The following is a 54122-nucleotide window of genomic DNA, read 5'->3' as shown; positions in this document are numbered from 1 at the left end:
ATCTTGAAACTCAAATCGTCGCCAAAGGCGGCGTGGCAGCCGCCATGCGCAGTCGGACGGAATGGCAAGACCACCCTCAGGGTCGTGCTGTGGCGCGCGAGCCGCTGATCGGCTGGACAGGTCCGCGCAATATCACGCTGCGCCCAAGACCAGAAGCCTCGCCAATCCGACCTTTGGCCGGTCTGCGGGTGCTTGACCTGACCCGTATTCTGGCCGGCCCGGTCTCGACCCGGACGCTTGCCGGGTTTGGTGCTGAAGTTCTGCGAATTGATCCGCCCGGCTGGGACGAACCCGGCGTGATCCCCGATATCTCGCTGGGCAAGACCTGTGCCTATCTGGATCTCAAAACGCCCGAGGGCCTGCAAAAGCTGAAAGCTCTGCTGTCACAGGCTGATGTCTTTGTTCACGGCCTCCGCCCCGGTGCGCTTGATGCGCTTGGATTGGGTAAGGGCGAACGCGACACCCTCGCTCCAAACCGTATTGAGGTCACTCTGAACGCTTACGGCTGGCAAGGGCCCTGGGCAACACGGCGCGGCTTTGACAGCCTCGTGCAGATGAGCACCGGAATTACCGAGGCCGGACAGAACTGGGCCGGTACGGATCAACCGAAACCTCTGCCGGTGCAGGCACTGGATCACGCAACCGGGTATCTGATGGCCGCCGCCGTACTGTCCGCGTTGTCCGAGGCTGCTGATGGTCAGGCCGTCATGGATGCCAGACTGTCGCTTGCTCGAACCGCAGAATTGCTGGTGACACTGTCCAAGAAACCTGCAGGCGAGACATACGCAGTCCCCGACCGAAGGGATTACGCCGAAGAGCCCGAGCTTTCCGGCTGGGGGCCCGGTCATCGTCTGAAACCCGCCGTGACGGTTGGGGACGCGGCGATGTCATGGGCGCTGCCAGCCTGCAAGCTGGGAGGCGCGCAGCCGATCTGGCCTTCGATCTCCACCTGACGCAACCGCCGCGCGGCACGCGCGGCCCGGCCCAACGCTTTGGGTGGCGTCTCGTCAGAAACGCAAGCCAAAGGGGCGGGAGCGTCCGCTCGACCATTGCACTCACCTCAACTTTGCTGCTGTATAGCCAGCGCAGGCCTCACCCCAGACAAAACATGCACGTTCTCACCATCCTGGATCACCCCGACCAAAGCTCTTTCAGCGCGGCGATAGCCAAACAGTTTTGTGCCGGTGCCGAGGCTGCCGGGCATACGACCGAACTGGCTGACCTGCACGCCGAAAACTTTGACCCGCGCTGGTCCATGGCCGACATCGAAGGCGACGGCTCCGGTCAGGCCCCCTGCGACATACAGGCCGAACAAGACCGGATCAGCCGCGCCGATGCCATCGGCTTTGTTTTCCCGCTGTTCTGGTGGGGGATGCCTGCAATGACCAAGGGCTGGATAGATCGCGTCTGGTCCTGGGGATGGGCCTATGATCAACTGGACGACCCCGAAAAATCCCTGCAACGCCCGCGAACAGGCGTCTTGCTTGTCCCGGCCGGGGCGCGGTCAGACGTCATGCACGATGCTGGTTATACATCTGCACTCAAGACCGCATGGATCGATGGCACATTTGGCTATTTCGGCTTTACCAGACGCGAGTTGATCCTGCTGAATGGCTCCAAAGGATCGCAAACAAGACGCGAAGCCTTGCTGAAGCGCGCCTATAACGCGGGGGCCGAATTGGTACCTGCAACCAGCCGAAAATAGCCCCTATCTGTCGTCGCCCCCCGGCCCGATATCGTCCAGATAATCCTCGTCAATCGCTGCCTGCACAGCGCCTGTAACGGCCTCGCGCTGTTTGGGGGTCAGATCCTCGGCCTCTTTGTCATCCGCCAGACGCACCGTGACTTCGCGGTGGGCAAAGCGGATACCTTCGCGGGCGAACAACTCACGGATGTCCTGATAGACCTTCTTGCGCACCAGCCACTGATCCCCGGGCTTGGTCATGAACTTGACGCGGATGATCATCGCCGAATCCTGCATCTCGATCACGCCCTGCGATTTCAGCGGCTGGATAAAGTTCTCGCCGATCACCGGGTCTGTCAGCAGTTCCTGACCCAGCTTCTTGATCAGCTTGCGCACCTTTTCCACATCCGTGTCATAGGTGACCCGCAACGGCAGCTTCATGATCACCCAATCGCGGGAATAGTTGGTCAGCACCTTGATCTCGCCAAACGGAATGGTGTTGAGCGCCCCCAGATGATGGCGCAGCTGGAACGACCGGACGGAGATTTTCTCGACCGTGCCCTTCACGTCGCCGATATCGATATATTCGCCCTTGCGGAACGCGTCATCCATCAGGAAGAACGCCCCGGAAAAGATGTCGCGCACCAGCGTTTGCGACCCAAAGCCAACCGCCAGACCGACGACACCCGCACCCGCAAACAGCGGGCTGACATTGATGCCGATCTCCATCAGCGCAATAAGTGCGATCGTCACGACGACAACAGCCAGAATTGCGCCACGGAAAAGTGGCAGCAGCGTCGCCAGACGGCTTTGACCCCCTTCGCCGCCTTCGTCGCCCAACTCGGCGTCACCTGCGCCATCTTCGACTTCCTCGGCAATTTTGCTGTCGATCCAGACGCGGAAGAAATGGAAAAGGATGTAGCCAATGAACAGGATCACCACCACGTCCAGTGCCCGTTCTATGGGCAGATCTTCGCTCCAGTTCGCCTGCGGGTTCCAGATGACGACCAGCGCATAGGCTCCGACCACAAAGGCCAGAATACCGGCGACACGCCGTGCCAGATCCTCATATGTCACGATCGAATGACGGCGCAATTCGGCCTCGGGCGTGACCGTTGACGCATCGTCTTCCTCCGCGTCACTCGCTTCGGCATTCATTTCATTGATCATGCGATTGCGGTCGAAATAGCGCTCAAGCAGATAATTCATCGCGCCATAAGCCACCACGACCGACATGAAGATCAGATAGCTGCTGGCCACAATCGGGATCGAATCCTCGACCTCAAGCACCAGATCAACCGCGAGCTTGAACCAGCTGAACACCATATAGACGATCAGAACCGGCGCCCAGGCGAACGAGATGAACCGCAAAATCCACGACACCTGATCCGGCTGACGCCCGCCTCTGATCGCGTTGGAAATGGCACGGGCATTGAATAGGATCATCAGCACATTGCCGAATGCACCCAAGAGTGTCAGCGACCCGTAAACCAACGCGTAGACGTTATAGTTCAAGCCAAAATCAGCCACCCAGGTCGCGAACAGAACAGCCGAGATATCATAGGTGGCCAGAGCCGACGCCCAGATATACAGCCGTTTCGCGTCCCGGTCGGAAAAGGGTGGCAGGCGGTATTGGCTGAGGAAGGGCGATAGCACCATACGCCACAGATCCGACACCGTGCGCGCCAGAAAGAACGCCGTAAAGATCGCAGTCACTGTGAACTGGATCGAGATATTCTCGGCCTCGCCAAAGAACAGGTACCCGACGATCAGTGCCATCAGCATGGCAAAGATGGTTCCACCGATACCCATCAGGAAACGGAACACCAGGAACGGCATCTTGTCGCGATAGCCTTGTGGATTTTCCTTTATCCGGGCCACGACGAAACGCTTTGCGATGCGCTTGCCGTAGATCTCGGTCGAAAGCCAACGCCCCAGCAGCAGGAACAGAATATTAAGAACAAGAACTTCTACATAGGTCTGGATGCGTCCGTCCGGGCTGGTTTGCCGCAGGATGAATTTTACTTCGAAGACCGAATATGGCAGCGCTTCGAGGCGGGACAGAACGGAACTGCGGAACTCGGAAAACCGCTCTTGCGCTCTCATCAGTTGCGAGGAATCGTCCAATGGGTCAACAGGCGCATCATCGGCCGCGGCAGACCCCGAGGATGACACCACCTGCCCCGCGCTGTCGATAACTATGACACTTGCGCCCGCTTCGGTTGCGGCCCGAATGGCCCCCACCAGATCAGACTCTGTGCTGCTGTCCGTTTCGCCTGATGTGCCGGTGGTGTAGCCGGGGATCAGTGACGTTTGCGCCGCCACCGGCGATACGATGGTCAAGGTGATCGCCCAAATCGCAAGGATCAGCCCGGTCAGAATATTTGTCTTCATGTTCTGTCGCATCCAGTTCGCAGATGACGGCCAGAATACAGAAGCTGCCAAGCAGGTTCAATTATTGCCCTCGTGCTTTCCAAATTCATGCAAAGCGCGTGTTCTGAGCGCAATGGCCGGGATAAACTGTTTTCATTCCACCACTAATTTATTATGACCAGCAAAGGAGTTTGATAAAGATGTGAGCTTGCCGGAACCACACAGAATGGCGGTCGTTCGTCGATGACTGGCCAATACCGGGGTTCATGCTTGCACGCTCAACAAAATCGGGCCATCTGCGCCTTGTCTTTGTCAAACGGGGACAAAAAAGATAAAACAACCGGTGCAAAAGCGCGGACTTGCACCGAAATCTGGAACGGGCAAAGGCATGAGCCTAGGCAACAACAGCGAAAAACTCGGCCGGACGCCGCGCATATTGTTCTACAGTCACGATACCTTCGGGTTGGGGCATCTCAGGCGGTCGCGCGCCCTGGCCGCGGCGATCACACAGGCTGATCCCGAAGCATCCGCCCTGATCTTGACCGGCTCGCCCGTCGCGGGTCGATTTACCTTTCCACGGCGTGTTGACCATGTCCGGCTGCCGGGCGTCACCAAATTGGCCGATGGCTCTTATGCCTCGCAAACGATGGGGATGAGCATTGATGAGGTCACCGACCTGCGATCTAGCCTGATCCAGACCTCTGTACAGCAATTTGATCCTGATGTCCTGATTGTCGATAAGGAGCCCACTGGCTTTCGCGGCGAGCTATTGCCGACACTGGAGTATCTGGAAAAAACGCAGGACACCAAACTGGTTCTGGGTTTACGCGATGTGCTGGACGAACCCGAAGTGCTGGCCGCCGAATGGGCCCGCAAGGATGCAATCGCGGCCACCGAACGGTTTTATCACGAGATTTGGGTCTACGGGCTGCGATCGATCTATGATCCGACCAAGGGTTTGCCACTAAGCCCTGCGGCCCAGGCCCGGATGCACTGGACGGGGTATCTGCGGCGTGACCTGGGACCCGTGGGCGAGGCCCCCGATCAGCCTTACATCCTGATCACACCGGGAGGCGGTGGCGACGGCAAGGCGATGGTCAACCTGGTTCTGTCGGCCTATGAAAACGATCCGGACCTGTCGCCGCGTGCGATACTGGTCTACGGCCCCTTCCTGTCCGGCGAATTGCGCGAGGATTTTGAAACCCGCGTTGCTGCGCTGGATGGGCGCGTTACGGCAGTCGGATTTGAATCGCAGATCGAAACTCTGTTTGCAGGCGCTTCGGGCGTGGTTTGCATGGGTGGGTACAACACGTTTTGCGAGGTGTTGTCCTTTGACAAACGCGCCGTCATCGTGCCACGCACAACGCCGCGTCTTGAACAATGGATCCGTGCCTCACGGGCCGAGGATCTGGGATTGGTGCGGATGTTGGACGAAGATCGCGAGGGGCTGAGCACGCAATCCATGATCCGCGCGATCCGCGAACTGCCCGATCAGCCCCTGCCCTCCGAGGCGATCCGAAGCGGGCTGTTGGACGGTTTGAATTACGTCACCCATCGCATTGATGCCCTGCTTGGCACGGAACAAGAGCGCGCAACAGGATGACCGCGACCGACCCGAAACTGGCCGTGCTGGTCAAAGGATGGCCGCGGCTGTCTGAAACCTTCATTGCACAAGAACTGGTTGCCCTGCAGGAGGCCGGACATCAGTTCGACATCTGGTCGCTGCGCCATCCGACGGACACCAAGCGCCACCCGCTGCACGACAGATTTACGGGTCAGGTCCATTACCTGCCCGAATATCTTTATGATGAACCTGCGCGTGTTTGGGCCGCGCGTGCTGTGGCGGCCGCCCTGCCCGGCTATCAACAGGCATATGACGTCTGGCGCGCCGACCTGCGCCGCGATCCGACCCATAACCGTATCCGCCGGTTTGGTCAGGCCTGCGTACTTGCCGCTGAACTTCCCGAAAATACGCGCGCGCTTTATGCTCATTTCATGCATACCCCGTCCTCGGTCGCGCGCTATGCCGCAATCATGCGCGGCCTGCCCTGGAGCTTTTCCGCCCACGCCAAAGACATCTGGACATCGCCCGAGTGGGAAAAGCGCGAAAAGCTGCAAGCATCCACGCATGGGGCAAGTTTTGGTGCCACCTGCACCGCCATCGGGGCCGATCATCTGCGCAGCCTGTCGGACGATCCGGCCCGAATAGATCTGATCTATCACGGGCTTGACTTATCGCGCTTTCCCGACGCCCCTGACCGGCCTGAACGCCGGGTTGAGGCGCCGTTTCACATGCTGTCGGTCGGCAGACTTGTCGAAAAGAAAGGGTTTGACCGCCTGTTGGACGCCTTTGCCCTGTTGCCTCGGTCGCTTGACTGGCACTGGACGCATATCGGTGGTGGTACGTTGGGCGACACTCTGCGGGCGCGTGCCTCCGAATTGGGTCTGTCCGACCGGATCACGTGGAAAGGCGCATGCGATCAGCCCGAGGTCATCGCCGAGATGCGCCGGGCCGACCTGTTCGTTCTCCCCAGTCGTATTGCCGAGGATGGCGACCGCGATGGGCTGCCCAATGTGTTGATGGAAGCGGCCTCGCAACTCTTGCCGATCCTGTCCACGCCAGTTTCCGCGATCCCCGAGTTCATTCAATCGGGGACGCACGGTATGCTGTCTGAGGACAACCCCGAGGCTCTGGCCACAGCGATCACCGATCTTGCGGAAAACCCTGCCAAAGCAACCGGGATGGCGCGCGCCGCGCGCGAAAGGCTGATATCCGAATTTCAGATGGACCCCGGCATCGCCCGGCTTTCGGCGCGCCTTTCAGCCCTGTGTGCGGAACGGTCCTGATGGCTCGGGTGGCCTTTTACGCGCCGATGAAGTCCCCAAACAGCCCCAAGCCCTCGGGGGATCGCGAAATGGCCCGCAACCTGATGGCGGCGATTGGGGCGGATGGCGATCAGGTCGATCTGGTGTCCGAGTTTCGTATATATGACAAGTCCGGCTCTGCCGATGTGCAATCGGCCTTGGACACCCGTGCCGCGACCGAGGCAGACAGGCTTGTTCGCGAGATGCCCGAGGATACGGATCTTTGGGTCACCTATCACAACTACTACAAGGCTCCCGATCTGTTGGGCCCCGTGGTCAGCACCGCGCGCGGCATTCCTTATGTGCAACTGGAAAGCACCCGTGCTACCAGTCGCCTAACTGGTCGTTGGGCGGGTTTTGCGCAATCCGCGCATGACGCCTGCGATGCGGCTGAGGTTATTTTTTATCACACCGCAAATGACCTGATCACGCTGGAACGCGAACGCTGCGGCTCTCAGGCGCTTGTCGAATTACCGCCCTTTTTACCGGTCTCTGCCCTGCCGGAACGGTCGTCGCTGGACGGCCCGATGCTGGTGGTTGGAATGATGCGCCACGGGGACAAGCTGGCCTCTTACAAAATTCTCGCCGAGGCTATGAGCCTTGTTCCGGGGAACTGGGCTTTGCACATTGCCGGTGACGGTCCGGCCCGCTCAGAGGTCGAGGCGCTGATGGCGCCCTATCGGGATCGGGTGACGTTTCTGGGGCAGCTGGACCGCGCGGCTTTGCAGGCGCAGTACCAGACGGCCTCAATGCTGATTTGGCCTGGCGTGAACGAGGCTTACGGGATGATCTATCTTGAGGCCCAGGCCGCCGGGGTGCCGGTGGTGGCACAGAACCGGCCTGGGGTGCGGGACGTGTTGGCCCCCTCGGAACATCCGTCGCCTGATGAGGGGGAAGCAGGATTGGCAAGGCGTATTCAGACATTTCTGGATAACCCTGAAAGCAGAGAAGCAGAGGGCGCGCGCGCGCGCTCCTATGTCGGGCAACGCCACCTGATCCAGGGTGCAACCCGGCGCTTCTGGCAGGCGGCGCGACCATTGTTGAAGGAGCAGTCATGACCCGTCTAGCATTATTGCGCCACGGCCACACGGAATGGAACCGGGCCGGTCGGATACAGGGGCGCAGCGACATACCGCTGGATCAGGACGCTCAGCGTGAATTGGCGGGGTATCGATTGCCCAAGCCATGGGATCAGGCCCGGATCTGGTCCAGCCCCCTGGTGCGGGCGGCTGAAACCGCGCGTCTGGTTTCAGGCGTTGACCCTCAGACCGCGACTGCGTTGACCGAGATGAACTGGGGCGAATGGGAAGGCCTGCGCGGTGTCGATCTGATTGCAACGCCCGACAGCGGGTACCGACATATCGAAGACTGGAGCTGGCAATTTCGCCCGCCGGCCGGGGAAAGCCCGGCTGAGATCTGGGACCGCCTGACCCCCTGGCTGGAAGCTCTGACGGGTGACAATCTTGCGGTTTGCCATATCGGCATCATGCGGGTGATCCTGGCCAAAGCCTGGGGGTGGGATTTCGACGGCCCCGCGCCGTTCAAGATTAAGCGAAATCGATGTTATGTGGTTGATCTGGACCACATGCGTGCTGAGATCGAGCCTATCAGACTGGTGTCGCAAGAGGCTGAAGCATGAAGGTCATGATCATCGTCACGCACCTGCTGGGCACCGGGCATCTGAGCCGGGCGCTGACGCTGGGGCGTGCCTTTGCCCAACGGGATCATGACGTGTTTGTCGTCACTGGCGGAATGCCTGCGCCGCAATTGGACAGCAGCGGCGTGACGCTGTTTGGCTTGCCGCCCCTGCGTTCGGACGGCACCAATTTCATTCGATTGCTGGATGAAGCGGATAATCTTGCCACCCCCGGTTATCTGGCCGCACGCACCAAGGCTTTGACACAGGCGGTCACTCGCTTTGAACCCGATGTGGTGATCACCGAGCTTTTTCCCTTTGGTCGACGTTCTTTGTCCAAAGAGTTCGTTGCAGCGTTGGGCGCAGCACATGGGCTGGCGCGGCGGCCGGTTGTTCTGGCCTCGGTGCGTGACATCCTTGCGCCGCCGTCGAAACCTTCGAAAGCGACGCGCGCGGATGAGGTTCTGGAAAGCTTTTACGACGGCGTTCTGGTGCATTCCGACCCAGAGCTCGTTCCGCTGGACATCAGCTGGCCGGTGTCGGAAGTGACCCGAGACAAGCTGCTTTATTCCGGTTTTGTCGCCCCGCCAGCGCCGCACCCGCATCCCGAAGATCTTGGACAGGGTGAGATATTGGTCAGCGCGGGGGGGGGATCCGTTGGGCAGCCGATCTTCCGCGCGGCCATCGAGGCCGCCCGTAAGATGCCCAACACGCGCTGGCGCCTGTTGGTCGGCGGGCGCGACGCGCAAGCCCGGATTTCCGACCTTGCGAAAACGGCCGGGGACGCATCCGTTATTCTGGAACCGGTGCGCCCGGACTTTCGCCAAATGCTGCCAAAAGCCGCCGCATCGGTCAGCATGTGCGGCTACAACACAGCGATGGATTTGCTGCAATCCGGGGTGCCTTCGGTTCTGATCCCCTTTGATGAGGGCAACGAAGTTGAACAGGGCCTCAGAGCGCAAAGCCTGGCGCGGCAACCTGCAATCGAAGTTCTCAGCAGCGCAGATCTGACCGGGGACGCGTTGGTTGCGGCTTTGACACGCGCCATGGCCAAGGGCCCGCGTGCGCCCCTGACCGAAGGGTTTGACGGGGCGCGGAAAACGGTAGAGATCGCAGAACGTCTTGCGGAGCGGCGCACATGACCCCGAATTGGCAACCGCTGGAGCAAGAGATTCGGCTATGGCAGCAGGATGATCTGAACCTGCCACTATGGTGGCGCGATGACGATGCCACCCAAGTGACGCCGCAATTGGAACAGCTTACCACTTTGGCGAGATCGTTGGACCTGCCCGTCCATGTCGCGGTTATCCCGCGCGATGCTGAACCCGCACTGGCGGATTTGATCAGTATGAACCCGGTTCTGATCCCGGTTGTCCATGGTTGGGCGCACCAGAACCACGCACCAGGAACCGAAAAGAAATCCGAGTTTCGGTTGCATCGCCCGTTGGCTGATATCGAAAGAGACGCCTTTATGGGGCTGACGCGTCTACGTGACCTTTTCGGCGACCGCTTGTGTCCGATGTTCGTGCCCCCCTGGAACAGGATCGCACCTGAAATAGTCGCGGCCTTGCCTCGGGCGGGGTATCAGCTGCTTTCGACCGCGACGCCAAGAAAAATGCGTTTTGCCGCGCCGGATCTTGAACAGATCAACACCCATCTGGATCCCATTGCCTGGCGAGGAACGCGCAGCCTGGTTGATCCAGACACTCTGATTCAACAGGCTGCCGCCCTGCTGAAAGACCGGCGAGAGCGGCGGGCTGACAACACCGAACCCTTTGGCGTGTTGACGCATCACCTCGTCCATGATCAAGACATCTGGACGTTCACTCAGGAATTGCTGACCCGGCTTTTGGATGGCCCCGGATGTGCCTGGTCAGCACCGGAATACCTTAAAACCCAAGGAGATCTTGCATGAGCCGACTGGATTCCATGCTGCGCCGTCTGACTGCCCAGCGTGACGGGCTGAACTGGGCGGCGTCTCAGATCGAAGAAATTGACGGCGACATTTTGGACATGGGTTTGGGCAATGGCCGAACCTATGACCACTTGCGAGAAGTTCTGCCCAATCGCAGGATCTGGGTGATGGATCGCGTGCTGCAATGCCATCCTGACAGCACGCCTCCGCCAGAGGATTTTCTGCAGGGCGAGGCTGAGCCCATGCTGGAAAAACTCGCAGCCTCGGGGCGCACAATTGCGCTGGCGCACTATGACTTTGGACGCGGCATCAAGGCCGATGACGTGGCGGAGGCTGCACGCCTTAGCCCCTTGATTGCTAAGGTGATGATCCCCGGCGGGCTGTTGATCTCAGGCCAGCCACTGGAAGGGTTCGCCCAGATCAAAGGCCCCGAGACAATCGCGCCGGATCGGTATCTGTTCTATCGCGCCTGATCAGGCCACACGCCGACCCCGCGACCAGACGGCGCTGAGCGCCGGTGTGCCCGCGCGCATGCCAAAGCGGATCACATCCGCGCGCAAACCGGGCTGCAATCTTCCGCGATCCTCCAGACCGGCAGCTTGCGCCGGCGTTTGTGTCACCGTTTTCATCCCACGCGCCATGTCGCCCCACAGCTCGCCCAGTTTGACCGCGGACAGCAGCAGGGCCGACGGCACATAATCCGAGGACATGATGTCCAGATGCCCAAGCTCGGCCAATTCCCGGGCTGAAACGTTGCCGGAATGCGACCCGCCCCGGATCACATTGGGCGCGCCCATCATCACCTTGATGTCGTGGTCATGGCAGGCACGGGCGGCCTCGACCGTGGTGGGGAATTCGGCCAGCCGGATACCGTGGTTTGCCGACACCCGCACTTGATCTGCGGTGGTGTCATCATGGCTGGCCAGTACCGCGCCATAGCGGCGCGCGGCCTTGACGGTTTCAACCTCATGCTGATCGCCAAACCGGTCGCGCAGGGATTTCAACTGCGCCACCTGCGCTTCGAACCCGGCGTCGTCCAGGCCATGTTTGCCCTGCACATAATCCTTGAGTTTCGCAAGATCTCTGAACTGGCGCTGACCGGGCGTATGATCCATGATCGACACCAGCCCGACCCGATCTTCGGGACCAAATTCATCAAGCTCTTCAACCAGCGTTTCCGAGCATACCTCGGCCCGAAGATGCAGAAAATGACTGATCTTGAGCGCATCTTTCTCGCGCAATTGCCAAAGCTCGCGCGACAGGCCCCGCGCATATCTTCGGCTGCGGGTAACATTCGTCGGCACCGTCCCTACCCGCATGGCGTCAAACACGGTGGTGATGCCGGTGCCGGCCAATTCGGCGTCATGGGCGATGATGGCCGAGGCATGGGGCCAGTCCACCTTGGGGCGCGGCTCGATATGGCGTTCAAGGTTGTCTGTGTGCAGCTCAACCAGCCCGGGGCTTACGAAATCCCCGGCACAATCCACCGCGCCCGCCGGAACAGAGGCACCCGTATCGATATCGACAATGGTTTCACCCACAACCCGGACACTGCCGGTTACGGTCTCATCCGGCAAAACAAGCGTGGCATTGGCAAGGATCAATTCTTCTGTCATCTGAACTTCACACGGTTTGGGCTATGGATCAGGCCACGCTGCAGGAGGCCAATGTGACATTCACGCGATACGCGATCTATTACGCCCCGCCCGCCGACGAAGACTGGGCGCGGTTTGCAACGGCCTGGTTGGGTTGGAACATGGAAACCGGCCAAGAGGTGCCGCATCCGTCCGTGGCTGACCTGGGTGTCGCCGCCATCACCGACGTGCCCCGCAAATACGGCCTTCACGCGACGATCAAGCCGCCTTTTCGGTTGCGCGAAGGTCAGACCGTTGCCGATCTTAAAGCCGCATGCGCCACCCTTGCGGCCGGGCTGGCACCGGTCACCCTTGATGGGCTCAAAATTGCACGCCTGGGACGTTTTCTGGCGTTGCGCCCCCGTGGGGACGAGGCGCGATTGAACGCGCTGGCCGCAGCTTGTGTGCGCGATCTCGATAGCTTTCGCGCTCCCGCGACCGACGCGGAGCTGGCCCGCCGCCGGGCCAATGGCCTGAGTCCTGTGCAGGATGCGAACCTGACTCAATGGGGTTACCCGTTCGTGATGGACGCGTTTCGGTTCCACATCACGCTGAGCGGCAAGCTGGACAAAGCCACGCTTGGCAGGACCGAGAGCACGCTGAACCTGCGGCTTGCGCCACTTTTGCCAAAACCCTTCGAAATCAGCAATTTGGCCCTGATGGGCGAGGCACAGGATGGACGATTTCACCTGATCCATCGCTACGGCCTTTCCGGTTGAAGACGCGTGAGAATTTCATCGACCGTATGCTCCAGCGCGCACGAGTTGTCGATTTCGATAACGCTGTGCAAGCCTTCGGGCAAAGGGGCGGATGCCCTTTGCAACCGACGTAGCTGCTCCGGCCCGGACTCGCGCCCACGGTCCGATAGACGCTGCATCAGCACCCGAGGGTCCGCTTTCAGCGAGATCACCAGCAGATTGCCAAAGACCCCTTGTGCCTGCATCAACACCGCGCGGGACAGGTTGACCAGAACGGCACGCGAATCGTGGCGAAGCTCCTCAATCGCGATCGGCACTCCATAGCGCATCCCGTGGGCCGCCCAATGCACGGCAAATCCACCGTTTTGGGCCATCTGCTCGAAAACCTGTTCAGAGACGCGATCAAAATCCTCGCCCTCTTCGCCCGCAGGTCTGGTAATGACCCGTCGAGCGCGCCTGAACCCCGGCGCGCGGGCCTCTAGCGCGGCCATCACGCTGTCCTTGCCGACGCCAGAGGGGCCGACCACCGCTATGACCGGTGCACGCGTCATGCGGCAATGCCCGGCGTGAAACCCGAAACATCAACCTCGCGGTCACAGACCCGAGCCCGGGCTTCGATATCGTGGAATATCCCCACAATCGCGGCGCCGCGGTTTTTGGCCTCTTCGATCAGCGCCAAAACCGTCTCGCGATTGCGCGCGTCAAGACTGGCGGTCGGTTCATCCAGCAACAACGCCGGATAATCATAGGCAAACCCGCGCGCGATGTTCACGCGCTGCTGCTCACCTCCGGAAAATGTCGTGGGGCTCAGCGACCACAACCGGTTCGGAATGTTCAGCCGTTCCAGCAGGCCCGCCGCCTTTTCCAGTGCGCGGGGCTTATCCCAGCCGACCGCCAGCAAGGGTTCGGCCACAACCTCAAGCGTGGGCACACGCGGAACCACGCGCAGAAACTGGCTGACATAGCCCAATGTCTCGCGCCGCAATGCAAGGATTTCGCGCGGTTCGGCTTTGGCAATATCCAAACCACCAACAAGGACCTGACCCGACGCCGCAAGGTAATTGCCGTAGATCACCCGCATTAACGTCGATTTACCCGCGCCCGAGGCACCCGTCAGGGCCACACATTCGCCGGGCCGGGCACTCAGGCAAGCGCCTTCCATGACCGGAATCACGGCACCGCCCTGATTGTGCAGGGTGAAACTCTTGCTGACATCCTTAAGCTCGATCATCACAATTCATCTTTTCAAAAATACTCAAACCTGCAGAACGCTCGACACGAGCAGCTGCGTATAGGCATGTTGCGGGTCGTCCAGCACCTGGTCGGTCAATCCGGCCTCGACCACATAACCGTCCTTCATCACCATCAAGCGGTCCGCCAACAGGCGCACGACAGCGAGGTCATGGGTCACGATGATGGCGCTCAGACCCATCTCGCGCACCAATCCGCGCAGCAGATCCAGCAGGCGCGCCTGAACCGAAACATCAAGCCCGCCGGTCGGCTCATCCATGAACACCAGCCGGGGGCCTGTCACCAGATTGCGCGCGATCTGCAACCGTTGCTGCATCCCACCGGAAAAGGCGGTTGGGCGATCATCAACCCGCTCGGCCTCAATCTCGACCCGACCCAGCCAATCGACCGCATTGGAGCGGATATTACCGTAATGCCGGCTGCCAACGGCCATCAGCCGTTCGCCGATATTACCGCCTGCGCTGACTGACATGCGCAAACCGTCGCGCGCGTGCTGGTGGACAAAAGCCCAGTCGGTGCGCCCCAGCATCCGGCGTTCCGGCTCTGACATGGTGACCGTATCCACCGGACCGTCGGTGCGCGTGTCAAAGATCACCTGCCCTGCATCAGGATCCAGATGCCCGGCCAGACAATTCAGCAAGGTCGACTTGCCCGATCCGCTTTCGCCGACAATCCCCATCACCTCACCGAGATAGAGATCGAAACTCACATCCTTGCATCCGATCCGCGCGCCATAGCGTTTTTCGATGCCCTTGACCTGTAACAACGGTGTCATGCCGCATCCTCTCCGGCCAGTCGCCCCACATGCCCCGCCGCCCGGCGCGAGCGGCAATAGTCGGTGTCGGAACACACGAACATCCGATTGCCCGCGTCATCCATGATCACTTCGTCCAGATAGCTGTTTTCTGCCCCGCACAGATCACAAGGATGATCTGCCTTCGTCGCCTCAAACGGGTAATCTTCGAAATCGAGGCTCACGACTTTGGTATGGGGCGGCACGGCATAGATCCGCTGCTCGCGCCCTGCGCCAAACAGCTGGATTGCGTCCATTTCAAGCTTTGGGTTGTCGAATTTCGGGATCGGCGACGGGTCCATCACATACCGGCCAGATACCTTGACCGGATAAGCATAGGCCGTCGAAATCGCGCCGTGCTGGCTGATATCTTCGTACAGTTTCACATGCATCAGCCCGTATTCCTCAAGGCTGTGCATTTTGCGAGTCTCCGTCTCGCGCGGCTCCAGAAATCGCAGTGGTTCGGGGATCGGAACCTGATAGACGAGTATCTGATCTTCGGTCAGTTCGACCTCGGGGATACGGTGACGGGTCTGGATCACCGTGGCTTTCGCGGTTTCCTCGGTCGTCTCGACACTGGCTGTTTTTTCAAAGAACTTGCGAATCGACACCGCATTTGTCGTGTCATCAGCCCCCTGATCGATCACCTTGAACGTATCGTCCGGCGTCAAAGTGGCCGCCGAAACCTGCACCCCACCGGTGCCCCAACCATAAGGCATCGGCATCTCGCGGCTGGCAAAGGGCACCTGATAACCGGGCACGGCCAGACCCTTGAGGATCGCCCGCCGGATCATCCGCTTGGTCTGTTCGTCCAGATATGCAAAGTTGTATTCAGACATATTCGTAGCCGCTATCGAGATTTTCTACTTTTGAGGGAATTGAATGAGCACTGAGACTTGGACTGGCACAATCGGAATCTTGATCGTCGTAGCTCTGTTGGTTCTTTTGATTAGAACGCTCATCAGATTTAGTCTGGGATACTACGATGTGCCTCGTCAAAGCAGACGAGTATCTGATAGCCCCAACAATATTCTGGACACTAGCCACTCCAATACAAGCGTCGATTTTAGCGACAGTGGCGACTAGTCTCATTCCGCCGCCTCCTTCGGGGCAATCCGCTCTTCGGCCTCGCGGCGTAGTTTCCGCACAAGCTCCAGCTCGGACTGAAAATCGACGTAATGCGGTAATTTGATATGTTCCAGAAACCCGGTGGCCTGGATGTTGTCGGCATGGCTCAGCACAAATTCTTCGTCTTGCGCGGGTGCGCCCAGATTGTCCTCGCCCAGCTCTTCCCAGCGCAAAGCGCGGTCAACCAGTGCCATCGCGATGGACTTGCGCTCGGATTGACCAAAGACCAGACCATAGCCCCGGGTGAACTGCGGCGGTTCGGTTTTTGAACCTTTGAACTGATTGACCGTTTCGCATTCGGTCAGTTCGACCTCGCCGATCTCGATGGCAAAACCAAGCTCGGGTATGTCCATCTCGACTGGCACTTTTCCGATCCGAAGCTCGCCCACAAAGGCATGGTTGCGCGCATAGCCACGCTGCGTTGAATAGGCCATGCCAAGGACAAAGCCTTCGTCACCGCGTGTCAGCGATTGCAGACGCACCAGGCGATTGGAAGGAAACTCCATCGGTTCACGGGTCAGGTCACCCGGAGTATCCGCGCATTCGGGTTCGGATTGAATGATGTCTTCGCCCTGCAGAAATTCGGTGATATGCGGTGTCGGTTCGGTGCGTGGCGGTGCTTTTACTGCGGCTGGTATGTCGCCCTCCGCGGCCAGTTTGAAATCCAGCAAGCGATGGGTGTAATCAAAAGTCGGCCCCAACACCTGCCCACCCGGCGCGTCCTTGAAGGTGGCCGAGATCCGGCGGTCACAGGCCATGTCGCCGGTAGCGACCGGTTCGGAATAGCCAAATCTTGGCAGCGTCGTGCGATAGGCGCGGATCAGGAACACAGCCTCGATCAGATCCCCGCGCGCCTGCTTGATGGCCAAAGCAGCCAGATCGGGATCATAGAGCGAGCCCTCGGCCATCACCCGATTTACCGCAAGGCTCAGCTGACTGCGTATCTGATCAATGCTCAGTTCGGCAATATCTGTTGGCCCCCGGCGCTCCTCCGCCAGCCATGCGTGGGCGTTTTCTATGGCTTTTTCGCCGCCTTTCACCGCAACATACATCGCTTAACCCTCGGCTTCGATCTGCGTGCTGCGCGGCAGCGCCGCGACCCGGTGATCGCAGGTAAAGAAGAAATCACATCCCAGCGGGAACAACGCCGCATTTCGCTGCAAGGCCCCAGCATCAGGCAAAGAAAGCTGAGCTGAATGCCGGATCCCCGGCCCGCGCAGAACGGCACCGCTGGGCCGCAACTCATCGCATTCGACAATCAGGGTCGCCGACCGGTCCGGGTATTCGGACGTGCCAATGCGGTAGCTGCTGAGGGGCATAAGCCCGGCCCAGGTGCCAACCGCAAAGTCGGCAACCGAGGCCTCTACGATTGGCGCGCCTGTGTGGAAGGTCAGCCAGGCCCTGACTGCGGGCGTATCGAAGCTCTGCGCCAAATGAACACCGGTTTCCGGATCGCACAGCGTCAGCAGCAAGGTCCCGGCAGCAACCGACAAAGGCACTGGAGGTTGCGCGCCCGTGATCTGACGAATTTCACCGGGCCGTGCCATCACGGTCATGGCGGCACGAAACGCGTGCGCCGCATCTATGGGCGCATTCTGAAAGCCACCCGAAAACTGTGTCTGCGCGTCCATCAATCCTCCCCCCGCGCTACGGTGAAAAACTCAACTTTTGTTGCCGCCGCTTTTGCGGCGCGTGTTGTTTTGGTTGTGTCCATTTGGCTTTGCAGCGGCTCAAGAATCTTACTCTGCACGTCATCAGCGGATGGGGTCTGCATCAGCGCATCAATCAGGGCGGCAACCTCGGTTGCTGCTTTGCTGCGCCCTTGCACGTAGCCGTGACCAACCTCTCCACCGGGCAGCTTCAGGGTACATCTGGTGACGCTCATCTCACCCAGGTTGAACGGCGCGCCGGTCCCGCCTGCGCGGCCCCGGACCATTACGGCGCCGATCTCTGGCGCGCGTAACCATTCAAATGCCGGCTGCAGCCCGGCATTGCGCCACAAGTTCAGAAGGGCTTGCTGGGGCGCTTTCGCCAGCAACCCCATCCACGCCTTTCTAGTCTCGTTCAAAGAATTCGTCTGGTCCGCCATAAAACCCTCTTGGTCGGGTTGTCTGTATATACTATACAACTAGACAAATATTAACGCCAAGCGGGGCGCGTCGCAATCCGGCACCTTGTGAATTTTTGATGACATGAGCAAAACACCAATCTGGAAAAGCATCGCCCTTAGCCTGACATCGGATATTGCCGAGGGTCGGTATGGAACCGGGGATCGCCTGCCGACCGAGGCACAGCTGTCCGCTCAGCACGGGGTGAACCGGCACACCGTCAGGCGCGCCCTGTCAGAAATGGCCGAACAGGGCCTTGTGCACGCACGTCGCGGGGCGGGGGTGTTCGTGGCCGCACGACCAACAGATTATCCGATCGGCAAGCGGGTCCGATATCACCAGAGCATTTCCGCAAGCGGCAAGATCCCCGGCAAATCGATCCTGTCGTTGACAACACGCGCAGCGGACGAGGCCGAAGCAGAGGCACTTGACCTGTCAGCAGGAGACCCGGTGCATGTCTATGACGGGCTGTCGCTGGCCGATGACGAACCGATTGCCATGTTCCAAAGCGTCTTCCCCGCCGCGCGATTGCCCGGAATACTGGATGCTTTGATCGGCACCGGCTCGGTGACAAAGGCATTGCAGGTCTGTGGCGTGGCGGACTATACCCGTGCTTCGACCCGATTGACGGCACGTGCGGTCAGCGCCACACAAGCCCTGCACCTGCGGTTGACCGAAGGTGCACCGGTGCTGCATTCCCTGGGTATCAACGCAGATGTAGACGGCGTGCCCGTCGAATACGGCAAAACCGTTTTTGCCGGAGAGCGCGTGACCCTGACTTTGGGCGAAGAGTAAGACGGGGGCCCTCCCGCCCGTCTTCAGCCTCCTTGCGGAGGCCTCATCCCGTTGGGGGTAGCGCCGCGCGTTGCGCGGCGCCGGGCCCAAGGCCGCCAATCTGTTTCGGCGAAGCCGATACTGATGCGGGCGCGGAAGAGTTCTGGCCCGCCACACGTGCGACTTATTCGTATTTCTCCAGAAACGCTTCCGCTTCCAGGGTTCTGAAATCCTCCAAGGCCATCCGCAATCGTGCGTGGCTCCAATCCCACCAGGCCAGCGCCATCATCCGCTCGGCCACCGGTTCGGGATAGCGGGGGCGGATGACGTCTGCTGTCACCCCTCCTACGATCATGTAGGGGGCGACGCCTTTGGTCACGACGGCGCCAGCAGCCACAACTGCGCCGTGGCCGATCGTCACGTCGGGCTTGATGATCGCGGCGTGACCGATCCACGTGTCGTGACCAACTGTGACCCGGCGGCTGGCCCGCTGGGCAAACCAGCTGGCGTCATCTTCGACATCATCCCAATAGCTGGCCGAACGATAAAGGAAGTGATGCTGAGATGCCTTTTGCCACGGATGATCCGGCGCCCCGATACGGGCGAAGCTTGCGATATTGGCAAATTTGCCGATGGTGGCATTGGCGATATCGCAGGTGCGGTCACAATAGGAATAATCTCCGATCTCCGAATTCGCCACACGGGTTCCGGCACCGATCTCGACAAAAGCGCCAAAGGTGCTTTCCGTAACCAAGCAATCAGGATGTATCAGCGGTTCTTCCGGGCACAGGCGCGCCATGTCTTCTCCGTTATGTCATTCGGACTTAACCGGCCTTTGCATGCTGCGCCCTGGCCGCACGGCTTTTGCGTTTGGGCCCGCCCTCGCCCTTGATCAGACGTTTGCGCAGCCAGCCCGAGAACCAATCCATCATCATCACCATCAAAATGATCAGAACGATGTAATAGGCCACCTCTTCCCAATCTTTCTGCGTGATGATCGCCTGCGTCAGCAACAGGCCAATACCACCGCCCGTGATCGCACCGATCACAGTCGCACTGCGGGTATTGGATTCCAGAAAATAAAGCAACTGGCTCAACAGGACCGGCGTGATCTGCGGGATAACCCCGAAGCGATAGCGCTGCGGTGCGTTGGCTCCGGTGGACTGAACACCTTTGATCTGCTTGTTATCCACATTCTCCAGCGCTTCCGAGAATATCTTGCCGAATGTACCTGTATCCGTGACCAGAATGGCCAGAGCTCCGGTCAGCGGCCCGGGCCCGAACGCGCGCGCCAGAACGACTGTCCAGATCAAAGCGTCCACGCCGCGGACAAAGTCAAACACGCGCCGGGTCACGAAGCGGACAGATCGCATCGGGTTGAAATTGCGCGTCGCCAGAAAGGCCAACGGCAAAGCCACCATGGCCGCCCCAAAAGTACCAAGAAAGGCCATCAGGATGGTCTCGAAAATGGCCCAGCCCACATCCTGATGCCGCCACATCTTGTTGGTCCAGAAATCGTTGAAAATCGCACCCGCTTCGCCCAATACAGTCCGGGAGGCCAGTTCAGGGAAAGACTTGCCGTAATAAGGACTGTCCAGCGTGAACCAGAACAGCTCCCACCCGTTGAAGTACCGAAAGACCTCGGACCGGTTGCGGGTGACGGTCAGGCGGCCTGCAACCGTGGTCACGGCCAGGCGGTTTTTTGACACATTGATCCAGTCGGGCACTTCTCCGGCAGGGAATTCGGCCTGCACACCTGCAGATCGGCTGGGCGTGGCGCGCACCGTTCCGTAGCCGGGGATGTCATATTCGATGGTCTCAGGCCCAAAACGCACCTGATGGCCATCTTCCAGATCAATCACTGTGATCTCGCCCAGCGCCACCCAATCGGGCGCGGCGCCTTCAGGATAGCTGCCCTTGCGCTCCCCCTCGATAGCAACGGAAACCGTGCCATTGCGGTTGTCGCGTTCGACGTGGGTTTTGTAGCTATAGCTGTCGGCGACCAGCGTCTTGCCGTTCGCCCAATTGGCCCTTTCGGCCAGGCCCGGCACATCGAAGGCAAAGAACACATAGACGAGATAGAGCAGCACCAATCCCGGCAAAGCGAAGTTCGTGATCCGCTTGCGGCTGAACAGGCGATCAGCCTCGGCCTTCAACTCGTCAATGGACAGATCGGTGGCAAAGGTGCTCATGCTGCGGCTCCTTTTTCGGCCCCGTGGGTCAGACGATCTCGCAAGTAGCCGGACATCTGATCCACAACAACGATGGTGACGAAGAGCAACAGGAAGATCGCTGCGGCCTCATCATACCGACCCTGCCCCCAAGACATGGCGTTGCGCAGTTCGTAGCCAAGACCCCCGGCCCCGACGAAGCCCAGGATGGCCGATGCGCGGATATTGATCTCGAACCGCAGCAGGGCATAGCTGACATAGTTCGGGCCGACTTGCGGGATCACGCCCAGATACATGCGCTGCGACCAGTTTGCCCCAACCGAATGCAGCCCTTCGACCGGTTTCAGTGAGGCGTTCTCGTTGACCTCGGAAAACAGTTTGCCCAGCGCACCTGCGGTGTGAAATGCAATGGCGATCATCGCAGGCACCGGGCCGCCGCCCAGCACAAAGATCAAAACCAGGGCGATCACGATCTCTGGCACGGCACGGCAGATATCCGCGATGCGGCGAAATACCGGAATTAGCGAAGGCCAAAGCGCCATGCCCCGCGTGGACATCAGCGCCAGGAACGTACCCGCGATGGTCCCAATCAGGGTCGAGGCAGCGGCGATATTGATCGTCTCGATCAGCGCCGGAAAGAACCGGATCAGGTTTTCAGGCAGCAAGCCGATCTTTTCCCAGGCCTCGGACAGGACTTCGGCAGGATAGTCGAATATGCGGTGCCAACCATCGGCAAAGCTGCCTGCGTTGCGGGTGTCAGCTGTTCGAAAACCAGCGGCCATCAGCGCTACAAAAAGGATCAGGAGGATACAACCATAGGCCCGCTTGCGCCGCGTTATCGTGGTGTATTCTTCACGGATCTGGTCGATACCGAAGGCCCGCGCGGTCAGGTCTGTCATGGAATGCTCCTGAGGGGGGAAACAGGGCCCGGTTACACACCGGACCCTGCCCATTTGATGGGCAAGCTTAGTTCGACTTCAGCTTGCGGGCTTCGATGATGATCTCATAAGCCTCATGCGTGATCGGTTCGAACGCCTTGGCTTCGCCAGCAGCCACACCATAGAAACACTCACGATCTTTTTCGTGCAGGTTGGCCATCAGGTCGGTCATCTTTTCTTTGACGTCCGCAGGCAGGGCCGAGCGCAATACGATGGGCCCTTCAGGGATCGGCTTGGATTGCCAGATCATGACCAGATCGTTCATGTCCACGAGACCTGCGTCTACCGCGCGCCGCAATGCGCCCGAGTTGAAGCCATCTTCCCAATCGCCCAGACCATCTGCCCAGGTCACACCGCCGTCAACGTCGCCGTTGTTGACCGCAACGATGGTCTGTTCATGACCGCCGGTGAACTTGACCTCACCAAAATAATCGCCCGAGTCCATGGTCGCACCGGTCGCCTCGGGAATTTCAATCGACGGGATCAGATAGCCCGAGGTCGAGTTCGGATCGCCAAATCCAAAGGTCTTGCCCTGCATATCCTCCAGCGAGTTGATGCCACTGTCCTTGCGGGCAAAGCCAACCGAGTAGTAGCCATAGCCGCCATCGGTGTTAACCTTGACCAGAACCGGTTCAACCGCGCTTGCATCGCTCAGATAGGTTTTGGCATAGCCCGACGCGCCCAGCCAAGCCAGATCGATGGTGCCCCCCAGCAGGCCCTGGATCACGCCGTCATAATCGGCAGGGGCGAACAGCTTGGTCTCAACACCCAACGCTTCGGTGGTGTATTCCGCCAAGCAGTCGTGCTTGGCCAGCCGGTCCTGAGCGTTTTCACCGCCAAGGATACCAATGCGGAATTCGCTGATCTCCTGCGCCAGGATCGGTGTGGTCATGGTAGTGGTTGCGGCAAGGGCAGCAATCAGTTTTTTCATCTGTCTCTCTCCGGGTTGATGTGCCGGCCTTTCATCGGCCGGTCGATGAAAGGGTTGGGTGGCTCAGATGGTCGCTTCCGCTTCCATGATGGCCTTTTGCGCGGCGTCGAGCGTGTCGATCTCGGTCGAGGTCGCCTCTTCGGAAAAGCTGGCATCGGCGCCATAGATTTCGCGTGCAACGCCCGTGGTCAGTTGCTCGGGAAGGCCATCGAATACGATACGCCCGTCGCGCATTCCGACGACGCGGTCGCAATAGCGGCGCGCGGTGTCCAGCGTGTGCAGGTTGGCGATTACTGTCCGGCCATCCTCTTCGTGGATGCGGCGTAGGGCCTGCATCACCACCTGCGCGTTCATCGGGTCCAGCGAGGCGATGGGTTCATCCGCAAGAATGATCTTTGGGTCCTGCATGAGCGCGCGGGCGATGGCCACGCGCTGTTGCTGCCCACCAGATAAGGCCTCGGCCCGCTTGGGCGCGTGTTCAGCAATTCCAAGACGATCCAGAATATCGATGGCCCGGTGGATATCCTCCATCGGGAAAAGGTTGAACATCGTGGCCAGCGTCGAATGGCGGTTCAGCGTTCCGTGCAATACGTTCGACACCACATCCATTCGCGGAACCAGATTGAACTGCTGAAAGATCATGGCGCAGTCGGCCTGCCACGCACGTTTGTCGCGGCCCTTCAACTTGGTAACATCACGGCCGTCGAACAGGATTTTGCCCGCGCTTGCATCCGTCAGGCGATTGATCATCCGCAGCAGAGTGGATTTGCCCGCGCCACTGCGGCCGATGATCCCGATCATGCAGGGTTTGTCTACATCCAGCGTCGCTGCGTCCACCGCTGTGTTTTCGCCGAAACGCTTCGTCAGTTTTTCAATGCGCAGCACAGGCCACCCCCAATTCACATTGGCGGTCAGCTACCGAGATCAGAAAACAGGTTCGTGTCGATTCAGTGAAAGTTTTGTAAATGCCCGAGCAGATGTCACAGGGCCTACCCATCCACGGCGATCGCGGGTATACGCCCTCGGAAACCCACATCTGTCACGAGGCCAGACATGAGCTTTGACCGAAACATCAAGATCGCCCCTTCCATTCTTTCCGCCGATTTCGCCAATTTCGGGCAGGAAATTCAGGCGATCGAAGCGCAAGGCGCGGATTGGGTCCACGTGGATGTCATGGACGGGCATTTTGTGCCGAACCTGACCTTTGGCCCACCTGCGGTGAAAGCGTTTCGTCCTCATGTGAAGACCGTGATGGATGTCCACCTGATGATCGCGCCGGTTGATCCTTATATTCAGGCTTATGCTGATGCGGGCGCGGATATCCTGACGGCGCATATCGAAGCGGAGCCGCATACGCATCGCACGTTGCAGGCCATTCGCGCGGCAGGCATGAAAGCTGGTGTTGCGCTGAACCCCGGCACCCCGGCCGAGGCCGTCGAACATCTTCTGGACCTGACCGATCTGGTTTGCGTGATGACAGTGAACCCGGGCTTCGGCGGGCAGAAGTTCATCGACATGACAGGCAAGGTCCGCAAGCTGCGCCAGATGATCGGAGATCGCCCCGTTCACATCGAAATCGACGGTGGCGTCGACCCGAAAACCGCACCACTGGTCGCCGCCGCAGGTGCCGACGTTCTGGTCGCAGGGTCTGCGGTGTTCAAGGGCGGATCGGTCAGCAACCCCGAAATCTATGGTGACAATATCCGGGCTGTGCGTGCTGCTGCAGAAAGCGCGCTGAGCTAAACACCAAAGCGCTCCCGCCAGTCGTCAACGTTCCTTGCGGAACGCTTCCTCCTGTTGGGCCCGGCATCGCGCAGAGCGCGATGCCGGGCCCAAGGCCGTCAGTGGGATTGGTGCAACCAATCCCGCGCGGGCGCGGGAGGGCCCAGTCTGCTCTAGGCATTCCCCTTGCCTGCTGACGAACAATTGAATGTGAACCTTTCCGTACCACGCTAACGTCAAACAGGCCCGAATATGCTAAATTCGCCAAATACAGCCGATGACAAATCATTGGGCGGTTGGAAAATAGGGAGTGAACAAATGTGCGATGTATGTGTAATGAACGCGGTCAAAGACCGGATGATGTCTCGACGGTCTTTCTTCAAGGCAGGTGCGGCCGTTGCAGCCGGGGCCGCCGTGGGAACAGCGGCAACGCCCCCGGCAATGGCGGCGGGTCACGGTGAGGTCGTCGATATGACCCATATCTATGACGCCGATTTCCCAACCTATTTCGGGCAACCCGGGATCGAAGCGAACCAGGCCTTCAACTTTGCAGACAACGGCTTCAACCTGTTCAACCTTTCCGTCAATGAACACACCGGCACGCATATAGATGCACCTTTGCACTTTTCCGCGGATGGACAATCGGTTGACGAAATTCCGGTCTCGAACCTTGTTTGTCCGCTTTGCGTGATCGACATTGCCGCGCGGGCCGCAGAGGACGCAGATGCGCAGGTTACGCCTGACGACCTCAAGGCGTGGATTGCCGCAAATGGGGAGATCCCGGACGGGGCTTGCATCGCGATGCATTCTGGCTGGGGGGCCAAGACCAACACCCCGGAATTCCGAAATGCGGACGCTGAAGGCAAGATGCATTTTCCCGGATTTCACGTCGAAGCGGCGCAGATGCTGATGGATGAAACCGGCGCGGTCGCGCTGGCGTCGGATTCCCTGTCGCTCGACCACGGGCCCTCGGCTGATTTCGCAACCCACTATGCATGGCTGCCCACGAACCGCTACGGCATCGAAAACCTTGCAAATCTCGACAAAGTTCCCGCCAATGGTGCGACCCTGATCGTGGGTGCACCGGCGCATCGCGGGGGATCGGGTGGGCCCGCCCGCATCTTTGCGATGGTTTGATCGGGCCGATTTTACCTCTGGCACCGGCATCGGATTTTTGATCGCCAATGCTCTGGACAAAAGCCCGCTTTGCGCGGGCTTTTTCATTAAGACTTGGCCGCACACCCAGTTGCTGCGATTGAAGCGCTGAAATCAATTCCCAGTTCGCCGAACGATCCTGTTATTTTGCAGGCGCTATGCAATTCGGCCTCGACTCGATGCTCCAAACCACCAATAGTGGCGCCAGGTTACTTTGCGGCATCCTTTCGGATCACGATGCCGTTGCAGGACGCAGCCCGGCCCTTTGGGACGCGGCGCACCAGACCGGGGCGTATCAGGAGGAGAGCGCCCCGGTCACAACTCCAAATCGCACTTCCGATGTGGAGCGCTCATCCCACCGCCCTTTGATCACAGCGTGTCATACCGATGGCATCTGGGCTGCCGTTTTGAGCTACGCCATAGGACAGCACCAGCGTGACTGAAATGCGCTGCTAAAAGAAACGCAAATGGTCCTGTCTCAACGTTCCTGTGGAATTGGCCGTTTCCGACTGATGAGCCCGTATTTCAAAGCAAATGATCGCAATGATCGGCGCAATGGTTTCTTTCCAACGGTGCGACGTCCCAGAACCGCGCCGCCTTTTCGATTGAACTCATAGACGTCGATGATCTTTTCTGCGCAGCCACAAGCTTCGCCCAGACCAACTTTGGCGTAGTAGAACTTGTCGAAACTCTCTGGCTTTTTCATGTGCGCCTCCTGCCTGCATTAAAACAGAATGCGAGTTGCGCGCCAAATCACGTATTGAACAGCCGCCGATCCGAAAGGGCGCAAACGCGACCCCAGGGAACCCGTTCAAAAACCGGGCTGAAATAGTGAGATGGATATATGCCCGCGGCGCTTCCGGCCAACGGGGAATTCCAATTTTCATACGCGAACGAATGGATTAGACTGGTTTCATGACCGGCAAAGATCCCTGGTTCGAAACCGCTTTGACCACATTGGCGGACCCGCAGGATCAGCGGGTGTGGTCAATCATTGTCACCTTGTTTGGCGATCTTGCCCAAGCGCCGGGCGCCCAGATTTCCGGTGGCGCATTGACCCGCGTGATCGAACCGCTGGGCATCAAGCCCGAGGCGATCCGTGTGGCCCTGCACCGCCTGCGCAAGGACGGCTGGATCGACAGCGACCGCGTCGGCCGCGTTTCGCGGCATTTCCTGACCGACTATGGCCGCCAACAATCTGCCGCTGTCACACCAAGAATTTATGCTGCCCAGTCGGAACAAAATCCGAATTGGCATATCCTGATTGCCCCGGATGGTGCAGGCATTCAGCTGCTCGACGACGTGTTGCTCAGCCAGGATTATTTACCGCTTAACCGCAATGTCGCTTTGGGGCCCGGGTCAGTGCCGGAGCAGGCAGAGGGGCTTCTGGTGCTACCCGTTTCCGCGTCCCATACACCCAGATGGGTGATGGACCGGCTGTGCCCTCCGGAACGGCGCACCGCGTGTCAGATCCTGCTGGATGCGGTTCGCTCGGCCAGCGATGTCCGCCCGACAGGCTGGACGCCAACCCCCGCCGAAAGCGCGACATTGCGCACAGCACTTGTCCACCGCTGGCGCAGGGTTGTGTTGCGTCAGCCGGAACTGCCCAAAAATTTCTATCCCCCCGATTGGGTTGGGCCGGAGTGCCGCCGCGCTGTGGTCAATATGCTGGACAGCCTTCCCAGACCGTCACTCGACACTCTGAACCAATCGGACTGATGACGCGCGGCAAAGAGACCAATCAAACCCATCTTTCTTGCCCGTGAGGAGACATTAGGAATGACCATCTTGATTTCGATCCTGTCTCTGGTGGCACTCATTTTGCTGGTGATGTTCCTGTGGACCCAACGCCTGACCAAACAAGGGCACGCGATGGTCCCCCAGCTTGGCCAGATCGTCCCGGTTCGGGGTGGCAGCATTCACTATGTTGAAAAGGGAGATCCTGACAATCCGACCGTTGTCCTGATCCATGGGCTTTCGGGCCAGTTACAGCATTTTACCTATGCCATGATGGATGAGTTGGCGCCCGATTTTCACGTCATTGCCGTGGATCGCCCGGGATGCGGTTATTCCACCCGTGACAGCGCCCAATTCGCGCCACTGCCCGAACAGGGGCGAATGGTTCATGAATTCCTGAGTTCAAAAAACATCAGCAAGGCAGTATTGGTGGGGCACTCACTGGGCGGTGCAGTCGCGCTCGCCATGGCGTTGGATTATCCAGAAAACACGTCGGCCATTGCGCTGATTTCGCCGTTGACCCAACCGATGCCCGAGGCTCCGGCCGTGTTCAAACCGCTTGAGATCCGGACGGAATGGCTGCGAAACCTGATCGGATACACAATTGCGGTGCCAATGGCGCGCAAGACTGCGCCGCTGGTTCTCAAGGACGTCTTCGCACCCGAACCCGCGCCGTCGGATTTCCTGTATCGTGCGGGCGGCGCACTTGGATTGCGCCCTTCTGCCTTCATCACCGCCTCACAGGATGTCATCGGCACCCAGGCCAGTCTGGGCGCGCTTAGCGAAAGGTACAGCACACTTTCCGTTCCGGGCGGTGTCCTATTTGGCGCCGAAGATCCGGTCTTGTCCGCCCATCAGCACGGTGCGCCGATGACTCAATTCGACCTGACCTTCGAAGAGATGCAGGACCGCGGCCACATGATCGTCATCACCGCCCCAAAGGCCTGTGCCGCCTTTATCCACAAAATCGCGATTGGCGCGGGCGTGCGTCCTGCGGGCTGAGGTATGTGGCGACAAAAGAATCCATACAATCTGCGCATTTCACCCTTGACCCTCCTCCACCCCTCGCTTAAATCGCCTCTCACTCGTGGCGGAGTAGCTCAGTTGGTTAGAGCAGCGGAATCATAATCCGCGTGTCGGGGGTTCAAGTCCCTCCTCCGCTACCATTAAAAATCAAACACTTAAACGATTCCCGATGCGAATCGAACTTTCCCAATAATCCCTCTGGGGGACATATGGGGGACAAAGCGCCTGATTTTCGCTCCCAGACTGCATCTCAAGCACTGCGTTGTGATTCCTTGCCCAGCGTCGTATTTTTCACCACTATGCCCAAGTCGAGACAGTGGGGTGAGTAAGTTCTGGAGTGCGCCGTTCCACCTGTGCCGTGGTCGGTAACTGCGTCAGCTCTGCGGACAAAGCGGACATTCGCCTCTATGCGAACCAAACAATGGCTCGGCGGCCTATTCGGCGCGGCGCTTATGTTAGCCAGCAGAATGAACGAACAGCAGCGAAATCGACCCAACAAGGATCAAGCTTAGCGCCCAAACTACGTCCAGGTTGAACCACCCTTTTGAGAGAAATCGCAGACCCAGCCAATGATATATTCCGAACGCTAGCAAGCCGCCTGAGATTGTCATGGCCATGGTGTGGGCTAAGGCGACGCCAACAGCGATTCTGGCGTTTCCAGTCATCAGATCAGCAGCTGCTGCATGGCCAGCGTCAGTGGCTATCGTGCGGCAGATACCAAGATAGATTGGGACCAACATCAGCCCCGCACCGTGCGCCATTGCTGCTAAAAACGACCAGAGCGCAAGCCGCGAAGGAGGTACCCGCGCAAGGATCCGCGGATGACGCCGGTTGAAAAACAGATACACGCCCAGTCCGATCACGAGACAGGCCGCGAAGATTTGAATCTCACGCTGCCATTCGGCCAGAAACAGCAGGGCGGCAAAGGGAAACAGAATAGCGCCCATCGCCACCAGATGCCCGGCTGCCAACGCGGTTAACGCCCTGAAAAGGCTGTTGCGTTTTTTGTCCATCAGCGCCGCAGACACTGCCAAAGGCCAACCCATACCCGGATTGACCCCGTGATAAATGCCCGAGGCGACAACAGCCCACCACAGGGCTGTCGCCGTGTTTAATCCTTCCACGAGTTAGACAGACGGGTAGCAGAAGCTATCTGTTGAGCAGTCTCCGCCTTCCAAGCGAATCTGGTGGCTGCGATAGCCTTTGGGGAACTCGACATGGAAATCCTTGTCCAGTTCCAGACCACCGTTTTCCCCGACATTGGCCATGACCATTTGCCCGCCCTCATCGTCTGGGTAGAACTGATCGTCCCAAGTTGAATACAACGAGTTAGTCCAGTAGACTCGTTTGCCGTCCCGGCTGATCTCAACCATTTGGGGGCCGTAAACAAAACCCTTGCCGTTCGGGTGTTTCGCCCCGCGTGCAATCCCGCCAAGCTCAACCTTGCCGGTCAGCTTGGGGTTCATCGGGTCAGAAACATCATACTGATGCATTTCTCCCTGACCCCAACAGGCGACGTAGAGGTACTTGTCGTCCAGGCTCAGGTCGATGTCGGTGACCAATGGGGGTACGGCCTCAAATCCCTGCAACAGGGGTGGAAGGTTCTCGGCCTTCTCAGGTCGCGGATCAATCGTGATCGTCTTTTTAGCCTCGAACGTTCCGTCATCCTTCTGCCACCACGTAAAAATTGCGCCCTGCAGGTTTGTTGTATCCACGACAACACCGCAAAAACCATAATCCTTTGCCGGATCATGAGCAGGTCGGATCTCCAAAGCCATCTGGTGGTTCTCTCCCAGATCAATGGTTTGGACGTTGCGGCGTTCGCGCAGGTTCCAAAAATGGATCTTGTGACCGTATTTGTTGGACAGCAGATCCTCGGCCACGATCCCGTTTTCAAACTGTGGCGGCAGCCCCCATTCAGAACTCACCATGTAGTCGCGCGGAAGGTTCCACCAGAAATCATAATGCTTGTCCTGTTCACCTCGGTCCATCTCGTAGCGGCCAAGTATATCAAACGTTTCGCAGTCCATGATGAAAATGCCCGGAGGGCCATCCGTGCCATCGGCACCGCCGCCGCCGAGCGTAGAAACATAAATCCCTTCGGGACCGCAGTGGATAGTGTGCGGGCGGGAATAACCAGTTTTGGCGAACACCTCTTCGGGTTCGATGATTTTGTGAATCTTCGCCTTCAGGGGTTCCTTAACGTCGATCACGTAGATGCGCGAGGACCGGATTCCCGGTACGATCAGATACCTGCGTTCCAGAAAGGCATGCCCGGTCAGGGGCGAAAGCGCAGAAGAGCACGCGTTCCAGCCAAAGTGGTGAAACTCGTCACCCTTGTTGGGCATGATAAGCTGATGGACGATCTGACTGTAGGTCTTCGATTTCGGGTCAACATCCACAACGGCCAGGCCATCCGGCTGTGAGCCGTCGGGACTGAGCATCAATGTGAAAGCGAGCGTTTCCGCCGGTGCCTCCATAGCAAGTTTCGGTGTGGCGTGAAAAGTCGGGTCAGGTCTCAGGTTCATAGCTGGCTCCTCCCAGGCCGCGGGCGCCAGATCTAAATCAACTTTTGTCTGGTATCGCCCAGAACTGAGAATGGCACATATTCAAGATTCGCGAAAACGCGCCAAACTCAGGCACTTGAATTTACCGTTTTGCATCGGCTCTTCTAATGACCGAAATGGGCTCAGAGCGGACCTCAGCGCAAAGAAACCGCCCGGTTCAAGTGGCGGCTTTAAGTAGTGGTGAATGGCTGGGGGCGAGCTGGCTGTGATTGCTTTGAACGTGGGGGTGTCCTTCGTAGCGGAAAGGCCAAACAAACCTAAATCCTAACTCAGTTATCCGCATCTCGTCTGAGGCGCGCTTCTCTAAGCCTTCTGGTTTTTTCTTCGCGAGCCTCTGTTTCGTCACGAATTATCTCTCTAGCCACTCGGTCCGTCTGCTCGTTTTTAGACAACGGATTGGGCTCTAGTTTGGGCCCTGTTTTATTTGTCATTATTTGATGAACCTCTTCTTGGAACGTGAGCGGGGGAAGTGGATGGCCTACAAACGCCCCCGATGGCAACAATTCGTCTTAGTGTACCGACGGACACCTGGGCCGTGTGGACGGTTGACATCAGAACAACGAGCTTCCCTAAGACGATAATGCGCAAAAATTTAAAGTCCCGACCAACCCAATCAAGGTAAGTACGTTTGTGACCAATTTGGCCGGAACTGCTTCAGGAAGAAGCTTTGCAACCTGCGATGAATTGCCAATGGGATGCAAGGCAATTCGGGCCGATGAATTATCCAGCGTCCAAAGCTCTGAGAACTGGCACGTCCTGATTTGCTGCCAAGCGGGACACCCCGGCACGGATAGCGCGCATCATAAGCCCGTAGTGGTCGTTGTCGGCGTGAATGCAGATAGGATCGTCATCCGCTTCAAGCACAAGGATATCCAGTTGTGCGGCCAGTTCGTCAGCAGTGCTGGCAATCTTGCGGCTTGCGGCGCTGAAAACGTCCTGCCGCTCATCAAACAATAGCTCATGCATTATCTCATGGCCTGCATCGCTCATCTTGCCGAGTTGGCACAGTTCACCCAGTTCGGTGGACGCGCTCTTTAACTCGCTGTGAAGCTCTCTCATGTCCGTGAGTGTGGCCGGTATTTCCATGTGCTCCCCTCCTACACCAGCAAGCCAACGGCATCAGAATGCAAACGGCGGTATTGGTCCGTGTCGTGTGCATCCTCGACCCGCAGAGCGATAATGACCTTGATTGCTAAGTCATGCGCGGACTCTACAGGCTGCGTCATGATTTGGGCCTCAAGTTCGACCATGGCGGAATAGGCAGGCGTGACGTATCGCGCCTCGTGTTCCCGGTCGTTCTGACTGGCGTCGGGGTTGCCTGCTGCGCGGTCTGCGTTCAAGCGAGCCTCGCCCTCATCCGCCAGCCTTTCGTATTTGGCATTGGCGCTCTGCCAGCGTGTATATAGCCGCTGGATGGGCGTTGCACTGGTATCAGCAACAGCGCCCAGAGCGATAGACCCGGCAAGCACGGGAAGGCTGGATTTCAGCAATGTGCGACGGTGAATAGTCATACGTGTATCCCTTCATCAAAGTCGCGGTTAGGCAGCGTTGCGGTCGCGGTGGCTGGCGAGAACCATGGGTTTCAGATCCCCGGTAAAGGCCCAATCCAGCGACATGCCGGTGTCACGACAGAAGGCCATCAACTCGGGCGAAGGCGCACCATCGGCACTTAGCAACGTGGCGGGTGGTTCTTTCCCCAAAACACTTGCGAAGTAAGCAACCCGGTCGGACGCCTGTTGTTCGGCGCGTTCTGGCTGGATGGCTGGGGCCTCAATGCCAGACATGGACTGTAGAGCCCGCGACAGGGTGCGCAGCAACACGCAATCGCTGTCTGTGCTGGCTGCGTCTGCAATGCCAAACTCGGGGTGTGCGGCAAGCTCTGCCTGCGCAGCGACACCTTCAATCGTGGTGGCTGGTGTGGATGCAATGAGCCGTTCAAGTTCGTGATACGGCTCCCAGCGCGGGTCATTCTCGTCAATGGCCCCAACGGTTGCATTGAGGTCGCGGCGGTCTTCATGCCAGCGGTTCAGCCAGCCGGGGTGCGGGTCATTGTTCCCAGCAGATACCCCAACGGCCAACATGGCAACGGGCGCGGATTGAATGAGGGTACGACGGTCAATCATATTCGTTCCTTTCATCGTCGTGTTCAGGCGTTCACGGCGTCCAGAGCCGTGTTGAGTTTGGCGGCGCGTTGGTGCGCCATTTCGATGAGCAATATTGTCTCGTCGTTCGGGTCCGGCGCGTTGCGCAAAGCCATCGCCGTGTTCAGCAGGCACTTGATAACCAGTGCCTCGGATTGCATTTGGTCGCGGGTCATCTGGAGTTGGCGGTCGCGCATGGTGGAAACCCTTACCTTGTGTCAATTACTGATAGCTTTATATCACTAGACATTACTGATAACAAGTGCACAGTGAGAAAAAGTTCTCATAGGGTTAAAGATATGAAAAAACCAATTAAAGCCGCCCGTGTTCTGGCGGATCTTACGCAACAAGAATTGTGTGAAATGGCGGGCGTCCCTTTGATAACACTGCGACGGTTAGAGGGTCGCCCATCACATAAAGGGCTGGTCTCAGCCGAGTCAGAGGCGGCAGTCGTTAATGCGCTTGAAGGTGCGGGGGTTGACTTTATTCCAGAAAACGGAGGTGGCCATGGTGTCCGGTTACGAAACAGGTTTGACCTCGGCGAACATCGCTCTGGGGGCGGCGCATGACCGATCCACAAACCCTAGACCAATACGTGAGGCTTGTTCCGGCGGGCAGAACTCAAGAAGAGATGTTGTTTGACATAAAGCTGCCTACGATCCCAGCGACTGGCGATAGGTTGGATTTGGAGTGGAAGGGCGTGAAATACAATTACCTGGTAGTATCCAGGACATTTGAGATTTTGATGGATGACATAGATGGCAACGAAAGTTTCGGTGAACATCTTCCGCCCGTCAAAACAATCGTCTTTGTTGAGGAGCTCGCTGTCGACGCATTGAATTTGCGGCACGGGAAATTCAATCAGAAAGGCAGCCAGTGAGCATTTCTTGCCATCTTAAGCGGGGCACGATTGTTACCGTCGATTTTTGCAGGGCGTTATTAACGTGAGCTTCCAGTTTCCACCCCGGCTAATGCGGACAAAAGCTGCCGCCCACTATCTGGGCGTTTTCGCGTCAAAGCTTCGAACCCTGGGCATTCCGGTGAAGGTGTCGGGCGCAAACAGGCTGTACGATATTCAGGACCTTGATGCGTAGGCGGACAGACTGCCGTATCTGAATGAGGACAGCCCAACAAGAGATGCAGACGCTGTATGGGGAGGACCTGGTGGGCGGAAACCGAAACCATGGCCTAAGAAGTGGCAGTCTAATTGATGGTGCTCAAAGACGAGACTGGGGACCCTGCTTGTCCGTTTGCGAAATTGGTTCGATGGCGGCGTGCTAGGTTCTGAATGCTAGTAGGTTTTACTCGATTGCGATTCGGTATTGACCCCCCAGTGCCAGAGTGATTTTTGGTAGCCAACTACTGATTGCACGGATTTTTGTAACCATTATTTCAATGCTCGGATGGCACAATTTCTAGCGGAAAGTGAATAAAATGGAATCCCCGTAATACTACATATTGTGGTTCTCGACACAGCCTCACGCTATAAGTGCAATCACAATTCGAGATATGCGCAACGGGTTCCGTTGACATTTGTTTACAGACTATCAATATCTAAGTGGAAAATATGAAGCGCAGCCGCCACACAAATAAGCACATTGAGGCAGCGGTTGCCTTTGCAGAGTCAAATGGATGGAGAATCGAGCCTCGAAAGGGGCATTGTTGGGCGCGTATTTTTTGCCCAAACGCGGATAGGTCAGGTTGCCGTATGTCAGTGTGGAGTACACCTACAAGCCCTCAAGACCACGCGAAAGACATTCGCCGTCTAGTTGAGAAATGTTCATGTGAAGGAGGCAAAAATGGAAACGTATGAGTTCACATTCGTGGTCGATGTTGCCGACCCGCATGCTGATGACTTCGAAGATATTTTCTTTGAAGCTGGATGTGCTGACGCAACTTTGGCGTTGATGCATGGCGCGATAGCGGCTTGTTTTCACAGAAAGTCAGATTCGTATAAAGAAGCAGTTTTGAGCGCTTATGAAAATATCTTGGCAACAGGCTCAGAAATCATGCGATTTGAACCTGACTTTCTTGTGAGCGCATCCGAAATTGCGTCACGCGCTGGTCTCACCAGAGGTGCGGTAAGTCACTATGAGAAAGGTGAGAGAGGCAAGAACTTCCCGAAGCCTTATGCACGCGTCACTACCAATAGCCCCCTATGGGATTGGGTGGAAGTATCGCACTGGCTATGCGCTCAGGGTAAGTTGTCCGAAAATGAGTATAGACTTGCTCAAGTATCGCGAGTCATCAATTTCAACGTCCAAACTGGCAGCGGCTTTGACAAAGCGTGCGCTGATGTTGAGGCTGCTCTAGGCGAGCCCATAGCGGCATAAGTCAACCAAAACGACCACATATTGGCCCCGCTTCGGCGGGGCTTTTGCTTTTTAAATGTACGTTTATCAAAGTGGTAAATGCACATAATCGGGCATTGCGCGCAGTTATTGCCGGAAGGATCTCGCATGGCACAATTTTCACGAAAAGAGCTGTACGATAAGGTGTGGAAAACGCCGATGGAAACGCTGGCAGAAGAGTTTGGGATGTCCGGTAGGGGCCTAACGAAGCTTTGCAAGCGCCATGAGATACCAACGCCCCCTCGAGGTTACTGGGCGAAAGTTCAAGCCGGGCAAAAGCTCCCCAAGTCGCCACTTTTGAAGCCACAGCAACCCCAGCCAAGAATGGTGACGGTTCAGGATCGCAGGCCGAAAAAGAAGGAGGCCAAAAAGAAAAAAGAGGCAGTAAAGCAGGCCAAACAGCAGGTAAACCCCGTGGTCAGTATAGGCAAAGTTCCGGCGCATATGAGAGGCTTGCATTGGATCGTTGCTCGCTGGGTCGCTGAGCACAAAACAGCCCACGAAAAAGCCAAAAAGGAAGCCCGCAACCGAAAGCAGCATGATTGGAGTGGGACTGACTTTGAGGAAGAGTTCGGGTGGGACCTCCAGTGGGGGCAGATTGACGCCGAAATTGATTTAACCGAACGCGACAAATACCGCTTTCGAATGACCAGCGCGTTCCTGAAGGGTTTAGAGCTCAATGGCGTCAAGGCGCTCGAAGGGAAAATCAACGGAGAGTTGAAGATATCTTGCTCGGGCCAGACAATAAAAATCCTGGTCAAAGAGAAAATGCTCCAGGATCGACGCAAGCCTTCGCAACGGGAAAAAGACTGGACGGCATACCCGGACCATCACAACTCCGCACTGCGCCCCTCGGGATTTCTCAGGATCCATTCAAAGACCTACGTCGGTGGTGATGGCCTGAAAGACCAGTGGATCGAAACCGAAACTTGGAAAGGTGGTGAATTTCTGTCTTCGGTAATTGGTGACGTACTTGCTATGGGGCCGATACTGGTACGTAGAGAAGAAGAAGCTAGAGAGCGCGAGCGTCAATATCTAGTCGAACAACAAAAGAGGTTCGAAGAGCAACAGCGAACTCGGATTGACGAAGAGCGATGGCAGCAATTCAAGCAGCTATCGAGCAATTGGGAAGAGGTCCAGCGCCTGCAAGGGTTCTTGAACGAGCTTCGCAATAGGCCAGACGACTTTGCGTACGAAACTGACGGGAATTCCATGAATGACTATCTGGCTTGGGCGCAAAACAAGATTGATGAATTGGACCCATTTTTTCGACCTGAAGCCAAAAACAGTGAGGATGTGTGACCCGCTTCACTGAACCACTCTTTAAGCCCCGGCACATTGAGGGCAGTTAACGAGTTAGCGCTCATGTTGTGTTGAGAGCGCGGTTTTCTATTTCCCCGTTGGTAGGACGCGCCTGCATAAGGCGCGTCCTTTCCGTTGTGTGATTAGCAGTCAATTAATGGTGGTGGTGCCCGCCATGTCCTCCACCATTGTGTCCGTGGTGGTGCCCGTGTCCGCTTCCGTGCGAATGGCCATGAGGCGCGGGCTGATAGAACCTATTGGGATAGTAAGGGCTGTAGTGACATGCCGGGTCTTGTGGTGCGTGATAGCAATATGGGCCTGGAGCTGGGTGGTACGGATGGTAGGGGTGGTAATACCGGTTCCAGGAGGGGAACCACGGATACGCTTGGTAATGGTTGTCCCAGTATACTTGGCTGAAATCTACAATCGCGATACCCAGAGCTGCAGCCAACACCGGATTCATTACCTTCTTTGTTCCATCGCTATCCGTGAGGATGTAGTTGGAAGAGATCCAGCCTCGAGCGCCGTTCCATCCGGTGTCGCACCAGCTATAGCCTGTTTGGCAGCCGAAAATCTCTATCGTTGCATCTTGTGGAAGCGTTGCGACCACTGGGTAACTTGTGTTTGGCCCGGCTCGCATATGGACGGACGTAGTTGTGAACCCTTGTGTCTGAGCGGATACTGTGCTCGCGAGCATAGACACCAAGAACGCTGCCGTGATGGCAATTAAAGAAAGTCTCATTCGTCTTCTCCGTGGCAGAGGAAATGAAAAAATATCAGTGCGGAGAGCGATTTGAGTCAAGAACCGCTTCGCAGTCAGCTTGGAAATCAAACATGAATCCGATGACGTGTATCCATTGCACTGAGAAAATCCTTGAGAGGAGCCGAGGAATCGTCTCTCTTTTAAGTGCAGTTTGAAAACGAACAATCTTTTTGGGGTACAGAATGAACCAGAGAGTTGGAGCCGCCATAAGTTTGGTAATGTTCGCATTCGCAAATCCGGTCATTGCCGGAGAAGATGATTGGGTCGGATTGTATAAAGGCCTCGATATTTTGGACGGATCAATCGACTACTTATCTATATCTCAAAAGGATGCGGTTACCTATGAATTAAGGGTGGTCCCCTCGGTAATCTCGCTTTGCCCAACTGGGCAGGGTTGGATCGTCGCTGAGGGCGTGCTGCAAGATGATGGCAGCATGTTGCGTCAGAATGGCCAAGTGTTTTGTGCGGGTGAAGAGCCAGCCGAAGTACCGGACCGATTGCTCACCAGAGATCCGGAAACCGGGATAATCAAGTATGGGGCGACGGATGACAGCCGACCTTTGATTTACCACAAGGTTTCCTCAGACTAGCGTGCGCGCGCGTACTGCGCAGACAACCTTGTAACCTGCTATTCCTGTTACATCGAATTACGTTGGAGGATGCGTGTTATGCAGGGGCATGAAGTGGTCTATGTCGCAATCGACAGTGCGCGGATTGAAAAATTGGAGCGGCAAATAGACCGTATGGAATGTGCTCTGCAGCGGCTGCTCGAACCGGCCCGACAGGATTGGATAACAGTTCAGGAATGCGCCAAACTTGTTAGTCGCTCAGAATCGACCGTGAGCCGATGGATACGGCATGGGATGATTGAAACGAAGTCTGTGGGCGGTCGGCGATTGGTCAGGAACCCCTGCTAAACCCGCTAAACGGTGTCCATGGCGTGGGAGGCTGCTTGGATGGGGTGCGCTCAATTTTGAGCAGATCCCCGCGCGCGTAGCGACCTCCGATAAATCTTTCAGGGTGTCTAAATTTGGAGAGACCCGAAAGAAAGCCCCACACCGGGCGCAACCGATGCAGGGCAGGACCCGTTGGGACGGGTAATGGTTCACAAGACAACTAATAGCAGATGCAGAATCATTCCGCAACATAGGGAGTCCAAAACCGGAACGTATGCTGGACAAACAGAGACTCACGCCGTATCTAAGTGATACCTTTCTGGGTGGTTCACAGACGTTGGCGGCAAGGGGTAACGGGATACCAATGGGCGCAACCAAATCCCAACCGCAGTCCGAAAGATTGAAGCGGGGTTGCCGGAAGCCAGGGAAGGCTTTCGCAAGTAGCAATCGACCGGCGGCGTTTCCCCTCTGCGACCAACGGGCCTCTGACTGACCGACGGCGACCGACGCTATGGTACAGCAAGGCAGCGGGACCAACTCTAGCCAGGTGCTAGGGCTGGTCGTCCTATGCCTCTTTCCCTCCCTCAGGCTCCCTCTGCTATGGTGCGCAAGTGGTTCAAAACGAAACGACACGCTGGCACGGTTACAAGCTGACTGGCCGACAAGCTGACTCGGGCGGTTTTGAACGCGAAAACCAAATCGGTGGAAACTGCGAATGGTGTTCGGGGTTTGGTGCCTGCTTTCAGGCATGGAACGGGGCGGAGTAATGGAACAACTTGTTCCGAAACCTGGGGGCAAGAAAATGGTGCAAGATGCATCGAAACTCGGTGACAGGAAAGTGGAACCAGAAGTTCCAGTTTAACCGGACGCAAATAGACTCAATCTGGCTGAGGTCCAGCGTCTCTACCATCTGGGAGACTGGTGGGAACAGTTGGCCCACCAGTAACCCTCTGTTCCCAAAGGCTCTTTTCTTATTACGAACGCCGGGCCGTCTTATTGCGGGATATTCCGTACTTATACCAAAGCCCCATTTTATAATGAGTAACCGTTTGTCTTTGCTTGAGAATGTGCAGACTGGTGGAAAGCAATCACAATTTACGGCAAGCCGTAACTAATAACCGAGTGGTCAGGCGGTTCGATAACTTGAGTCAATGAACCCAATTTCCGCTAAGGCCTGCAAATTGGCAGGGAGACGCATTGCTGGTAATTAGGATCGTTTTTCACACAGGTCGTTTCTGGCCACCTACAGTTTGCCGGACTACTAGATTCGTTCCCGGCGGAACCGCCATAGGACTGGCCGTTTACTGAAGTAATTATTGCCGCTGCTGAACCGAGCCCTAGAAGGAGGTCACCAATACTGGGGCTGTATCGTGGTCCCGAACCTTTTGCTACTTGCCTTCTGAGGCCTTCGACTTGTGCCTTTTGTTCTTCGACCAGTTTTTTCAATCGCCTCAGAGAATCGATATCTTCTTGAAACCGTTGGTGCCCGCATCCACGCTGAACGCGTTCAAGAAAGTCAATTTGATTGACAAGGGACTGGATACCTTCGTCACTTGTGATATCCGATCCTGGCGACTGAAACGACGGATCTGTTTTAAGAAGTTCTCTTACGTAGGCGTCGTTGCAAAGAGGGCTGTCCTGCTGAGATATTGGCTGGCGAGCGCCGGTCGAGGATGCACCTGAGTTTATTGCGGTGTCACAAGCTACCACCGAAATACAGGTAAAAAACGCAATCTGAATTCGTATCAACCAAACCAACATACCAACCAGGTTACCACAAGCTTTGAAGGATAGAGAGTTATTTGTTATTCCAACTCGGGGCAGAAACGCCATTCCCGATTTCCCGATATCGGTTGTTTCCCGAATTGGAAAAAACTCAGATTCCGAACTGACCCCCTGCTACATCTGCTACTTCTGCAACATGGGATATGCTCCACGGTGGAGCGAAACTATGCACATCTGCACAGAATGCTTAAACTGGAGATTATCTCCACATTTGCGGTATCATCAGCAAAGGTTTTGTCCGGGGAATTGCGGCCAACTTGGCCAGATTTCCCAATTCGCCAAGTTGGCATCTTTCCCCAAACCGGGAATTCCCGGCCTGACGACAACCGGCAGGGGGGGGTGAACGATCCACGTCCCCACAGACATGATACGCGGGCCCGTAGCGGCGATATGGACAGTCAGACAGCCCGATACGCCCCGGAACCGTGCAATGCGCCCTGACGGGCGTGTTTGGAGCCTGTGCGGTGAAATGCGGGATCACCCCATATTTGTGACCGTGTGGAACGAGTGCACCACAAGGCTGACAGGCTCGGCAAAAGTCCGATTATTGGACATTTGAAGCCAGCCGACCTTTGTGAACTCGCAATCTGTCTTTTGCCACGTCCCCCATTGAGGGTTTGTCGTAATTTCGGCCACGTCCGCCATTGGCGATTGTGTGATTAGCAGTCATTTAATGGTGGTGAAAAGCCATTCAACTCTAACGATTGTAGCGGTCGTTCGCGCTTCAACTAGTGCATGTCGGATGGTGCTGGTTCTGGAATAAACCAAGGTTGTCATGTATGTTTGACAGTGAATTGGGCAAGAGATGGTAATAATTCTATTTGCCCTATGACATTTTGCAGAAGTGCCAAACTTTGGAATTGAAGCGAGATTTGAGGCAAGCGGAGCAAAAAGATGATTGGGAACGCCGAACAAAAGCTCAACGAAGTTTTTAACATTCTTCGAGCAAAAGGCTTGAAAATCAGGCGTAAGCACGTTCAAGGGTACTATCAGTTACAGGACACTGAAAGCGGCGGGATCGTTAGAATAGCTATTCACAGTTCTTCATTGTCATTTGTAGGCAAACCGGAAGGTGCGAAACTTCTAAGACATATTCTATCCACATCTACGGGCGCACCTACTCCAGAACCTTTTTGCTCGGATGTTTCCAAGAGTCTTCGAAGCCAAAGTGAATCTCAGTGGCTTAGCGCTAGTGCAAACGAACCAGCAAGGACAGCAATGCAATCCGCGATGACTAACATGGTGGACCAAGATGTAGTAAATGCTGAAGATACGGAAAACGCGAGTTTCGCTGCTGTTTTGGCACTTTTGGTGATACTCACGTTGTTAGCTTTAGTGACAAGTATTAGCCTAGGTTTTCCATTCATTCTGTGCCTTATTCTAACCCCAGGTTTGGCGATGTTATGGTGGGTTGTTGGGGCGCTTGTCGTCAGTATTGGTGAAAGCCAATCTGAGAAGTATGAGGAACGGTTTTTAAGAAGCTTGCAGATTGTGCCGTACCAAAAACGCCCAATGGCGGTAATCTTATGGCCCTTCACAGCAGTACATTTCTTTTTGAGATGGTGCATGCAGAGACTCGATAGGGACATAGAACCAAGAGTCCATAAAAACTAAGTCAGATTATCTGAGTGGGCTAGGCTATTCTATGTTGTCCACCCTTGCGGGCTTTACAGGGCGTGTGAGGGTGTCCATTTTAGATACATGACTGTTGCAGACCTGTCCATTTTCCAACTGTATTGCGTCGTTGCTGCCTCAGCTTCGATATTTGCGGCTTTTTGTTGGGCCCTTTTGACAGTGGCCACAGACGGCGACCGTCAACTTTCCTGGCTCGGGTGGGGTGCCCTCACAATCGCATCAGTCGGATTGGTAGCAGGCCCCGCGCTATACGGGGCCTGGATACTTTACTCTGGGCTCAACTGAGGCCCGGTTGCGTTCATCATCAAGGCGCGCACAATCATTTCCTTTACCTTGTCCGGTGCCTTAGTGACGGCGCTCTGAACTTGTGCTGGAACCCCGGCCTTTGTCAGCATTTCAGCAATTACAGGTGCAACTCTGGCCTCCCGTCCTGCCGTCATGTGCCTCAGAGCCGCTGCTCCGCCGCGTCTCGCCAGCAATGCCGCTGCAACACCGCCTCCAGCGCCTTGCAAATCCCCCGTGACAGCATAACCCGCGCCAGCACCGCCTGCGCCAAGAAGGCTTTGCTCAATCAACTGACGGGCCGTGGTTGAGTTGCCTGTAAGGGCTCTATGCGTCTCGCCAAAGGTTCTTTCGTTGGCAATCTGCTTCTGAACTGCTGCGGCACCCTTCGGCCCCAGAGCGGCTTGCATAGCGTCCTGCTGGCGTCGTGGGCCAAAGAGGTTATCAACTGCCCCCGGTGTGTCTCTGCGGTTCTGTAGCTGGTCTATCTTGCCCGAGGCATACCCCTGCGCAACTTCGTCGGGGTGCGCCATTGCGGCTTTCTCAGCGCGTCGGGCATAGTCTGCCGAGATACGGGGTTTTGCACCTTCAGCGCCGATGTTAACCGCGTTTTCCCTTGTCCGGGCACTTGCTGCCAACTGCCTTGCTCCACCGTATTCCGGCATCAGTTCGTCAATGCGCTGGCGAACCTGCTTTGATAGCATTCCCGCAATTGATTGCTCGTTGTTCGGACCCTGGCCCAGTGAGGGGCGAGACATGTCGTCCAAGGCTTTCTTAGCCTCATCGAGTACCGCGAGTGATGACGGCTCACCGGATATGCCCTCGGCAGCCATACGGTCCCGTGCGAGGCGCTGGCCCTGTTGCAGAGCCTTTCTGCCCATGTCGGTCTGAAACAAGTCGTCAAAGGCTGACATGTCGATGTCGTGGCCCAAAGACCGGGCCTCATCGTAGGCAGCGTTGATGCTGGGGCGGCGACGTTTACGAATAGCGCTCACTAAGTCGTCAACGGATTGCGGCTGATCCATTCGAGACGCGGTTAACAGACTATCCGTCAAACGGTCGCTCTGACCCGCCATACGCGTCCGTGAGGCCGTTTCCAGCAGTTCACGGGCCTCTGGGCTGGAATTGGCCGCTGCACGCCCCAGAGCGCGCCCACGCTCACCCATGACGTCAACCAACGTGCCCTCTGGCCCCAGGTCGTCCAATTTGGCAACTGCTTCAGGTGTGAGGGCCTGCTTGATCCGTGCTGTCGCCTGTGAAGCTGGCTTGCCAACGCGGCGTGAAACATACCCGCTGACGGCTGGAGCAACTGACAAGGCACCAGCGGCTGCACCACCGGTTAAACCGCCGATGGCTGCACCCTCAGCAAAACCCGTGGCACGTTCGTCAAAACCGCCATCAGTGTGTCCGGTGCCAGCAAGCCCACCGTACAGACCGCCGTCGGCAATAGAGCCCCCGATTACCTTACCTGGCGTCCTTGCCTTCGCCGCGAGACTCAAACCCGCCTTGCCAATCCCGGCAACACCCGTTGCAAGACCCGCCACATCGCCGACCGTCGAGGCTGTGGGATGGTGAACGTCAGCCGCCATTGACCGGGCCTGTTGTCGCTCAAGGTTGCCCGAGAAGTCGCCAAAGTCACCACCCACACCCGTTGCGGTATTGCCTGCCGCCATAAGCTCGTCACCGAAACCGAACAGGCCGGTATCCACCGCGCCTCGTACCCCTGCGCCGATGCTTTCGAAGTCTCGAATGTTTGCCCGTGGCACAATCCCGCTCTGGCGCAAGCCGGTCATGGCCCGTTCAAACAGTGATGGGGTGTAGGGGGCGACGGTTGAGCCATCCCCCATCGGTTGTTGTGCGTACCTCTCCCAGGGCTTTCCTTGCGGTTCGCCCTTCGGCTTTTTGTACTTTTCCCAAGGTCCAGCCATCAGTTCACTTGCTCCCAGTTTGAAGGGTCTTGCGGGTCGCCGCCGAGAAAGCGGTATCCGTCCTCGATAGATCCGATTTGCGGAGCGCCAGCTTGCGGCGTGTCGGCCTGTTCCGCTCCAGCGTGGCCACCAAGTTCTATCTGCCGGTACATTTCGCGGGCCTCATCGTCAGGAATGCCCTCGTGGATGATCCGGTTGTAGATGCTTTCAAGCCGGTCCAGATTGTAGACAAGGTCACCTTCTTCCTGTGCCTGTTCCAAACTGCCGAACACTGCTTGCAGCAGCCTGTTTTCAAACTCGGAAACTTGACCCAATGCGCCACCAGTCGGGGATGCATCCCGCATAGACTGAAGTTTATCGAAGCCGATATTGGCCTTGATAGTCGTCAGTCTGTTTTTGAGTGCCCCGCCTCGGGTGCTGTCGATTACTGAGGCTGCTTTACCCGCCAAACCGGTTGCTGGGGAAAGCAGTGATTGACCGGCAATCAGTTCCTTGGCGATACCGATTTCATCCAGGACGATGTTCGTTGACACCACCTTGGCCTCTTCGGCCTTTGCATCGGCAACGCTGGTGTCCTCAGGTCCGCCGGGAACAGGGGTGTAGCTGATGAGCCTGCCGTTCGCGTCCCGGTTCGCCATGTAGCCTTGCGGAATTGTCCCCTCGGTTGTCAGAGAGATGTTGGTGCCGCCGCCACCGATCCGCGAAATCTTCCCGTCACCGCTCTGCTGATAGCTGCCTGCTGGGTCTAGGCCCATTTGGGTTTCTTGCTCGTCAGTCAGAAGGGTGTAGCCCGGCTGCGGGTTCTGCATACGCTCAAGCTCAAGCTGGGCCTTTTGCAACTGAAGGTGTCGCAGCGGGTCATTCGCCTGCTCCCAGCGTTCATATGCCCGGTCGTCAGCCTCCTTTCGGTCCTCCAGCTCGGCCATCAACATGGCTTTCTGCTCTTGGCTCAACCAGGGGCTGGAAAAGGCTTCATAGAAGGCGCTGTAGTCGGCGCGCTGCGGCGCTGCGCCCCCCCGATACTGTGCCTCTCGGCGCGCCCGGTGTTCCTCTGCCGGGCGCAGGAAGTCATTCACGATTGCCGCCGCCGCGTCTGAGCGATTGCGCGTTGAAAGAATGTTCCGCCCTGCCGCAGACTCAGAGCCTTGAAGCTCGTGAACCAAGAAGTCCAACTGTGTATTAAGGTCTGATACAGGCTTGCCCTGTGACTGTGCAAATGCCTCAAGCTGCCTGCGGCGTGGCCCTGTCCATTGAGCAAGGCCGTATCCGCCGCGTGAACCGGGCACCAATGGAGCGTGTTCGTTTATGTCGGTGCGCAGCCCGCTTTCATCTCGGAAGTTGTCAATGAACCCATGGGCAACGTGTTCTGGTAGCCCCCTGTCCGAAAGCCCTTTCAGGATTTGGCCCTCTATCGACATGTCGTCGTCTTTGCCAAGTGCGGCCATTGTGGCGTCACCAATTTCCTGCTCCTCAGAACGGGGTGGGATGCCTGCCATCTGAGCGGGCCAGAGCTGGAGGCAAAAGGCTTGGGTTCACGGCCCTGCAATGCCGCCGCAATCAGCTCTTTGGCCTTGCTGTCTCCTTGGGCCTCACCCTCATCTATTTGGTTCATCATCCCGCGATACATCAGGGCGTTGCCGATGGCTGACAAACCTTCACCAACGTTTCGAGGCGTTCGCCCAACATTAGCCGCCAATGCATCTGCAATTCGGCGCTTTGTTTGTAGTTGCCTGTGAGAAATGCCGGTATCGCCGCCAAAGACGAAACCCGGTTTCTTCGGTCCTTTGTATCTTGTGAATTCCATTATGCCCTTGCCTCTGTTCCTGCGTGTGACTGCGCGAGCGCCAACGCGTGATGAATTTCCCGCCAGCGGGCTTTAGCGCCTTCTGACTGGCGTTTTCGGCCTTCTGCGGTCTTTGCGCCGGTGGACAGCCCTCCATGCAGGCGACAACGTGTTTTGCCCTGCATGGGTTCCTCCATGCATCGCGTGCCGTCAGGTAGTCTCGCCCCACAAATCTCGGTCATTGACGCCTCCCTGCCATGATGCCAGCGCCAGCCAACCCAAACAGCCCGCCTACGGTTTGGTTGTAGCTGTTCAAATCCTGTTGATAGCCCGCCATTTCCTGTCCGAATGCGTTGTTGATGTTTCCGGCCACGTCGGTCGTCGGGATATTCGTTTGAGGCGTGTTCACGAAGTTTGGATGCGAAACCTGGGAACCGCTCATCAGTGCGGTGATTTCGTTAATCGGCTGGTTTCTCTGGGTTAGAGCAGAGTTCATGCCTGTATTGTAGCTATCGAGCATAAACCGGCTGCGGTCGTTCATCTGGCTTTCGCGGATGTTTGCAATCTCGCGGTCATATGCCTCAGAGCCGATGTTAATACCCCGGTTTGCCAGTTGTGCCGTCAGCGTTTCCATATCCTGTGAATTGCGCTCAGAATTCAGGCTATCATACAGCCCACCGGCCCATGCCTCATGGTCGCCCACATTGTACTGAAACGGTTCAGCCATGTAGTCGCCCAAGAAACGTGACTGGTCGTTGGCTAAAGTAGCCAAGTTCAGGGAAGCTGCATCGCTTTGCTTTTTGATGGCCTGTTGTTGCGGAGAGAGCGTTTGCGTGGCCGTGTAGGTCGGAAGTTTGTACTTCTTGCCCGTGTATGGGTCTTTGAACCTATACGTCCCTGTCTGCTCATAAGACAGCGTACCGTCAGGCGTGACCTGACCGACCATATTGGCATTCATGTTCGCAAGCGCGGTTGCAATGCTCGTGCCTGTTTGAGCCGCAGATGTTTCGCGTGGATCTGGTGGCTCAGGCGCTGATGGTTTTCCCATTGGCTCGTTTCCTTCTGTAAGTTGAGGCGGGTTAATGGCTCTTTCGCCATCCCCACGATGCGACGGGGCCAGACGAAAGCGGCAACACGCCATTCTGATGGAAACCTGCTGATTGCATTAGCCAAGTGTTGGGCCAATTCACCACACAGTTGGCCGTCACATATTCAGGGTCTTCCGCTTCCCAGAAGGACCGGACGACTAACTTCAATTCCTCATCCAGCCCTTCACATTGGGGGTCTGCGAAATGAATCGTTAACTGCCACACACCGCTCAAGACACTTTCAGAGAAGATGCCCACCGTGCCATTGATGCGCCAAAATTGAACCCGACCCGAACGGATCAACGCGGCTCTGTCCTCATCAATGCTTTCGTAGTCTTCAGACGTAAGTTCGTCTGTTGGATTTAGTCGATGAGCCTTCTGTCTGGCCCCTTGCTTATCTGCTTGTGTCGCTACCATTGCCGCCCCCCTATTTTGTTGCTATTGGGGTATCATAATACCCCATAAAAGGCAAGGCCGAAGCGGGGCTGTATAGAGAACAGTGGGGTAAAATAACACTCATTCGGCGAGCCAACTATTGCCGTATATGTGAGGCAAAAACGAATTAACTTTGTGTGGTCGGTGTGGTCTGGTATCGAATTTCGATATGTTGATGTAAGGTTATTACATGTCACTCGACTTAACGCCGAACTCATTTGAAGCCTCAGACTTTCTAAAGGCTGTTTCTCATGAGGGCCGGTTGACGATCCTTTGTCATCTTGCGTCCGGCGAGAAGAGCGTATCAGAGCTGATTGAACTGTTATCTGAACGCCAGGCAGCAGTATCCCAGCAACTCGCGCGGCTTCGCTTATCTGGATTGATAACTTTCCGGCGTGAAGGTAAGTCCTTGTATTATAAAATTGCCGACAAGAGGGTGGTTCCACTGCTCGAAGTCATTTACGAGTTGTTCTGTGAAGATGAGAGGAAGAGCGGGGATTCCCGAAATTGAGACACGCGCCTGCCACTGGCCATTCAGCAGTTTTCAACGCATTCAAAATTCGCTCGAACAACGCAGAGTGGGACGCTGCTATGTGGGCGGCGTGTAAGTTAATGTCCCTGCATGACAGCCGAACAGACACACTGACTGACTTCACAGAGCTGTGGGCTGGTGGATTGAGACCATCAGAACCGTTGGGATCGTGAATATGAGCGCCATAGTACAAGAGCCCAAACTCGACGAGTCAAAACTCATTCTGTCCGAGCTGTGCCAAGCTGTCATAGTTGATGGCTACCGCTTCGAAATCGAAATCTATCGCCTTGAAGAGCAGGACAGTTGGACTTTGGAGGTCATTGACTTCGAAGGTGCCAGCTATGTCTGGGATGACAAGTTCGGCTCCGACTTTGAGGCCAAGCAAGTGGCCGTAGAAATCCTGAACAACGAAGGCGCAGCAGGTTTCATCGGAAATGAACTGAAGACTTAGGGTTGCGTAAGCCCAGCAACGTTTTTGCGCCTCCAATTTCCGATTTCACTCGGGTACTTGAAAGGTATCAAACGCTCCAATTGAGCGTCATTTGTGTCTGTGTGACTATCGCAGCGGGGCGGCCATTGGGCAGGGCGACGGTGGTTTGCCAAATCATCGTCTTTCGACCTCGATGCAGGGGCGAACAGGTCAAGGTAACTTCATCGCCAATTTTGATGGGTCGGATGAAGTTCGTTTTGCTTTCCAGAGTTGTGGTGCTGGCACCGTCACTAAGGTTAACTGCCGCAGCAACGCCGCCTATTGAGTCAGCGGCCCCCATAATTGCTCCACCATGCATCACCCCGTTTCGGTTGCCCATTTCAGGCCGTACCAGCAAACGCGCTGTGACTTCTGTCGGCGATACCGAAACCAGCTCCAATCCTAGGGATTGGGAGAAAGGTGGTAACCAGTCTTGGAGGTTTTCTTTGTCCATTTGCGATGAAGGCTATTGAACGACGAACGTTCATTCAAGACACCGAGGACGCCGCCGTGACGGCAAGCAAAGGAAGTCTCACTAGTCTTCACCCTTGTAATGTTGAAAATAAAGCTAGAGCCGTTTCCAAATGACACCAGATTCACCTATCGCTACCAAACGCGTGTCTTCCGCGTGGGTTTCACAAAGCGGGGCGACAAGATATGCACCTCTTTTCATCTGGCCGACAAGGCGTCTTTCATATTCGGCCTCAGCTGCATAATCCGAGAATGGCCTATGGCTAAACACTACGTCAAATGGCGAGTAGTCTAACTTTAAGGCGTCGTCTTGCCAGACACTGTCACCCAAATTGTAGAAATCGCGAGCAGCACTGATGTAGGGTTCGACAATGTCTATTCCTTCAATCGTGGACCAAAGCAGTAGTCCGCCGTTTCGAAGGACATAGAGGTTTCTGCCAGGACCACATCCCACTTCCAGAAAGCGAATAGGGCGATAGCGGAATTTCCCATCGTTGTAGTCTGGATCGTCCGTAAGTAGAGTATCCAACTCTATCATGACGCGGAGAAATTCTCTTAAGTCATAGCTAACGTAGGGGAAAGACTTAGGGTCAAAATCGGTATCTTCGAGAGCACTGGCGATTGTGGGCATACCAAGCGCCGCAGCTTCTGAAGCAATAACGACGCGAGACAACGCCTGCGCACTAAGCTCTGAATGCAGCAGTGTTTTGGAAACAGCCGCCAGTGCCTCTGCTTCAAAGTACAGGTTGTCTTTCGCTTCACCAAGATAGTCGATGAAACGAGGATCTTCGGTCTCTGCCATATTTGATGAACCTCTTCTGAAAGCTGGTATTTTTGTCGGCAATTGGATGTCAGGTTATCTCATTCCAACACAGGGTCTAGGGCTTTGGCTTCAGTGAATACGTTGAACACTTCTTAACTTGATGGTTGCAGGTCTGCGCGGCATACTATCCTTTAGGGTGTTTTGAGCTGCCGTTGACAGCTATTAGAAACCCGTGTCACGCATGACGAGCTTCAGTCGGCTTGCTTAGACTGTTGAAACATCGAAAGAGTCAGGAGAGCTGAAATGGCAGACGTTGCAAAGTTAGGAAAGAAACTACACGAGTGTATTGCGGCATACGACAAGGAAGCGAAATTACTTGCAAAGCTGGAAAAGGAGCTATCCGTTCATCAGGCTAAGATGAAAAGTGGAAACCCCTCTTTGATTGGTGCCGCTGCCGCGAAGTTCGCCACACTGATGCCTAAACTTGCCATGCAGCAAAAGAAAGTTGATGTCGCTCGCAAGAACATGGGGAAGGCAAACGACGCAGTAGCTAAGGCCACCAAGGGCACCTAATTGTACAACGCTCGCGCCTTTTTACTGGTGCAAAGATTGGGCAATTGAGACTTGCGCTGTTGTTTGGACCCTTCCGAAGAACTCGGTTTTAACCTTTTTCTAAATCGGAAAGATAATGAACACTGTTGAGCGAGATATTTTTATAGCGCAAGAAATAGCCTCAGAGATGTTCGCCGACGAAGCATTTCAGGAGCTATACGAAACCGCTGAGGACGAACAAGGGCGTGCAGAGCGAATTTTGTTTTATTTAATCCAAAAGTCGCGCCAAACCGAGCCGTAAGTACATAAGCACCTGCGGTCGTAACATTTGACCCAAAGGCCGCAGGGTAACTTAGAGATCCAGTAGCCCTCGTTCTCTTAGCTCAGCCAACGCGCTCGGATCGTGTTTTGCTATTCGCCTTTCCAGTGCTGCCAGGCATCGCTCCAAAGTCACGGTCGTTAGCTTGCGGTAAACTTCTTCGCTCATGCCAGCAGTCGCGCTTGAAATCGCCAAATACACGCGATTGCGAAAGTCTTCTTCGTACTCACACTCGCTACGGACCAGTCGCGCCAATCCAACTTCCGGGAATTCGCCAGCCATTAACGAACCTGTGGCGTCCGTTTCAAACTGCGGGCTCCAATTAGGCTCCCCGTCAAATGACACCTTCTCCAGCTTTCCAACTCTGTTTCTGATACTCATTCCAGCCCCTCCGCGACGCGCTTAACTCGAACCCGAAACTCTTCCATCGTTTCGCCGTCGATGCTGGTGACCTGGCTGCCCGACTTCGGCCCCTTCATTATGTAGGCAAACGCAGGAGTCCGGCCCTCATCGTCGCCCGGCTGCCTGGGAATTACACCCCCGTCTTCACGATACTTTGGGGGCATAGAACAGACGATTATCGAGTCCATTTCATTTCCCCTCTTCGGATTGGCCACACGTTCAACTTTCTCTATGCGTGATTTCAGACTCATTGGTTCTGCTCCTTCAATTCCGTCTCAGCTCGTGAAATAAACTCAGTTTCTGTTTCATCGTTCCTGCGGCTAAGCAGTTTGCCAAAACAGCGAATTGTCGAAAGCCGTTCAATCAAGCTTCCGTCTGCGGCTCGGCTGACGATTGTGCGATACACGGTGAATTGCCGTGGTCCGGCTGCCGTCCGCGTTTCCAGCTTTGTGACTCGTCTGAACATTCCACTCATTTCGCTGCCTCCAATGCTGTGATCCTGCGTTCAAGTTCGGTGGTTTCCAGAACTCGCCTGTACTGCTCAACCAATCCCATGACAGTGGCCCCTTCCAATGGAGATACTTCGCCCTGAGAAACTGCCTGTAAGACCGCCTGCGCGGCCTCTGAGGCGTCTGCGGCGGATTTGATGGGAGGCAGGTCAAAACTAACCGGCGCGTCCTTTCTGGTGGGTGCGATCCGCTCCAGGCAAAGACGCAGGGCCGTACTGTCGCCCTCAAGCGCCATCTCAACCGCCTTTTGGGTGATTTGCTCAGATTGACCCTCCAGCAGTTCTTCAATCGCCCGAGTGACCCGGTGACGGGTTCCTCGGGGCTTGCCGGGGTTGCCGGTAGCAAAAGTGCCGTCCGGGTTTCTGTCGTCCGTATTCGTTCCGTTTTTGCGGTCAGATTCATCAGTCATTGCTCATGCCTCGCTTGTTGGATTGTTGGTGCAGAAGGTGCCTGTTTCCCCCAGACCCCCCTGGTAGATAAGGATGTCATCAATATTGAGCCGGGGACCCTGCCCAAATGGGGTGTTTTCGGCGCAGATTTTGAGCCGCCCTGTCATCATTTTTGAGCCGCCTTTGGCTTCCCCGTCGCATATTTTAAGACGGTGCTGTCATCATTTTGATGACGGGGTTTTTCTTTTCCGTTGGTCCCTTTTGGGTTATGAGTTGGGGCCTTCACCACTGGAAAATCCGCCCCCTCCGACCACTGCTTGTAGAGCCGACGACCGCCGTCTCCGTGCGCTGTTGGTAGAGATATCTCTGTGAGTTCAAACAGCGGTGAAGTTGCGACACCACTTTCACCAAGCTTGGGTGGTTTGGTGACCGCTATGAAGCCTTTGACCTGCAACTCGCGGAAGCCATTCGCGACCGTGTTACGAGCGACACCAAGACGCTCTGCGGCCTGCCGAACGCTGAGACTGATCCTGCCGTTATTGTTGTTGTCCGGCCCACGCCACTCCAGCTTGAGCCAGGGGTAAAGAGACTGCGCGACGGGGGAGAGCGCCCGCCAAGCGGGCGTCTCCATCATGTTTCGGACAAGCTTGGTGAAATGCTCGCCGCGTTTCTCGTTTCGCCTATCGCGCCCCATCTACGCAGCCTCCGCCTTGCTGAGCGCGTCAATGAAGTCGGGAAGCAACTCAGCCTTGAAGGCGACACCTTGCTTGCCGGGCAGCATCTCTCCGTCTTTCGATATGAAAAACACGCGGATGTTGATTAGGTCATGCCCTTGAAAGTCATCCCGGCTTATGCGGAATTCCTCGCGGCTGTTCTTGGGAATCTGGGTGATGAGGGCCATTAGCGGCCCTCCCCGAAATAAAGCGTTGCAACGATGCGTGCAGCGGCCTCTGAGAGGCCGTGCTTGCGGCGGATAGTGCGGATTTGGAGGTCTAATGTTCCCATGTTCAGGTTTCCTTAAGCTTGCGCTTTAGGTCAGAACACGTTACATTTCTTGCAGTCCTGTCACCGACTGAAAACGAAATGCCCCGTGCCCATGATTGACCCATGGTGCGCGGGTTTCGTTTATATGGCGACAGCCTTTGCTTCCTCGTTGGCGTATCGATCAAGTTCATCGTATTCAACGCGTGTAGCATTGCCGAATTTGACGAACTTTAGGCGACCAGCCTTCCTCTCAGCATAGAGTGTCGCGCGGGATAGCCCCAGATAGTCGGAGCCCTGGGGGATAGTTGCGTAACGTGGCCTTACGCTGGTTGCTCGGTTGTTATCCATAGTAGTATCTCCTTATCCATGGGGATACTAAGGCTTCTACAACCAACTGAAAACATTACACAAAGTGTAAATTCCAGGAATTACTGAGGGAATTTACCCGCCTGAAATCCCAAGACTATTTTCGGTTCCGACGCAGAACGTTTTTTACGTAATCGCCCCGTGCGTGGGGCTGAGTGCAGTGTGAAGGAAAGACCAATCCAGGCAGCTCAGATTCGAGTGTAGCAAGCAGGTGATTGAGCGACCCGCCCTTACTCTCAGCAATATCCGCCATCTGCATGATGAACTCATCATAAGGAGCCGCCCCGCCTTTGTGCGGTGTGAACTCGTTTGGAATGCTCTCTATGCTCTTGTCAAGCCAAGCTTTAACACTTACCCAATCCAAGCGCAGATAAGCATTCGGCTCATTGAAATCATAGTCCAGGCTCTCAAGAAGATGAGTGCCTAAAGGTCTGGAAACGCTATTTTCACCGAGCTCAGAAACCTCCGTGATTGCATCACTGGCCTTTCGAGCCGCATCTAAAAATATTGCAACGGCTTCTTCTGCTTCGGCCCAAGTCAAATATCTGTTTCGCACCTCGGTAATTCGCGAGTTCAACAATTGGGTGATACTAGATTCTTGCTGGGCGGTTAGCTTGCCGACTATAGGCTCAAATAGTTTGACAACCGCACCTTTGTCTAATTCGAAGTCGCCCGTTGTATGCAAGTAGGCCTTATCTACTTTGGGTCGTCGTCCACGAGTTTGTTCGGGCTTCCTAGGCATCTGAACCACCGGTCATACATAAGCCAATAACCTTTGCGCTTTCCTGCGTCACCAGCTCTGCCCACTTATCCAGCGCGGCGGCCCGCTGATCCAGCAACTGAGCTTGATTGTACACGCGCCCCACAAGTG

62 protein-coding genes and 1 tRNA gene (2 of these 63 cut by a window edge) are annotated in these 54122 nt (G+C 56.5%); 25 read left to right on the top strand and 38 right to left on the bottom strand.

What is annotated here, in order from left to right:
* Together ACR0AG_RS00825 and ACR0AG_RS00820 are read left to right on the top strand one after the other, a co-directional pair.
* Positions 1-953, top strand: the 3' portion of a protein-coding gene (locus ACR0AG_RS00825; RefSeq protein ID WP_480835434.1) for a CoA transferase. Its footprint begins 403 nt before the window's first position; only the last 953 of its 1356 coding nucleotides appear in the window; the start codon falls outside the window, past its left edge; the stop codon is at positions 951-953.
* Between the two features lie 155 nt (positions 954-1108).
* Entirely contained in the window at positions 1109-1705 is a 597-nt protein-coding gene (locus tag ACR0AG_RS00820; protein WP_480835432.1) for an NAD(P)H-dependent oxidoreductase, read from the top strand.
* Positions 1706-1708: 3 nt separating this feature from the next.
* Here ACR0AG_RS00820 and ACR0AG_RS00815 read toward each other — a convergent pair whose 3' ends face one another.
* Entirely contained in the window at positions 1709-4078 is a 2370-nt protein-coding gene (locus ACR0AG_RS00815; protein WP_480835430.1) for a mechanosensitive ion channel domain-containing protein, read from the bottom strand.
* 367 nt (positions 4079-4445) lie between these two features.
* On the opposite strand from ACR0AG_RS00815, the gene ACR0AG_RS00810 reads away from it, so the two are divergent.
* From ACR0AG_RS00810 to ACR0AG_RS00780, 7 genes are read left to right on the top strand one after another with little or no spacing between them, the layout of a single operon-like run.
* Positions 4446-5660, top strand: a complete 1215-nt coding sequence (locus ACR0AG_RS00810; RefSeq protein WP_480835429.1) for a glycosyltransferase family protein — start codon at positions 4446-4448, stop codon at positions 5658-5660.
* Positions 5657-6904, top strand: a complete 1248-nt coding sequence (locus ACR0AG_RS00805) for a glycosyltransferase family 4 protein (protein WP_480835427.1) — start codon at positions 5657-5659, stop codon at positions 6902-6904. Before ACR0AG_RS00810 ends, ACR0AG_RS00805 begins: the two co-directional genes overlap by 4 nt.
* Positions 6904-7980: a glycosyltransferase family 4 protein gene (locus tag ACR0AG_RS00800; protein ID WP_480835425.1), complete on the top strand. Its 1077-nt coding sequence runs from the start codon at positions 6904-6906 to the stop codon at positions 7978-7980. The genes ACR0AG_RS00805 and ACR0AG_RS00800 overlap by 1 nt, the downstream gene beginning before the upstream one ends.
* Positions 7977-8561, top strand: coding sequence for a histidine phosphatase family protein (locus ACR0AG_RS00795; protein ID WP_480835424.1), 585 nt, complete (start codon positions 7977-7979; stop codon positions 8559-8561). Before ACR0AG_RS00800 ends, ACR0AG_RS00795 begins: the two co-directional genes overlap by 4 nt.
* Positions 8558-9700, top strand: a complete 1143-nt coding sequence (locus tag ACR0AG_RS00790) for a glycosyltransferase family protein (protein ID WP_480835422.1) — start codon at positions 8558-8560, stop codon at positions 9698-9700. The genes ACR0AG_RS00795 and ACR0AG_RS00790 overlap by 4 nt, the downstream gene beginning before the upstream one ends.
* Entirely contained in the window at positions 9697-10473 is a 777-nt protein-coding gene (locus ACR0AG_RS00785) for a polysaccharide deacetylase family protein (RefSeq protein ID WP_480835420.1), read from the top strand. Before ACR0AG_RS00790 ends, ACR0AG_RS00785 begins: the two co-directional genes overlap by 4 nt.
* Positions 10470-10946, top strand: coding sequence for a class I SAM-dependent methyltransferase (locus ACR0AG_RS00780; RefSeq protein WP_480835418.1), 477 nt, complete (start codon positions 10470-10472; stop codon positions 10944-10946). The genes ACR0AG_RS00785 and ACR0AG_RS00780 overlap by 4 nt, the downstream gene beginning before the upstream one ends.
* Here ACR0AG_RS00780 and ACR0AG_RS00775 read toward each other — a convergent pair whose 3' ends face one another.
* On the bottom strand, positions 10947-12089 hold the full coding sequence (locus tag ACR0AG_RS00775) for an alpha-D-ribose 1-methylphosphonate 5-triphosphate diphosphatase (protein ID WP_480835416.1): 1143 nt from the start codon (positions 12087-12089) through the stop codon (positions 10947-10949).
* A gap of 53 nt (positions 12090-12142) precedes the next feature.
* Between ACR0AG_RS00775 and ACR0AG_RS00770 the strand changes: the two genes are divergently transcribed.
* Positions 12143-12826 (top strand): DUF1045 domain-containing protein, encoded by a 684-nt coding sequence (locus ACR0AG_RS00770; RefSeq protein WP_480836846.1) that lies wholly within the window; start codon positions 12143-12145, stop codon positions 12824-12826.
* On the opposite strand, the gene phnN is transcribed toward ACR0AG_RS00770, so the two are convergent.
* The 7 genes from phnN to phnG form a co-directional block, all read right to left on the bottom strand.
* Positions 12808-13356: a phosphonate metabolism protein/1,5-bisphosphokinase (PRPP-forming) PhnN gene (phnN, locus tag ACR0AG_RS00765; RefSeq protein ID WP_480835414.1), complete on the bottom strand. Its 549-nt coding sequence runs from the start codon at positions 13354-13356 to the stop codon at positions 12808-12810. The genes ACR0AG_RS00770 and phnN overlap by 19 nt on opposite strands.
* Positions 13353-14036, bottom strand: a complete 684-nt coding sequence (gene phnL / locus ACR0AG_RS00760; RefSeq protein WP_480835412.1) for a phosphonate C-P lyase system protein PhnL — start codon at positions 14034-14036, stop codon at positions 13353-13355. Before phnL ends, phnN begins: the two co-directional genes overlap by 4 nt.
* A gap of 24 nt (positions 14037-14060) precedes the next feature.
* On the bottom strand, positions 14061-14831 hold the full coding sequence (phnK, locus tag ACR0AG_RS00755) for a phosphonate C-P lyase system protein PhnK (protein ID WP_480835410.1): 771 nt from the start codon (positions 14829-14831) through the stop codon (positions 14061-14063).
* Positions 14828-15688 carry an alpha-D-ribose 1-methylphosphonate 5-phosphate C-P-lyase PhnJ gene (locus ACR0AG_RS00750; protein ID WP_480835408.1) on the bottom strand — a complete coding sequence of 287 codons (861 nt, stop codon included), beginning with the start codon at positions 15686-15688 and terminating at the stop codon, positions 14828-14830. The genes phnK and ACR0AG_RS00750 overlap by 4 nt, the downstream gene beginning before the upstream one ends.
* 249 nt (positions 15689-15937) lie before the next feature.
* The gene (locus ACR0AG_RS00745) at positions 15938-17029 is read right to left on the bottom strand and encodes a carbon-phosphorus lyase complex subunit (RefSeq protein WP_480835406.1); all 1092 of its coding nucleotides are present in this window, start codon (positions 17027-17029) and stop codon (positions 15938-15940) included.
* A 3-nt stretch (positions 17030-17032) separates the two neighbouring features.
* On the bottom strand, positions 17033-17608 hold the full coding sequence (gene phnH / locus ACR0AG_RS00740) for a phosphonate C-P lyase system protein PhnH (protein WP_480835404.1): 576 nt from the start codon (positions 17606-17608) through the stop codon (positions 17033-17035).
* Positions 17608-18066, bottom strand: a complete 459-nt coding sequence (gene phnG / locus ACR0AG_RS00735; protein ID WP_480835402.1) for a phosphonate C-P lyase system protein PhnG — start codon at positions 18064-18066, stop codon at positions 17608-17610. The genes phnH and phnG overlap by 1 nt, the downstream gene beginning before the upstream one ends.
* 103 nt (positions 18067-18169) lie before the next feature.
* Between phnG and phnF the strand changes: the two genes are divergently transcribed.
* Positions 18170-18880: a phosphonate metabolism transcriptional regulator PhnF gene (gene phnF, locus ACR0AG_RS00730; protein WP_480835400.1), complete on the top strand. Its 711-nt coding sequence runs from the start codon at positions 18170-18172 to the stop codon at positions 18878-18880.
* 163 nt (positions 18881-19043) lie between these two features.
* Here the strand turns inward: phnF and ACR0AG_RS00725 are convergent, their stop codons facing one another.
* The 5 genes from ACR0AG_RS00725 to phnC all read right to left on the bottom strand — a co-directional run bounded on the left by ACR0AG_RS00725 (position 19044) and on the right by phnC (position 23784).
* Positions 19044-19658 carry an LbetaH domain-containing protein gene (locus ACR0AG_RS00725; RefSeq protein ID WP_480835398.1) on the bottom strand — a complete coding sequence of 205 codons (615 nt, stop codon included), beginning with the start codon at positions 19656-19658 and terminating at the stop codon, positions 19044-19046.
* A 25-nt stretch (positions 19659-19683) separates the two neighbouring features.
* Positions 19684-21051, bottom strand: a complete 1368-nt coding sequence (gene phnE, locus ACR0AG_RS00720) for a phosphonate ABC transporter, permease protein PhnE (protein WP_480835396.1) — start codon at positions 21049-21051, stop codon at positions 19684-19686.
* Entirely contained in the window at positions 21048-21929 is an 882-nt protein-coding gene (gene phnE, locus ACR0AG_RS00715; protein ID WP_480835394.1) for a phosphonate ABC transporter, permease protein PhnE, read from the bottom strand. Before phnE (ACR0AG_RS00715) ends, phnE (ACR0AG_RS00720) begins: the two co-directional genes overlap by 4 nt.
* 67 nt (positions 21930-21996) lie before the next feature.
* Positions 21997-22899 (bottom strand): phosphonate ABC transporter substrate-binding protein, encoded by a 903-nt coding sequence (gene phnD / locus ACR0AG_RS00710; RefSeq protein WP_480835392.1) that lies wholly within the window; start codon positions 22897-22899, stop codon positions 21997-21999.
* A gap of 63 nt (positions 22900-22962) precedes the next feature.
* Positions 22963-23784, bottom strand: coding sequence for a phosphonate ABC transporter ATP-binding protein (gene phnC, locus ACR0AG_RS00705; protein WP_480835391.1), 822 nt, complete (start codon positions 23782-23784; stop codon positions 22963-22965).
* Between the two features lie 168 nt (positions 23785-23952).
* Here phnC and rpe point away from each other — a divergent pair, with 168 nt between their 5' ends.
* Together rpe and ACR0AG_RS00695 are read left to right on the top strand one after the other, a co-directional pair.
* Positions 23953-24642, top strand: coding sequence for a ribulose-phosphate 3-epimerase (gene rpe, locus ACR0AG_RS00700; protein WP_480835389.1), 690 nt, complete (start codon positions 23953-23955; stop codon positions 24640-24642).
* Positions 24643-24939: 297 nt separating this feature from the next.
* Entirely contained in the window at positions 24940-25758 is an 819-nt protein-coding gene (locus tag ACR0AG_RS00695; protein ID WP_480835387.1) for a cyclase family protein, read from the top strand.
* Between the two features lie 496 nt (positions 25759-26254).
* On the opposite strand, the gene ACR0AG_RS00690 is transcribed toward ACR0AG_RS00695, so the two are convergent.
* Complete coding sequence (locus ACR0AG_RS00690) at positions 26255-26482, bottom strand: hypothetical protein (RefSeq protein WP_480835385.1); 228 nt, start codon at positions 26480-26482, stop codon at positions 26255-26257.
* Between the two features lie 209 nt (positions 26483-26691).
* Here ACR0AG_RS00690 and ACR0AG_RS00685 point away from each other — a divergent pair, with 209 nt between their 5' ends.
* The 3 genes from ACR0AG_RS00685 to ACR0AG_RS00675 all read left to right on the top strand — a co-directional run bounded on the left by ACR0AG_RS00685 (position 26692) and on the right by ACR0AG_RS00675 (position 28679).
* Positions 26692-27495: a PaaX family transcriptional regulator C-terminal domain-containing protein gene (locus ACR0AG_RS00685; protein WP_480835383.1), complete on the top strand. Its 804-nt coding sequence runs from the start codon at positions 26692-26694 to the stop codon at positions 27493-27495.
* Positions 27496-27555: 60 nt separating this feature from the next.
* Positions 27556-28515 carry an alpha/beta fold hydrolase gene (locus ACR0AG_RS00680; protein WP_480835381.1) on the top strand — a complete coding sequence of 320 codons (960 nt, stop codon included), beginning with the start codon at positions 27556-27558 and terminating at the stop codon, positions 28513-28515.
* Positions 28516-28602: 87 nt separating this feature from the next.
* Positions 28603-28679 (top strand) — tRNA-Met (locus ACR0AG_RS00675).
* Between the two features lie 315 nt (positions 28680-28994).
* Here ACR0AG_RS00675 and ACR0AG_RS00670 read toward each other — a convergent pair.
* From ACR0AG_RS00670 to ACR0AG_RS00645, 6 genes are all read right to left on the bottom strand, one after another.
* Positions 28995-29663, bottom strand: a complete 669-nt coding sequence (locus ACR0AG_RS00670) for a hypothetical protein (RefSeq protein WP_480835379.1) — start codon at positions 29661-29663, stop codon at positions 28995-28997.
* 3 nt (positions 29664-29666) lie between these two features.
* Positions 29667-31067: a selenium-binding protein SBP56-related protein gene (locus ACR0AG_RS00665; RefSeq protein ID WP_480835377.1), complete on the bottom strand. Its 1401-nt coding sequence runs from the start codon at positions 31065-31067 to the stop codon at positions 29667-29669.
* A 759-nt stretch (positions 31068-31826) separates the two neighbouring features.
* On the bottom strand, positions 31827-32192 hold the full coding sequence (locus ACR0AG_RS00660; protein WP_480835375.1) for a hypothetical protein: 366 nt from the start codon (positions 32190-32192) through the stop codon (positions 31827-31829).
* A gap of 11 nt (positions 32193-32203) precedes the next feature.
* Positions 32204-32617, bottom strand: a complete 414-nt coding sequence (locus tag ACR0AG_RS00655; RefSeq protein WP_480835373.1) for a hypothetical protein — start codon at positions 32615-32617, stop codon at positions 32204-32206.
* A 27-nt stretch (positions 32618-32644) separates the two neighbouring features.
* Positions 32645-33229, bottom strand: coding sequence for a hypothetical protein (locus ACR0AG_RS00650; protein WP_480835371.1), 585 nt, complete (start codon positions 33227-33229; stop codon positions 32645-32647).
* A gap of 23 nt (positions 33230-33252) precedes the next feature.
* Entirely contained in the window at positions 33253-33423 is a 171-nt protein-coding gene (locus ACR0AG_RS00645) for a hypothetical protein (RefSeq protein ID WP_480835369.1), read from the bottom strand.
* Between the two features lie 389 nt (positions 33424-33812).
* On the opposite strand from ACR0AG_RS00645, the gene ACR0AG_RS00640 reads away from it, so the two are divergent.
* The 3 genes from ACR0AG_RS00640 to ACR0AG_RS00630 all read left to right on the top strand — a co-directional run bounded on the left by ACR0AG_RS00640 (position 33813) and on the right by ACR0AG_RS00630 (position 36900).
* Positions 33813-34127 carry a hypothetical protein gene (locus ACR0AG_RS00640; RefSeq protein ID WP_480835367.1) on the top strand — a complete coding sequence of 105 codons (315 nt, stop codon included), beginning with the start codon at positions 33813-33815 and terminating at the stop codon, positions 34125-34127.
* Positions 34128-35046: 919 nt separating this feature from the next.
* Complete coding sequence (locus ACR0AG_RS00635; protein WP_480835365.1) at positions 35047-35580, top strand: helix-turn-helix transcriptional regulator; 534 nt, start codon at positions 35047-35049, stop codon at positions 35578-35580.
* Between the two features lie 126 nt (positions 35581-35706).
* Positions 35707-36900: a hypothetical protein gene (locus ACR0AG_RS00630; RefSeq protein ID WP_480835363.1), complete on the top strand. Its 1194-nt coding sequence runs from the start codon at positions 35707-35709 to the stop codon at positions 36898-36900.
* Positions 36901-37054: 154 nt separating this feature from the next.
* Here the strand turns inward: ACR0AG_RS00630 and ACR0AG_RS00625 are convergent, their stop codons facing one another.
* Entirely contained in the window at positions 37055-37540 is a 486-nt protein-coding gene (locus ACR0AG_RS00625) for an SH3 domain-containing protein (protein ID WP_480836844.1), read from the bottom strand.
* Between the two features lie 341 nt (positions 37541-37881).
* Here ACR0AG_RS00625 and ACR0AG_RS00620 point away from each other — a divergent pair, with 341 nt between their 5' ends.
* Positions 37882-38253 carry a hypothetical protein gene (locus ACR0AG_RS00620; RefSeq protein ID WP_480835361.1) on the top strand — a complete coding sequence of 124 codons (372 nt, stop codon included), beginning with the start codon at positions 37882-37884 and terminating at the stop codon, positions 38251-38253.
* A gap of 1473 nt (positions 38254-39726) precedes the next feature.
* Here ACR0AG_RS00620 and ACR0AG_RS00615 read toward each other — a convergent pair.
* Positions 39727-40392 (bottom strand): hypothetical protein, encoded by a 666-nt coding sequence (locus tag ACR0AG_RS00615; RefSeq protein ID WP_480835359.1) that lies wholly within the window; start codon positions 40390-40392, stop codon positions 39727-39729.
* 846 nt (positions 40393-41238) lie between these two features.
* Between ACR0AG_RS00615 and ACR0AG_RS00610 the strand changes: the two genes are divergently transcribed.
* Complete coding sequence (locus ACR0AG_RS00610) at positions 41239-41958, top strand: hypothetical protein (RefSeq protein WP_480835358.1); 720 nt, start codon at positions 41239-41241, stop codon at positions 41956-41958.
* 287 nt (positions 41959-42245) lie between these two features.
* Here ACR0AG_RS00610 and ACR0AG_RS00605 read toward each other — a convergent pair whose 3' ends face one another.
* From ACR0AG_RS00605 to ACR0AG_RS00585, 5 genes are all read right to left on the bottom strand, one after another.
* Complete coding sequence (locus ACR0AG_RS00605; RefSeq protein WP_480835356.1) at positions 42246-44189, bottom strand: hypothetical protein; 1944 nt, start codon at positions 44187-44189, stop codon at positions 42246-42248.
* On the bottom strand, positions 44189-45685 hold the full coding sequence (locus ACR0AG_RS00600) for a phage tail tip lysozyme (protein ID WP_480835354.1): 1497 nt from the start codon (positions 45683-45685) through the stop codon (positions 44189-44191). Before ACR0AG_RS00600 ends, ACR0AG_RS00605 begins: the two co-directional genes overlap by 1 nt.
* Positions 45686-45992: 307 nt before the next feature.
* Positions 45993-46214, bottom strand: a complete 222-nt coding sequence (locus tag ACR0AG_RS00595; protein WP_480835352.1) for an HGGxSTG domain-containing protein — start codon at positions 46212-46214, stop codon at positions 45993-45995.
* A complete protein-coding gene (locus ACR0AG_RS00590; protein WP_480835350.1) occupies positions 46211-47020 on the bottom strand; it encodes a hypothetical protein in 810 nt (269 codons plus the stop codon). The genes ACR0AG_RS00595 and ACR0AG_RS00590 overlap by 4 nt, the downstream gene beginning before the upstream one ends.
* A 31-nt stretch (positions 47021-47051) precedes the next feature.
* Positions 47052-47477 carry a hypothetical protein gene (locus tag ACR0AG_RS00585; protein WP_480835348.1) on the bottom strand — a complete coding sequence of 142 codons (426 nt, stop codon included), beginning with the start codon at positions 47475-47477 and terminating at the stop codon, positions 47052-47054.
* Between the two features lie 208 nt (positions 47478-47685).
* Between ACR0AG_RS00585 and ACR0AG_RS00580 the strand changes: the two genes are divergently transcribed.
* Entirely contained in the window at positions 47686-48006 is a 321-nt protein-coding gene (locus tag ACR0AG_RS00580; RefSeq protein ID WP_480835346.1) for an ArsR/SmtB family transcription factor, read from the top strand.
* A gap of 196 nt (positions 48007-48202) precedes the next feature.
* Positions 48203-48478 carry a hypothetical protein gene (locus ACR0AG_RS00575; protein ID WP_480835345.1) on the top strand — a complete coding sequence of 92 codons (276 nt, stop codon included), beginning with the start codon at positions 48203-48205 and terminating at the stop codon, positions 48476-48478.
* Between the two features lie 67 nt (positions 48479-48545).
* Here the strand turns inward: ACR0AG_RS00575 and ACR0AG_RS00570 are convergent, their stop codons facing one another.
* Complete coding sequence (locus ACR0AG_RS00570; RefSeq protein WP_480835343.1) at positions 48546-48950, bottom strand: PaaI family thioesterase; 405 nt, start codon at positions 48948-48950, stop codon at positions 48546-48548.
* 114 nt (positions 48951-49064) lie between these two features.
* The gene (locus ACR0AG_RS00565; RefSeq protein WP_480835341.1) at positions 49065-49769 is read right to left on the bottom strand and encodes a class I SAM-dependent methyltransferase; all 705 of its coding nucleotides are present in this window, start codon (positions 49767-49769) and stop codon (positions 49065-49067) included.
* A gap of 264 nt (positions 49770-50033) precedes the next feature.
* On the opposite strand from ACR0AG_RS00565, the gene ACR0AG_RS00560 reads away from it, so the two are divergent.
* Complete coding sequence (locus ACR0AG_RS00560) at positions 50034-50303, top strand: hypothetical protein (protein WP_480835339.1); 270 nt, start codon at positions 50034-50036, stop codon at positions 50301-50303.
* A 115-nt stretch (positions 50304-50418) separates the two neighbouring features.
* On the top strand, positions 50419-50583 hold the full coding sequence (locus ACR0AG_RS00555) for a hypothetical protein (RefSeq protein ID WP_480835337.1): 165 nt from the start codon (positions 50419-50421) through the stop codon (positions 50581-50583).
* A 51-nt stretch (positions 50584-50634) separates the two neighbouring features.
* Here ACR0AG_RS00555 and ACR0AG_RS00550 read toward each other — a convergent pair whose 3' ends face one another.
* The 8 genes from ACR0AG_RS00550 to ACR0AG_RS00515 all read right to left on the bottom strand — a co-directional run.
* Positions 50635-50982 carry a hypothetical protein gene (locus tag ACR0AG_RS00550; RefSeq protein WP_480835335.1) on the bottom strand — a complete coding sequence of 116 codons (348 nt, stop codon included), beginning with the start codon at positions 50980-50982 and terminating at the stop codon, positions 50635-50637.
* On the bottom strand, positions 50979-51254 hold the full coding sequence (locus ACR0AG_RS00545; RefSeq protein WP_480835333.1) for a hypothetical protein: 276 nt from the start codon (positions 51252-51254) through the stop codon (positions 50979-50981). The genes ACR0AG_RS00550 and ACR0AG_RS00545 overlap by 4 nt, the downstream gene beginning before the upstream one ends.
* 220 nt (positions 51255-51474) lie before the next feature.
* The gene (locus tag ACR0AG_RS00540) at positions 51475-51921 is read right to left on the bottom strand and encodes a DUF5681 domain-containing protein (RefSeq protein ID WP_480835331.1); all 447 of its coding nucleotides are present in this window, start codon (positions 51919-51921) and stop codon (positions 51475-51477) included.
* A 146-nt stretch (positions 51922-52067) separates the two neighbouring features.
* On the bottom strand, positions 52068-52595 hold the full coding sequence (locus ACR0AG_RS00535) for a hypothetical protein (RefSeq protein WP_480835329.1): 528 nt from the start codon (positions 52593-52595) through the stop codon (positions 52068-52070).
* A complete protein-coding gene (locus tag ACR0AG_RS00530; protein WP_480835327.1) occupies positions 52596-52802 on the bottom strand; it encodes a transcriptional coactivator p15/PC4 family protein in 207 nt (68 codons plus the stop codon).
* A 224-nt stretch (positions 52803-53026) separates the two neighbouring features.
* Positions 53027-53233, bottom strand: a complete 207-nt coding sequence (locus tag ACR0AG_RS00525; RefSeq protein WP_480835325.1) for a helix-turn-helix domain-containing protein — start codon at positions 53231-53233, stop codon at positions 53027-53029.
* Positions 53234-53348: 115 nt separating this feature from the next.
* Positions 53349-53993, bottom strand: a complete 645-nt coding sequence (locus ACR0AG_RS00520) for a hypothetical protein (protein WP_480835323.1) — start codon at positions 53991-53993, stop codon at positions 53349-53351.
* Positions 53986-54122, bottom strand: partial view of a tyrosine-type recombinase/integrase gene (locus ACR0AG_RS00515; protein ID WP_480835321.1) — the final stretch only. Its footprint extends 1099 nt past the window's final position; only the last 137 of its 1236 coding nucleotides appear in the window; its start codon lies beyond the right edge, outside the window — the gene reads right to left on this strand; it ends in the stop codon at positions 53986-53988. Before ACR0AG_RS00515 ends, ACR0AG_RS00520 begins: the two co-directional genes overlap by 8 nt.

It is taken from the genome of Ruegeria sp. H6 (assembly GCF_056532975.1).
This window is presented reverse-complemented; position numbering and strand designations above follow the sequence as displayed.

Bases quoted from the DNA above. Each gene is read 5' to 3' on its own strand.
- ACR0AG_RS00820 (WP_480835432.1), top strand. From the start codon at position 1,109: ATGCACGTTCTCACCATCCTGGATCACCCCGACCAAAGCTCTTTCAGC.
- ACR0AG_RS00815 (WP_480835430.1), bottom strand. From the start codon at position 4,078: ATGAAGACAAATATTCTGACCGGGCTGATCCTTGCGATTTGGGCGATC.
- ACR0AG_RS00810 (WP_480835429.1), top strand. From the start codon at position 4,446: ATGAGCCTAGGCAACAACAGCGAAAAACTCGGCCGGACGCCGCGCATA.
- ACR0AG_RS00805 (WP_480835427.1), top strand. From the start codon at position 5,657: ATGACCGCGACCGACCCGAAACTGGCCGTGCTGGTCAAAGGATGGCCG.
- ACR0AG_RS00800 (WP_480835425.1), top strand. From the start codon at position 6,904: ATGGCTCGGGTGGCCTTTTACGCGCCGATGAAGTCCCCAAACAGCCCC.
- ACR0AG_RS00795 (WP_480835424.1), top strand. From the start codon at position 7,977: ATGACCCGTCTAGCATTATTGCGCCACGGCCACACGGAATGGAACCGG.
- ACR0AG_RS00790 (WP_480835422.1), top strand. From the start codon at position 8,558: ATGAAGGTCATGATCATCGTCACGCACCTGCTGGGCACCGGGCATCTG.
- ACR0AG_RS00785 (WP_480835420.1), top strand. From the start codon at position 9,697: ATGACCCCGAATTGGCAACCGCTGGAGCAAGAGATTCGGCTATGGCAG.
- ACR0AG_RS00780 (WP_480835418.1), top strand. From the start codon at position 10,470: ATGAGCCGACTGGATTCCATGCTGCGCCGTCTGACTGCCCAGCGTGAC.
- ACR0AG_RS00775 (WP_480835416.1), bottom strand. From the start codon at position 12,089: ATGACAGAAGAATTGATCCTTGCCAATGCCACGCTTGTTTTGCCGGAT.
- phnN (WP_480835414.1), bottom strand. From the start codon at position 13,356: ATGACGCGTGCACCGGTCATAGCGGTGGTCGGCCCCTCTGGCGTCGGC.
- phnL (WP_480835412.1), bottom strand. From the start codon at position 14,036: ATGATCGAGCTTAAGGATGTCAGCAAGAGTTTCACCCTGCACAATCAG.
- phnK (WP_480835410.1), bottom strand. From the start codon at position 14,831: ATGACACCGTTGTTACAGGTCAAGGGCATCGAAAAACGCTATGGCGCG.
- ACR0AG_RS00750 (WP_480835408.1), bottom strand. From the start codon at position 15,688: ATGTCTGAATACAACTTTGCATATCTGGACGAACAGACCAAGCGGATG.
- ACR0AG_RS00745 (WP_480835406.1), bottom strand. From the start codon at position 17,029: ATGTATGTTGCGGTGAAAGGCGGCGAAAAAGCCATAGAAAACGCCCAC.
- phnH (WP_480835404.1), bottom strand. From the start codon at position 17,608: ATGGACGCGCAGACACAGTTTTCGGGTGGCTTTCAGAATGCGCCCATA.
- phnG (WP_480835402.1), bottom strand. From the start codon at position 18,066: ATGGCGGACCAGACGAATTCTTTGAACGAGACTAGAAAGGCGTGGATG.
- phnF (WP_480835400.1), top strand. From the start codon at position 18,170: ATGAGCAAAACACCAATCTGGAAAAGCATCGCCCTTAGCCTGACATCG.
- ACR0AG_RS00725 (WP_480835398.1), bottom strand. From the start codon at position 19,658: ATGGCGCGCCTGTGCCCGGAAGAACCGCTGATACATCCTGATTGCTTG.
- phnE (WP_480835396.1), bottom strand. From the start codon at position 21,051: ATGAGCACCTTTGCCACCGATCTGTCCATTGACGAGTTGAAGGCCGAG.
- phnE (WP_480835394.1), bottom strand. From the start codon at position 21,929: ATGACAGACCTGACCGCGCGGGCCTTCGGTATCGACCAGATCCGTGAA.
- phnD (WP_480835392.1), bottom strand. From the start codon at position 22,899: ATGAAAAAACTGATTGCTGCCCTTGCCGCAACCACTACCATGACCACA.
- rpe (WP_480835389.1), top strand. From the start codon at position 23,953: ATGAGCTTTGACCGAAACATCAAGATCGCCCCTTCCATTCTTTCCGCC.
- ACR0AG_RS00695 (WP_480835387.1), top strand. From the start codon at position 24,940: ATGTGCGATGTATGTGTAATGAACGCGGTCAAAGACCGGATGATGTCT.
- ACR0AG_RS00690 (WP_480835385.1), bottom strand. From the start codon at position 26,482: ATGAAAAAGCCAGAGAGTTTCGACAAGTTCTACTACGCCAAAGTTGGT.
- ACR0AG_RS00685 (WP_480835383.1), top strand. From the start codon at position 26,692: ATGACCGGCAAAGATCCCTGGTTCGAAACCGCTTTGACCACATTGGCG.
- ACR0AG_RS00680 (WP_480835381.1), top strand. From the start codon at position 27,556: ATGACCATCTTGATTTCGATCCTGTCTCTGGTGGCACTCATTTTGCTG.
- ACR0AG_RS00665 (WP_480835377.1), bottom strand. From the start codon at position 31,067: ATGAACCTGAGACCTGACCCGACTTTTCACGCCACACCGAAACTTGCT.
- ACR0AG_RS00660 (WP_480835375.1), bottom strand. From the start codon at position 32,192: ATGGAAATACCGGCCACACTCACGGACATGAGAGAGCTTCACAGCGAG.
- ACR0AG_RS00655 (WP_480835373.1), bottom strand. From the start codon at position 32,617: ATGACTATTCACCGTCGCACATTGCTGAAATCCAGCCTTCCCGTGCTT.
- ACR0AG_RS00650 (WP_480835371.1), bottom strand. From the start codon at position 33,229: ATGATTGACCGTCGTACCCTCATTCAATCCGCGCCCGTTGCCATGTTG.
- ACR0AG_RS00645 (WP_480835369.1), bottom strand. From the start codon at position 33,423: ATGACCCGCGACCAAATGCAATCCGAGGCACTGGTTATCAAGTGCCTG.
- ACR0AG_RS00640 (WP_480835367.1), top strand. From the start codon at position 33,813: ATGACCGATCCACAAACCCTAGACCAATACGTGAGGCTTGTTCCGGCG.
- ACR0AG_RS00635 (WP_480835365.1), top strand. From the start codon at position 35,047: ATGGAAACGTATGAGTTCACATTCGTGGTCGATGTTGCCGACCCGCAT.
- ACR0AG_RS00630 (WP_480835363.1), top strand. From the start codon at position 35,707: ATGGCACAATTTTCACGAAAAGAGCTGTACGATAAGGTGTGGAAAACG.
- ACR0AG_RS00625 (WP_480836844.1), bottom strand. From the start codon at position 37,540: ATGCGAGCCGGGCCAAACACAAGTTACCCAGTGGTCGCAACGCTTCCA.
- ACR0AG_RS00620 (WP_480835361.1), top strand. From the start codon at position 37,882: ATGTTCGCATTCGCAAATCCGGTCATTGCCGGAGAAGATGATTGGGTC.
- ACR0AG_RS00615 (WP_480835359.1), bottom strand. From the start codon at position 40,392: ATGGCGTTTCTGCCCCGAGTTGGAATAACAAATAACTCTCTATCCTTC.
- ACR0AG_RS00610 (WP_480835358.1), top strand. From the start codon at position 41,239: ATGATTGGGAACGCCGAACAAAAGCTCAACGAAGTTTTTAACATTCTT.
- ACR0AG_RS00605 (WP_480835356.1), bottom strand. From the start codon at position 44,189: ATGGCTGGACCTTGGGAAAAGTACAAAAAGCCGAAGGGCGAACCGCAA.
- ACR0AG_RS00600 (WP_480835354.1), bottom strand. From the start codon at position 45,685: ATGGCAGGCATCCCACCCCGTTCTGAGGAGCAGGAAATTGGTGACGCC.
- ACR0AG_RS00595 (WP_480835352.1), bottom strand. From the start codon at position 46,214: ATGACCGAGATTTGTGGGGCGAGACTACCTGACGGCACGCGATGCATG.
- ACR0AG_RS00590 (WP_480835350.1), bottom strand. From the start codon at position 47,020: ATGGGAAAACCATCAGCGCCTGAGCCACCAGATCCACGCGAAACATCT.
- ACR0AG_RS00585 (WP_480835348.1), bottom strand. From the start codon at position 47,477: ATGGTAGCGACACAAGCAGATAAGCAAGGGGCCAGACAGAAGGCTCAT.
- ACR0AG_RS00580 (WP_480835346.1), top strand. From the start codon at position 47,686: ATGTCACTCGACTTAACGCCGAACTCATTTGAAGCCTCAGACTTTCTA.
- ACR0AG_RS00575 (WP_480835345.1), top strand. From the start codon at position 48,203: ATGAGCGCCATAGTACAAGAGCCCAAACTCGACGAGTCAAAACTCATT.
- ACR0AG_RS00570 (WP_480835343.1), bottom strand. From the start codon at position 48,950: ATGGACAAAGAAAACCTCCAAGACTGGTTACCACCTTTCTCCCAATCC.
- ACR0AG_RS00565 (WP_480835341.1), bottom strand. From the start codon at position 49,769: ATGGCAGAGACCGAAGATCCTCGTTTCATCGACTATCTTGGTGAAGCG.
- ACR0AG_RS00560 (WP_480835339.1), top strand. From the start codon at position 50,034: ATGGCAGACGTTGCAAAGTTAGGAAAGAAACTACACGAGTGTATTGCG.
- ACR0AG_RS00555 (WP_480835337.1), top strand. From the start codon at position 50,419: ATGAACACTGTTGAGCGAGATATTTTTATAGCGCAAGAAATAGCCTCA.
- ACR0AG_RS00550 (WP_480835335.1), bottom strand. From the start codon at position 50,982: ATGAGTATCAGAAACAGAGTTGGAAAGCTGGAGAAGGTGTCATTTGAC.
- ACR0AG_RS00545 (WP_480835333.1), bottom strand. From the start codon at position 51,254: ATGAGTCTGAAATCACGCATAGAGAAAGTTGAACGTGTGGCCAATCCG.
- ACR0AG_RS00540 (WP_480835331.1), bottom strand. From the start codon at position 51,921: ATGACTGATGAATCTGACCGCAAAAACGGAACGAATACGGACGACAGA.
- ACR0AG_RS00535 (WP_480835329.1), bottom strand. From the start codon at position 52,595: ATGGGGCGCGATAGGCGAAACGAGAAACGCGGCGAGCATTTCACCAAG.
- ACR0AG_RS00530 (WP_480835327.1), bottom strand. From the start codon at position 52,802: ATGGCCCTCATCACCCAGATTCCCAAGAACAGCCGCGAGGAATTCCGC.
- ACR0AG_RS00525 (WP_480835325.1), bottom strand. From the start codon at position 53,233: ATGGATAACAACCGAGCAACCAGCGTAAGGCCACGTTACGCAACTATC.
- ACR0AG_RS00520 (WP_480835323.1), bottom strand. From the start codon at position 53,993: ATGCCTAGGAAGCCCGAACAAACTCGTGGACGACGACCCAAAGTAGAT.